Consider the following 57,671-nt stretch of genomic DNA (forward strand, 5'->3'; position numbering starts at 1 on the left):
CGGTGGCACATAAGAAGGGCAGCCCGCTTCATTCGGTGTACGCCGCCACGAAAGCGGCGACCCGTTCGTTTGCCCGAAGCTGGACGACCGATCTCAAGCACCGCAAGATCCGCGTCAACTCGATCAGCCCCGGCCTGGTCGAAACGCCTATTTTCGGTAAGCTTGGCGTTCCAGCCGAGGCCATTGAGCAAGCACTGCCGACGCTACTCGAGGCGATGCCCATGGGCAGGGTAGGGCGGGTGGAAGAGGCCGCAACCGTTGCGTTGTTTCTGGCCAGCGATGACAGCTCTTTCGTGACTGGAATCGATCTACCTGTCGATGGTGGCCTTGGGCAGGTATAAGGCCATGCTGGATAGGGTTCGAAACGGCAGCCGCGAGTAGTCGAGGCTCGTTTCGGCGGGTGCGGTCAACCAACAGGGTGAGTGGCGCTTCGAAGTGGCAACGCCCACAGACTCAGAGACAAGAACCGGATCGATCAGAATGCAGCTCGATATTTTCCAGGTGGATGCGTTTTCTTCCGAGGCGTTCGGTGGCAATCCTGCGGCAGTTTGTCCGCTTCAGGCCTGGCTGCCTGATGAAGCACTGCAACGAATCGCCGCAGAGAACAACCTGTCCGAGACGGCCTACTTCGTTCGTAGCGGTGAGGTGTTCGAGCTACGTTGGTTTACGCCTGCGGTGGAAGTCGACCTGTGTGGCCACGCCACCCTGGCAGCCGCCTGGGTGTTGTTCGAGCAGCTTGGTGAAAGCCGTGATACGGTGCGCTTCTCCACCCGCAGCGGTGAATTACGGGTACGCCGCGACAGCGGGCGCTTGGCGATGGACTTCCCGGCCAAACAGCCCGAAGCCGCAGCTGTTCCGCCCGGCCTTTTGCAAGCGCTGGGGCTGGAGCGAATCGATGCGCTTTATCGCACAGATGATTACCTGGTCGTTGTCGAGAATGAAGCCATCGTTGCCGCTTTGAATCCCGACTTCGTTGCTCTGACCGAATTCGACGTGCGTGGCATCGCGGTCACCGCGCCGAGTCATCGCTTCGATTTTGTCTCTCGCTGGTTCGGGCCGAGGGTGGGCGTGAATGAAGACCCGGTCACGGGCTCCGCTCACACTTCTCTGGCGCCCTATTGGGCCGGGCGCCTGGGCAAACGCCGCCTGAGTGCTGAACAGGGTGGGGCGCGCAAGGGCCGTTTGCACTGTGAGGTTCTGGACAGCGGCAGGGTGATAATCAGTGGGCACGGTGCACTGTACTTGCGCGGCACTATTTTCATCTGAGGTCAGTGCATGCAGAGTCAGTCATACTCTGAGTAGTTAGTCGGCTGCAAAGATAAGAGCTTGAGGCGACCAAGCTCAATGCTTGCAGTGAGGCCTAGTTGCATGATGAGGCAAAATATCCAAGCTCTCTTGTTGATAGAGAGCGGGCAAAAAATAATTCCCGAGAGGTCTTCGAACTCAAGAAGTTTGGCTTTGCCGTATGGTCGGATGTGCAAGCAGGCGCTGCTATAACAGGAGCGATATTTTCGGGGAATTTCGTCGCGCTGGGCTTGGGTTCGCACAGTGAAATTCCAGAAATTATTGATGAAGTTCGTTAACTGGACTACATCAAGGTCTTGGCGCCGAGCTCAATGCCACGGCATTCCAGGTCGACGGTCAAGAGCGCCTGGCGACTTCTGAGCTTGGACAGGTTCTGCCACGGACGTGCAAGGCGATGCGCACGTAACAGGATAAAGTCACATGCTCTAGTTGCGGTCTTTGCTACGAGCCGGCGTCAATCTTTGCTGCGCGGGCAGGCCGTCTTGATAGCCTTGTTTATCGGTAAGCAGCAGCCTGGCTTGTGTGCCCCAGCCGCCAATGAAAATGTCGGTCTTGCCGTCGCCATCGAGGTCGCCAGAACCCATGCTCCAGCTTCGACCAACGGTAATGCCAGGTACCGCCTCAAGCGTGACATCCTTGAAGAAGCCCTTGCCATCATTCTGCCAAGCTCTCAACTGCAGCGGTACGAACCCAGGTACCTGAATCGCGCCGGCGAGAATATCCGGCGCACCGTCGTTGTTGAGGTCGACTATCTTGCCTGCCCAGCTCGAGAAGCGGTGCGCTGGCAGGCGTTCGGCGGTTTCGTCAATGAAGCGGCCTTTGCCGTCGTTGATCAGAAGCCGGGTCTGCGGATCTTTGTCCCAGCCGAAGTTATTGCTCGTAATGTTGAAGAACAGAATGTCATTGAGGCCATCTCCGTTCGCATCGAAAACCTGCACTTCGCGGGTTTCCATCGGCACTTGCAGATCAAGCCGATCAGATGCGTCGGTGAACCGGCCTTGTCCATCGTTGATCAGCAATCGGTTTGGATGGGCCGGGCTCGCGATCACCATGTCCAGATGGCCGTCGCCGGTCATATCGGCAAGTGCAATGCTTTCCGTCTGATCATTGCTATCGGGGAGGTGTGTTTTCGTGGCGTCGATGAAGTGCCCTGGGCGCTTCGGATCGTTGAGGAAGAGCAGGTTGCTAGCCGGAATGATCTGCGCATCTGGCGTGTGCCCCGTTTCGCCTGTACTGCCCACCACGATATCAGGCAATCCGTCGCCGTTTACGTCGCCGACTGCCAATCCATTACCTTGGCTATGTGCCGGGAGACGCTCGCTGGCATCGATAAAACCACCTTTGCCATCACCCAGAAACAGTTGGTGTACCTCATCGGATTCAGCGACGAAAACCACATCCATATTGCCGTCGCCGTCGAAGTCGGCAGCTCTCACATGCTCGTTGTCATGAGGCTCTGTCCCAAAGGCATCGGGCACGTAAGTCAGTCGCCCGGTGCCATCGTTCAAATAAAGCCTGTTAACCCCGTACTCGACGGAAACCACCACGTCCAAATGCCCGTCATTGTCGACGTCGATAAATACCGAGTCGGTAGCGTGAAGACTGGGGGCGATGGGAACATGAGTTGCCGTGGCGTCGACATAAGCGGAGGAGGGGCTCTCGGGAATCAGTATGAACGCGTCGGAAGCGGGGTTTCTTGTTCCGTCCTGAGCTCCCGCAGCTCCCGCCATTACGGTGACTGATGCGAGGAGCGTAATGGGTGATTTTAGAAAGCGTCTCATCATCGTGATCGATCCTCCGCAGGCCATGGCATTGGCACATAGTGAGCAAAGACTCTAACCCGCATGAGCCGCTGTGATTAGCCGCTTGAACACACTTGGACTTATGACGGTAAGTCATAAATTTTTGCTGGGAGCTATCATCCGTTCTTCGGTTCTGGCCGTGGATGACTCGCGGTTTGAGTGGTGGGGTATGACGGGGAGTCATTAATCATGCAGGACGAACTTGGCAGCCTGGCTGCCTTCGTGGCGGTGGCGCAATTGAACAGTTTTACCCGGGCCGCTGGGCGCCTCGGGACGTCTCAGTCCGCGTTGAGTCATAAAATCCGTCGCCTCGAAGGTAGACTCGGCATCCGCCTGCTAAGCCGAACCACTCGCAGTGTTGCACCCACTGAAGCTGGCGCTCGTCTGCTGGAAACGCTTGGTCCGGCGCTGGAGGATATACATCGGCAACTGGGTGCGTTGACGGGGGCTGCTGACCAGCCGGCAGGTACGGTGAGGATCACCTCCGCGGATCATGCTGCAGAGACCATTGTCTGGCCTGCTGTACACACGCTGCTTTCTGATTACCCCGATCTCAACATCGAGCTCGATGTGGACAATGGTTTTGTCGACATAGTCGCGGAGCGCTACGACGCCGGTATTCGCCTTGGCGCCAACCTGGACAAGGACATGGTTGCCGTTCCCATTGGGCCACCGGAGCAGTTGGTGGTGGTGGGTGCGCCTTCTTATTTCTCCACATGCCCCAAGCCCGAAACTCCTTTCGAGCTTTCGTCCCACCGATGCATCAATCGTCGCCTGCCCACCTTGGGCGGCGCATCAATGTGGGAGTTCGCGCGGGACGGTCAGCCGCTGAAGGTCAGAGTATCCGGCCAGCTGTCGTTGAACAGGCCTGAGTTGATAATTCAAGCCGCCATGTCAGGGCTCGGTTTGGCTTGCTTGTTGAGATCGCAAGTTGAGGCGCAGATCAAGGCGGGGAGTCTGCTACCGATTCTGCAGCAGTGGTGCCCATCATTTGCTGGGTATCATCTCTACTACCCAAGCCGGAGGCAGAATACAGCTGCTTTCCAGCTTCTTGTCGCAGCCCTGCGATACCACGAAAATTAGCCGCTGCAGAAGGACATTGGTGCTAACACGAGGCTGTGATTGAGAGGTGATCGTTGCAGCAATATGCAGCGCTTGAGCGATTAATCCGCGAGTCACGGCGCTTGGTGATAACGCAGCGCGTTGATTACCAGAGTGAGTGCCGGCGAGACCTGTCGCCTGCTAGCGTAGTAAATGTGGTAGCCGGGGAACGTGGCGCACCAGTCTTCGAGTAGCGGCTCTAGCTCCCCGGACTTGAAATGCTGCTCCAGGATATCGAATGGCGCATAGACCAGCCCCCGGCCATCAATAGCTGCTTTGATCATGAGAAACGCGTTATTGAAGATGACCTGCCCTTCCACGCGAACACTGAGCTCGTTGCCATCTTTTTCAAACTCCCAGGCATAAAGGCCGCCGTAGGTAGGCAGCCGCAGGTTAATGCAATCGAACTCGGTCAGCTCATGGGGGGAGGCCGGTGGACGTTTCCCCTCCAAGTATTTAGGCGCCGCGCCTATTGCCATCCGCATGTCCGGCGCGATGCGCGTAGCAATCATGTCCTTATCTACGCTGTCGCCAAGCCTGACGCCGGCGTTGAAACGTTGGGCCGCGATATCGGTAAAGCCGTAGTCCGCGCTGAACTCGATCTGGATGTCCGGGTATTCTTCCAGCAACGGCAGCAGCCTGGGCCACAGCACGGTTTGGATTGAATGGTCATTTGCCGTGATGCGCACCATCCCGGCGGGCTTCTCGCGCAAAGCGGTCAGGCTCGCGAGCTCCTCTTCAATCTCACTGATTCTCGGCGCGACAGCACTCAATAAGCGCGCGCCCGCTTCAGTGGTCGAAACGCTGCGCGTGGTGCGTGTCAGCAATTGCATGCCGAGCAGTTCTTCCAGCGCGCGCATTTTGTGGCTCAAGGCGGAGCGCGATATACCCAGCTGCGCCGCTGCCCTTGTGAAGCTCCGCTCCCGCGCCGTAGTCGCGAACGCTAACAAATCATTGAGATTGGGCTTTGCCATTGGTGAGCTCAGCGCACTAGTGCGTTCCGTTTTTACCATCTTATCAGCAAGTGCATTAAGCCCTAGTGTGATTAGGCAGCATTACGCTTGGCGGTAGAGGTTGTATCCAGGGTTCTTTAGGAGTGGTTGCCGCCGCCGCCAGACTGCCATTTGCCGAAGCACCAGAACGCATCACGGTGCCCCATTCCAAGCAGGTTAGGCGATGTTTACAGGAGAGTTGTCATGTCCACCCCCTTAGTAAGATTTGCCTTATGCGCTGCAGCGCTTCATGTCGGCGCGTCGAACGCTGCGGGTGAAGAACCTACAAGCGATTCGAGCCAGCAGATAGTCAGAGCCGGCAGCGAAGCATCGATCGTTGGGCCTGCGGAGTATTTCACCGGCCCGGTTCGTATCGACATGATCTGGCCGGCCGAGGGCGGCATCAATGTGTCGGGAGCGCTGGTGACGTTCGAGCCTGGATCTCGCTCTGCCTGGCATACCCATCCCGTTGGCCAGCGTTTGTCAGTGGTCTCGGGTGTCGGACTCACTCAGGAGTGGGGTAAGCCGATCCAGGAGATTCGCCCGGGTGATGTCGTGTATTGCCCGCCAGGTGTGAAGCACTGGCATGGAGCATCACCGAAAACGGCCATGACGCATTTGGCGGTTACCGGTGTGCAGGCGGATGGAAAAAATGTCGAATGGATGGAGAAAGTCAGCGATGACCAATACCACGCTCACTAAGTGCAGCAGCATCTGCATGCTGGCTGTTGGCGGCTTGTTAAGCCTGTCCACGGCCGTCAGCCAAGCCGCTCCCGCAACAAACTCGGATCGCGCCCGAAGCAGCACGCAATCCACTTCCGAGACACTTTCCGCCCAGCAGCAGGCGATCATTCCCATCGCGGCCTTCGCGGCAGCAGGCAACATCCCTAAGTTGGAAGAAGCGCTAAACCAGGGCCTTGATGATGGGCTCTCGATTAGCGACGTCAAAGAAGTGCTGGTGCAGTCATACGCCTACGCTGGATTTCCCCGCAGTCTGAATGCGTTGGGCAAGCTGATGGAGGTTGTGGAGTCACGCAAAGAGCGTGGCATTAAGGACAACCCGGGGCGTGAGCCAAGTCGCGAGATCCCCACCGGTGACGCGTTGCTGGAAGCCGGTACTGCAAACCAGACCAAGTTGGTAGGCCAGCGGGTAGAAGGGGCATTGTTCGAGTTTGCGCCTGCCGCTGATACCTACCTGAAGACCCACCTGTTTGGTGACATCTTCGAGCGGGACAACCTGGACTGGCAAAGCCGCGAACTGGCAACCGTCAGCTTTTTATCTGCACTTCCTGGCGTGGAGTCCCAGCTTCAATCCCACATCCGCATCAGCCGGAATGTTGGCCTTACCACAGGTCAGCTGAGTCAGGCGGCGCAGGTATTGACCGAGCGCGTAGGCGCCGACAACGGGCAGCGTACTCGCGATGCCATAGCAGCAACGCTAGATAATTCCGCGGGTTGATCCGCGGTTGCTATCTCGCCGCGAATCTTCATTAGAACGAGCGGTTAAGGCCCAACCTTGGTACGAACCACGGTTGGGCCTCTATCAGCTGTGGCGGTGAATCCAGCGCCATCGTACTTGGATCCCGACCTGGCGATACCTTAAATACTCAAGGATTCACATGCATAACCTGATTTCGCGGCGTTGCCTTTTGGCCACCTTCGCGCTTGTCGGAGGGCTTTGCGCCACTCTTCCAAGTCAAGCCGATGAGCGTCTTGCTATCGACTTAACATCTGGCCCCATCATTGGCACAGCAGCCGGGGGCATCGAGTCCTGGCAAGGGATTCCATATGCCGAGCCACCGGTGGCGGATCTGCGCTGGCAGCCGCCGCAGCCTGCCAAACACTGGACGGCTCCCATCAAGGCTAACGCATTGGCAAGCAGCTGCGTGCAGAGTGCGGACTTAGGTGTTTTCGCCAAAGCGGGTGGAAGTGAGGATTGCCTTTATCTCAACGTCTATCGAGATGCGAATGCCAGCAACGGCGGCCAGAAACTGCCTGTTTTCGTTTGGATACATGGAGGTGCTCTTCAAGTCGGCCAAGGCGGCGATTACGACCCGAGCAAACTTGCCAAGCAGGGTAACGCGGTGGTGGTAACGCTCAACTACCGCTTGGGTGTATTCGGCTTCCTCGCACACCCTGCACTCGATAGTGAAGGGCATGACTTCGGCAATTACGGCCTGATGGATCAGCAAGCTGCCCTGCAGTGGGTGCAAAGCAATATTGCAGCCTTTGGCGGAGATCCTTCCAACGTAACGATTGCTGGTGAGTCATCTGGCGGCAATAGCGTAATGGTGCATATGGCCTCCCCGCAGTCGGCCGGGCTGTTTCAACACGCGATTGCGATGAGCGGCGGCGGTGTAATGACCCGGCATCCGGCGTTCGGTGCCCCGCGGCCGTTGGCGGTTGCGCGAGAAGTCGGCGCAGCCTTTGCGAAAGAGGCCGGTTGCGACACCGGTGGAGCCAATTGCCTGCGCGCGTTACCGAGCAAGCGAATCCTCGACATTCAGGCTCCATTCGCGCTCAACGAATTCATCGTTGATGGGAAGTCGCTGCCGATGCATCCATCCGATGCCTACCGTACAGGGAAAATCAACCGTGCCACGTTGGTCAACGGGAGCACCCGCGATGAGGGGCGATTTTTCGTCGCACTGCCAGAGCTGATGACCGGCAAGGTTATGAAGGAGGCGGACTACCCCGTAGAGGTCGAGCGCATGTATGGGAAGGCGCTGGCACCAAAGGTCATGCTCGAGTATCCCTTCGAAAATTATGACAGCCCAAGTGAGGCGTTCGCCGCAGCTGCCACTGACAGCATGTTCGCTTGCACCGGCCTTGAGATGAGTCGAGTTCTGGCAGACAAGATCCCCGTATACGCCTATGAGTTTGGTGATCGAACCGCGCCGTCATATGTCGGGCCTACCTCGTTCCCGATGCTTGCAGCCCATACCTACGAGCTGCCTTACCTATTCCCCGGTTTTCGCGGTGGCGGTGACGTGCAGGTCAAGCTCAATCCCTTGCAGGAGAAGCTCTCCGACCAGATGGTCGCTCACTTCTCAAACGTCGCTGCGCTTGCTGGCAAGCAGAGCGACTGGCCACGCTTCGATCCCAGGCAGGACAACGTCATGACCTTTGCACTGCCTACTGCCAAGGTGGTATCCGGCCGCTTCGCAGACACGCACCACTGTGAGTTCTGGGATCAGACCGGGGTGTACTGATCGCCTGAAGCGACTGTTGTAACTAGTAATAGAGACAGATTATGAAAAAGCGAGCTCTAGGTATCGACAAACTCGACGTCTCGGAAATCGGCTTGGGTTGCATGGGCCTGACCTTTGGATACGGCCCTGCGACCGCGAAGAATGACTCCATCAAGCTCATTCGTTCGGCGCATGATCTTGGCGTCACGTTCTTCGATACTGCAGAAGCCTATGGCGCGGAAAACGAGGAGTGGCTCGGAGAAGCCGTTGCTCCATTTCGTGACAAGGTCGTGTTGGCAACCAAGTTCGGCTGGAAGGATGGCAATGCTGCTACCGGTGAGCTGGACAGCCGCCCTGAACGCATCCGTCTAGTCGCCGAGCAATCGCTGAAGCGTCTTCGGACAGATCGTATTGATCTGTTCTACCAACACAGGGTTGATCCGCAGGTTCCAATCGAAGAGGTGGCTGGCGCAGTCAGAGACCTGATCGAAGAGGGCAAGGTCGGCCATTTCGGGCTATCCGAAGCCGGGAGCGCGACGATCCGCCGTGCGCACGCGGTGCAACCTGTGGCAGCACTCCAAAGCGAGTACTCCATGTTCACCAGAGACCCAGAGGCAGTGATCCTTCCGACGCTAATTGAGCTGGGAATAGGATTCGTACCTTTCAGCCCTTTGGGCAAAGGATTTCTCAGCGCGAAGATCACCGCGGAGACTCAATTTGGAAGTGGCGACATCCGCAATACGCTGCCACGTTTTCAGGGTGATGCACGTCTTGCCAATCAACAGATCGCTGAAGCAATCAGCGTCATTGCGCAGCGAAAGAAGGCAACACCCGCTCAAGTGGCACTGGCATGGCTTCTCGCTCAGCAACCGTCGATTGTGCCCATTCCTGGAACGACCAAACTACATCGTTTGCAGGAGAACGTAGGGGCGACCCAGGTACATCTCAGCGAAGCAGAGATGCTGGAAATCGGCAGCATTCTCGAAAGGCACCCTGTTCAGGGTGAACGCTATACAGAACAAGGTATGCAGCTAGTTGATACTACGTCCGCCTAAACCTCCCTGCTGACGATAGGGCCACTGACATAACCGCCGGTGATGACTGTGATGCCTGTTGGTGAAGGTTTCGGGGCTTTAGCACGATGACCTAGCCGAACCGTACAAACGTATTCGCCGACGGAAGTGGGGCATGGTCCGAATGCCGTGGCGATTACCGTGGATGGGGAGGGGCGTGACATTGCCTCTAAACATGCCCACTGCCTCCCTGCGCCTCGCACAGCGCCTGGCGATAGAGCACCACCATTTCTTCGAGCAGGTCCTTTGCGAATAGCGCTGCGGCGTGCACTAGCAGGCCTTCGGGGTGTTCGCCTTTCTTGCGGATCAGTTCGTCGAATATGTCGGCTAGCAAACTGGCACGCAGTTCGGCGTCACCCTGAGTATCGCGAGGGGGTGGTGGGCAGGTTTTGGGAATGGGGCTTTGCCGTCTGGGAAAACGGATGACCGGGCTGCGTGGTTCAGCCATGGCGCACCTCCTGGCTGGAGGCGAAGGGTGTCAGTGTGCAGGTAGGGCGGTGCCCTGGCGTAAAAGCTGGATGGCGCATTTTCCTTATGCTCCCTGGTTTGCTTAAGGAGCCGCCACCGCCGTTGTCACGCGGTTATGGTGACGGACCGTACAGGGGTGACAAACCGGAAACCAAGGGAACCGGCCAGGCCGAAGCCTGCCCCGTACGGCCCGCCATAGAAATGCAGTAGCACGGTAACGAATACCGACTATGCAAGTGCGACGCGCCGCGTCTTGGTTTTTCAGGTTGTCACACCCGGTCACGGCATTGACCGTGACCGGCGCACTCTAGCTCGCAGGTTTGGCGATGGCAACCTTGCGGCCTCACCAGTGCGCTCGCTTTCCTTTGCACGAGCAGGGCCCTCGAGGGTGTTGATCAGCGCAAGCGTTGATGGCGCAGCGCGAGAGACCAGATACGGTGCTCGCAGCGCGGGCAGGTTGCCTGCTGCTGGTTTTCGATGCGTTGCGCATGGCCGCAGCGGACACAGGCATAGACGTCATCATGCGGCACCTGCTCGTACTCGGGGCGGTGCTCGGGTGGCAGCACCGACAATCCTGGCTTGATGGCCTCGGGTGGGTAGAAATACAGGCTGACATCGCCGTCGGTCTCCAGAATGCCAAGGCGAACCTGGCCGAGGTGCTCGACGCCTTGCTGGCGAAGCTCCATGAAGAACTCTTCGGGGGATATGTTCAGGTGATCCAGGCTGTTGAGCTCGTACAGCCCGCCCTGGATGATCGTTACCGGTTTGCCTTCCATCCAGTCCGAGAACCGCTCGCTATGGCTCATCACCAACACGGTGACGCGGTAGAGCAGCAGCAAGGTGACGAAGACCATCGCCACCGGCAGCAGGGGCACGTCGTCGTAGAACGACACGTCGCCCGCGGCCGAGCCCAGCGTCAGGATCACCACCAGCTCGAACAGCGAAAGCTGCCGAATGCCGCGCCGGCCACTGACCTTCAAGAACAGAAAAACCACCACGAAAGCGAACAGCGCGCGGAAGGCCACTTCCCCCAGAAACAGATAGGGGAAATCACCCAGCAGCATGCGCTGCCAATCGAATGCACTCATCAGCCGCTCCGTGAAGGTTTCTGTATGAGGTTGAGACCTGCAGGATGGGAAATGGGTCGGGTGGCGTTATGCGTTGCGCTGGAGGGCCTGGCCGAGCGGCTCCACTGGTCGCGGGGCCGTGGACAGAGCGAACCAGAGGTTTTTAGCGTGAAAACGTGGCCATTCGACAGGATGCCGACGCCTGGGGCGCAGACCCTGTGAAAGGAATATTAAATGTTATGGTATAACGTTTTTAACTTATGTCATGGCCATACACAATCAGGGAATTCTGCTTCATGTACGCATCTGCGAATCGCAGCAACGTTTGGGTTTTTAGTGGTGCAGCACTGGTCTGCGTGGTGTCGTGCGCATCGGTTGCAGCGGAAGGTGAAGCCGATGGGGTCACCGAGCTAGGTGCAATCGAAGTCGTAGGGGAGGGCGGTAATCTGGATCGTGCCAGACCACTGGCGCGTGGCAGGGTAAGCAACGCATCGCAAAGCCTTCCGGCTGCGGTCACCACGATCACGGATGAGGACATTCGCACGCTCAATGTCGACCGCGATATCTCCAACATCTACCGCCGTGTGCCGGGGGTGGTAGCCAACAACATCGACCAGGGCGACACCGGCAATGGCTTCCGTATGCGCGGCTTCACCACCAACGGTACCCATGGCGCCGACGTGGCGGTGTACGTCGACGGCGTACCGCAGAACATTCCGTCCAGCCAGGGTGGTGCCGGTCACGGCCCGGTTTTCCTCGAATGGCTGACACCTCAGATGATCAAGCGCGTCGATGTTATCAAGGGCCCGGTATCGGCGCTGTATGGCGACCAGAACCGTGCAGGTGCGGTGAATATCGAAACGCTCGATGGGGGGGACGTGGCGTCGAGCATTGGTGTGGACATCGCCAGCTTCGATGGTCGCCGAACCAACCTGGTGCTGGGCGGCGAGCGTGAAGGTTTCCAATCGTTGTTCGTGGCGGATATCTACAAGACCAATGGTTATCGCAAGGCCGCTGAGACCAACCGCGACAACTACTTCTGGAAGCTTTCCAAGGTCTTTGGCGATGCGAAGTATTCGGCGCGCTTCAGCCACTACGAGTCGGATTTCAAGAACGATGGCTACCTCAATTTACCCGCGCTCAAGGCCGGAACGATCAGCCGCCGTGATACCGATAACCTGTATGGGTTCGGCAACGCCAACCGAAACACCTACGTCTTCAATCGCGCACCTGCTGAGGGAGAAGAGGGGCTTTACTACACGGCGTACTTCGAGGATTTCAAGCGTGTGCGCGGCATTTCCAATGGCACCAACACCCACAATTACGGCAAGGATGATCGTGACATCTACGGTGGTCGCCTGGCCTACAACTTCGTCTACGAAGACTCGGCATCGCTGATGGTCGGCGCCGACGTGCGCCGAGACAAGGGTGATGCCTACCGTCAGCAGTACCGCAACTTCGAGCCCACCCCCAATTTCTACTTCGACTTCGATCAGGATCTGATCACTTACGGCGTGTTTGCCCAAGGACAGTACAAGCCGCTCGATTCCCTGAAGGTGTTAGGCGGTATTCGCTATGACCGCTTCGATTACGACATCGAAAACCTCAAGTTCCGCAACGCCGATACCGGTTATCACAGTTCGGTGACCACACCGAAGCTGGGGCTGGTGTGGACGCCGACCGAGCAGTTCGAAGTGTTCACCAATGCTTCGCAGGGCTTCCGCTCGCCAGCTGCGGAGTACATCAGCTCCGGCAGCAGCGGCGCTCTGCCGCCCAGCGACACGGGTGGCCGAATCAATGGCAGCGTGCGACCCAGCAAGGTGACGTCCTATGACATCGGCTTCACCGTGCGTCCGACCGAGCGTTTCTCCAGCACCACCGAGTTCTATTACATTCAGAACGACAGCGAGACCTTGCAAACCTCGCCGGGAGTCTTCGAGCAGGTCAGCGACACCACGCGCAAAGGCGTGGAAACCAGCTTCAACTACCAGGCCACCTCCACAGTCAGCACCTACGCGAGTTATGGCCGGATCATCGATGCGGTGATAGACAACCCACCCAGTGGCACCGGTGACCGGCTCGTGGTGCCTGAACACACCTACAAGGCGGGGGTTCAGTATCGAGATGCTTTCATGGCGGGGCAGTTGACGCTCAATGCCGATGCGTACCACCTCACCGGCATCCCTTACTACGTGGGGAGCGAGAAGAAGGAAATGCCCGTCTATACCCGGTATGACCTGCGCGCGTCCTATGACTACAGCGACTACCAGTTCAGCGTGTACGGGACTTTCCAGCCCCACCGTTACGGCACCGAAGTCGCCTATGGCACCACCAGTGGATTGGTGATCGTCCCGCAGCCTTCTACAACGTTGGGTGCGTCGGTCAGGTACTTCTTCTGACCATCGGCACACTGGTGCACGTCGCGCCATGGCTGCATGTGGGCGCCGGTCCTCGAGCCGGCGCCCACCTCGAGTCGACTCAGTCGATTGCATAGCGCAAGGCTGGCCGCTCCCGGCACATCGCTGCTTGCAGCGGTGGTCCGAGAGGCGATGCCCTGTGATGTCTGGTTTTTGCCGGCCGGCGGTTCGAGCGCGCTGATGGCAGCGAGATCGGCGCAGCGAAGGTGATGGGCATAGTTGAGCTTGCAGGCGATCAGATCATTGCGTGGCGAGATTACTTCGATGTGAACTTCGCTCAGAAGATCTCCGATAGCCAGTAAGTAGGTCGTGCCGCGACCGTGCCTCCCGCGGATTACCGCTTTGCGTCGATCCTCGAAATGCCCTCCAATTCACCTGGTTGGCGATGGCGGGCACTTTCAGGTGTGGTTCCGCTCGCATCTCCTTCGCACGGTGCCCAGCAGATGACAACGCGTCGATTCGCTCGCGATGCCTCTCTGATGAGCGTCTTCGAATGCGTGACGCCAGCAGCTCACCAATAACGCCAATCAGGACGTTACCGGTGCTTGAGCATCGATCAAGCTCTGGCTCTTCAGCTCGTCCCAGAAGGCTGCGGGAATACCGACCTTCATCGCCTGGACATTGGAAACTATCTGCCCCGGCGAGCGTGCACCGGGAATGATCGCGGACACTTGCGGGTGCGCCGCTGCGAACTGTAGGGCGGCGGTATGGATATCAATGCCATGTCGGCTGGCAACCGCCATGATCCGCGCGCGTTTTTCCACCGCCCCGGCAGGCAGATCCTGGCTGAAGTTGTAGCGGCTGCGACCGCCCAGAAACCCATCATTCAGCGGTGTTCCCACCATGACGCTGGTGCCTTTGCTTTGCAATGCCGGAAAGGTGTTTCGCAGTGCATCGCCGTGGTCCAGGAGTGAATACTGGCAGGCAAGCAATACGATGTCCGGTGTCGGGTCATCGCTGGTCATTGCCTGTACCACGGCGTTGGGTGTATTGACGCCGAAGCCCCATGCCTTGATGAGGCCCTCGTCACGCATCTTTTCAAGCTCGACCATCGCGCCCGTGCGGGCGATTCGATACGCCGCTTCCCAGCCGCCCTCCAGCTCGGTGTTATCGGGTGACACGTCATGAATGAAGACGATGTCGATACGGGGCAACCCCAAGCGCTGCAAGCTGTCCTCCACGGAGCGTCGTGTACCTGCTGCGGTGTAGTCGTAGCGGTAGTTGAACGGCGCGGGCGACTTCCAGATGGCATGATCCGCCCGCTGACCACCCGCCGCCGTGAGCACGCGACCGACCTTGGTGGACACCACGTAGTCGTCTGGCGACTTGCCACGCAGAAAGCGGCCCAGGCGGTATTCGCTCAAGCCAAACCCGTAGAAGGGCGAGGTATCGTAGAGCCTGACGCCAGCGCCCCAGGCCGCCTGCAGAACTGCGTCCGCCTGCTCGTCGCTGATCGGCGCGAAGATATTGCCGATCTGCGTCCCGCCCATACCAAAGCGCTGAGACGTCATGTATCTCATCGTGTGCGAAGGCGAATTGACGGGCAGGTCAGCACGCACGAGCTGCCCCTGCGTGCGCATCACGCTTCCGCGCTCGGTCAGGGAGGTGGGCACGGTTGCTGGAACCGCCGAGCTCGCGACGCTCGAGGCCGGCAGCAGAGCAGCCGCAACGGCGCCAGCCGCCGAATAGGTAAGAAAATCTCGTCTGTCCATCCAAATTTCCTTTCGCGACTGAGTGTCCACGGATTTATCGAAGCCGGTATTGGTGCTAGAAATTAGAGCAACGAGGGGTGCTCGGGTGACCCTAATGCGCCTCATCTTTTGCACAATCCTGCCGATATGCTTGTGCTGGCCACGCGCTCTCAGCAGACTCGAACAATCCGTTAACAGGGGCGCATGTGATGACGAGCGGTTCCTTCTCGCAGTTCGGTTTCGGGCACGTGCATTCCCCTACCTCGAGCGATTTCGCTCAGCCCAACGAACGCGTCCAGGCACTGCGGGGGCTTATCGATAAGGTCACCCGGCAGATTGGCTTGAACGAGGTTTGCACGACATCGATTCCAGGCCTGACCTTTTATCGAATGGCCGAACTGGGTACGCCCACTTACTGCATTTACGAGCCCTGCGTGGCCATCATCCTGCAGGGCGCGAAGGAGATCACGTTCGGTGAGGAGGCCTGTGAGTTCAGTCAGGGGGTGTTTTTCGTTACCTCGGTGGACATACCGACGTTGGCTCGGGTAACTGCAGCCAGCGAGCGAACACCTTATCTGTCCGTTGTGTTGAAGCTCGATCTTTCCATGCTCAATGAGGTAATCCAGACCCTGGAGGCACCACGGCAGGAGGCGGCTTCCGAGGCGCGGGGGTTTGCATCGGGCGCAGCGTCGGGTGAGATGCTCGACGCCTTCTCGCGACTCTGCACACTGACCGAGCGGCCGCTCGAGGCCGGCTTGATGTCGGATCTCGTCAAGCGCGAGATCTGCGTTCGGCTGCTGCTCAGTGGCGCGGGGCAGTGGTTGCGCAGCGTCACTCGCGACGGTTATCGAGACAAGGGCATCGTCAGAGCCATTGAATGGCTTAAACATCACTACGACAAACCGCTGCACGTGGCCGATCTCGCCGAGCGATCGGGAATGGCCAGCTCTACGCTGCATCACAACTTTCGCAAGCTGACAGGCACCAGCCCGGTTCAGTATCAAAAATCTCTACGGCTGCAAGCCGCGCGCAGCCTGATGTTGACCGACAGGGTCGATGTGAACACCGCTGCGCTGAGGGTCGGCTACGAAAGCGTCGCGCAATTCAGCCGCGAGTATGCACGGCGTTTCGGGGCGCCACCCTCGAGAGACATCAGGCAGGCACGGGAGCAGGGGGGCAGGCTGGACCAGCCCCATCACGCATGAGGCTCGTGTGCAGGACGACGCTGAAAATCGTCGGTCTACTCGCTCCCTCTCCATGAAGCGCCACGATCCTGAACGGCTGCAGCGCAGCGGCTGTTCCGAGCTGACTTTTCAAAACCGATCCTGCAACTCCGTCGCCCGCAATGCCTGCTCGAAGCGCTCGAGAAAGATCGCTTCGGCGTGGGTGCGTTTCTGGTCGCGGTTCCAGAGCAGGTAGACGTCCACGTCGATCACCCCTTCGGCAGGCGGCAGGCGCCAGACTTCGCCGGCTTGCACGTCCCTGGCGACGATATGTTCCGGCAGGCAGCCGATGCCATAGCCGGCGGCGACCAGGCGGCGTATTTCGTCGAGGCTGGGCGAGGAGGCCACGATGCGGCCGGTGAAGCCCTGCTGGTCCCTGAAGATGGTCAGTGGCGAGAGGTTGCCGCCGATCTGGTCGCTGGTGAAGCTGACGAAGTTCTCGCTTTGCAGGTCGCCGAGTTTCAGGTTCTTGCGCCCGAACAGTGGGTGGCGCTTGCCGCAGAAGAACGCATAGCGCTGCTTGAGCATCACGCGTTGTTCCAGGCGCGGCTGCGGCGTTCGGCACAGGCTCAGGCCGAAGGAGGCGGTTTTCTGCAGCAGCGCGCTCACCACGTCAGAGCTGCGCAGCACGTCGAATTCGAACTCGACCCTGGGGTAGTCGACATGGAAATTGGCCAGGAAGTCGTCGTAGAAGCTCGACTGGATGCGGCTGATCATCAGCATGCGGATCTTGCCGGCAACGGTTTCCTCCGGGGCATCCAGCGCCGGGCCGAGGCGCGAGACGGTGCCGTAGAGTTCGGCGGCGATCTGCATGACTTCTTCGCCGGCCTTGGACAACGCGATGCGTGGGCCGCTGCGAATCACCAGGGCGCTTTCCAACTGCTCTTCGAGGCGTTTGAGGGCCTGGCTGACGGCCGGCTGGCTCAGGTGCAGGCGGGCTGCGGCGCGGCTGATGCTGCCTTCCTGGCCAATCACCAGGAAGGTGCGCAGCAGGTTCCAGTCCAGCCTGTCGTTGAGGAAACGGCGGGCCTCGGGGTTGCGGTGGCCGGGGTTCATGGGTGTTCGATTATCCGCTGTGCTTATACTTGAGTATTGATATTAGAAGCTTTGCTTAGCATAGGGGTGGGGGCATGATCTGGCAATGCACCGCCAGAGTGCGACCGATCCCGTACCCGGGATGTGCTTTTTCTCCTGCCTATAAAAACGAATCCGGGAGCTTGCGATGACTACACCCACCTCCACGCCGCGCCGTGCCGCGGCGGCCGCCTTCATTGGCACCACGATCGAGTTCTACGATTTCTATATCTATGCCTTCGCCGCCGCGCTGGTGCTGGGGCAGCTGTTCTTCCCCAGCGATAACGCGGTGTTGAGCACCATGGCGGCCTTCGCCACCTTCGCTGTCGGTTTCATCGCGCGGCCGTTCGCCGGGGTGGTATTCGGTCATCTCGGGGATCGTCTCGGGCGCAAGAAGATGCTGCTGTTCACCATGGTGCTGATGGGCGTGGCGACCACCTGCATCGGCTTGCTGCCAACCTACGCCCAGGCCGGTATCTGGGGCCCGATCGGTCTGGTCGCGCTGCGCTTCCTGCAGGGTATTTCGGTGGGCGGCGAGTGGGGCGGCGCGGTGCTGATGGCCAGCGAACACGCGCCCAAGGGCCGCAAGGTGTTTTTCGCTTCCTTCGCGCAACTGGGTAGCCCGGCTGGCCTGCTGCTGGCGCTGATCGCCTTTCGCGCGATCAGCGAGATGGATCAGGAGGCGCTGATGAGCTGGGGCTGGCGCGTGCCGTTCCTGCTGAGTGGCGTGCTGATGATGGTGGGTCTGTTCATCCGCTTCGGTGTTCCCGAGTCGCCGGAGTTCGCCAAGGTCAAGGAGCAGAAGCAGACCTCCAAGAGCCCGGTCAAGGATGTCATCCGCCATAGCTGGCGGCAGATTCTGTTCGCCGCCTTGGCGGTGACCATCGGTTCCGGTGGGTTCTTCTTCACCAACACCTTCATGATCACCTACGTGACGCAGTACCAGGGCATATCCAAGTCGACCATTCTCGACTGTCTGTTCCTGGTGACCATCCTGCAGTTTCTCTCTCAGCCGTGCTCGGCGCTGCTCGCCGAGCGCTTCGGTGAAGGGCGCTTCCTCAAGTGGGTGGCGGGGCTGTGCATGCTGGTGCCGTACCCGATGTTCCTGCTGGTGCAGACCGGCAACCTGATCTACATGACGGCAGGCATCGCCCTGGCCGTATTGCTGCTGGCGGCGCTGTATTCGGCGATCGCCGGCTACATGGCCGAGGCCTTTTCAGCGCAGGTGCGCTACTCGGGCATTTCCATCGCCTATCAGCTAGGCAGTGGCCTGACCGGTGGTTTGACGCCGCTGATCGGCACCTACCTGGCCGGCCAGTACGCCGGGCAGTGGTGGCCGCTGGCGCTGTTCTTCAGCGTCCTGGCGCTGATGTCGCTGGTTGGCGTCATCGGCCTGGCCCACCTGCGCGCCAGCGAGCGGCAAACCGTCAGCCTGTCCAACCCTGAGGCCGTTACCCCATGAGCAAACCCGATACCCTCACCGAGGTCGAATGGCAGGCCCGTTGCGACCTGGCCGCGCTGTACCGGCTGGTCGCCTACTACCGCATGACCGACCTGATCGACACGCACATCACCCTGCGCGTGCCAGGCCCCGAGCATCACTTTTTGATCAACCGCTACGGCGTTGCCTTCGAGAAGATGCGCGCCAGCGACCTGGTATTGATCGACCTGCACGGCAATGTCGTGGATCGTCTGGACGGCCAGGGCCGGGTCAACGCGGCCGGCTTCGTCATCCATTCGGCGATCCACGCTGCACGGCCGGACATGCAGTGCATCGTGCACACTCACACCGCCGCCGGAATGGCCGTGGCCGCTCAGCGTGACGGCCTGTTACCGCTCACTCAGCATGCCCTGAAGTTCTACGGCAACCTGGCGTATCACACCTACGAAGGCATCGCGCTATCGCTGGATGAGCGTGCTCGCCTGGTCGCCGACTTGGGCACGCACAACGCGATGATCCTGCGTAACCACGGCTTGCTGGCCGGCGGTCAGAGCGTGGCGCATGCCTTCCACGAGATCTATTTTCTCGAGCGCGCCTGCCAGGCGCAGATTCAGGCGATGGCGGCAGGCGTGGCGCTGAACATCCCCAGCGAGGAGGTCTGTCGGCATACCGCGGCGCAGTTCTCCCGCGATGGCATCGAAGGCATCATCGACCTGGCCTGGCAGGCCGCCCTGAGCCTGATCGATGACCAGCGCAACGATTGGTGCAGCTAGGCTCATGGCGCGCATCGTATTGCTCTGCAGAGAGCCGAAACTGGAAGACTGGCTGGCCGGTCTGTTCACCCGAAATGCCCCGCATCTGCAGGTGTTGCGCCCAGGCGAGGAGGGCGCCGAGCAGGCCGAGGTCGCGGTGTGCTGGTATCCCGCAGCCGGAAGCCTGGGCAGGCTGCCGGCGCTGCGGCTGATCCATTCGATCGGTTCCGGCGTGGATCATCTGGAGCATGACCCTTCGCGGCCACGTTCGATTCCCGTCTGCCGCGTGGTGGATCCGGATCATAGCCAGGGCATGGCCGAGTACGTGCATTGGGGTGTGCTGCATTTTCACCGCGGCTTCGACCAGGTGCTCAATGGTCGCCAGAGCCAGCAGTGGCTGCGGCCGGTGCAACGTACCGCGCGTGACTTCAAGGTTGGCGTCATGGGCCTGGGCTCCATCGGTACGCCGGTGGCCTCGCGGCTGGCGCAGGCTGGCTACACCGTTCGCGGCTGGGCTCGCACCGCGCGCGAGCTCCCAGCTGTCGCCACCTTCGCCGGTGATGCGTCGCTGCCCGAGTTTCTCGACGGCCTCGACCTGCTGGTCAATCTGCTCCCGCTGACCCCCGCGACCCGCGGCCTGCTCAACCACGAGGTGTTCGCGCGCATGGCCGAGGGAGCTGCGCTGGTCAATTGCGGCCGCGGCGAGCACGTCGACGAGAGCCATCTGCTCGAAGCGCTGGCCAGCGGTCAATTGCGTGGCGCGCTGCTCGACGTGTTCGCCGAGGAGCCGCTGCGCAAGGCGTCGCCACTGTGGCACGCGCCCGGTGTGTGGGTGACGCCGCACATGGCCTCGGCCGCCTCCGATGCCTGCATCGCCAGCCAGATCGCCGACAACCTCGAACGCCTGAATGCGGGCCTGCCTTTGAACAATCAGGTCGACGCTGAACTGGGCTACTGAAATGACAGGCGCTGCTGGCCGTCAGCCTCGGCGCTGGCCGCCGGCACCGCGAGACCAACGCTTTTGACGAGAATCGCCATGAAGACCTTCTTCCATCCGCACCAACGTCTGCATCATCCACGCTCCTACCTGTCCCGCGGGCAGATGCGCGAGCCCCAGGAAGTGCCGGCGCGTATCGACCCACTGCTGGCCATGGCGCGCCAGCTGGGCTTCGCGCTGATCGAACCCGAGGATCACGGCCTCGCGCCGCTGAGTGCCGTGCACAGCACCGCTTATCTGGAGTACCTGCGAGACGCCTACACGCAGTGGCACGAAGTGGACGAAGACTGGGGCGACGAGGTGATGTCGAACATCTTCATCCGCGAGAACAATCCGCTGCGCGGCATCCTTGGCAAGACCGCACGCTACCTGGCCGACGGCAGTTGCCCTATCGGTGAGCATACCTGGCAGGCCGCCTACTGGTCGGCGCAGGCGGCAGTCGCTGCCGCTGCGGCGGTGCGCGATGGCGAACCCCAGGCCTACGCCCTGTGCCGGCCGCCGGGCCACCATGCCCGTGCCGAAGGAGCCGGGGGCTTCTGCTTCCTCAACAACGCCGCCATCGCCGCCGAAGTGCTCAGGGCTCGTTTCGACAGGGTGACCATCCTCGATACCGACATGCACCACGGCCAGGGTATCCAGGAGATCTTCTACGAGCGTGACGACGTGCAATACATCTCCATCCACGGCGACCCGACCAACTTCTACCCGGTGGTGGCAGGCTTCGATGACGAAACAGGCAGCGGCCGAGGCGAAGGCTACAACCTCAACCTGCCGATGCCCCATGGCGCGTCCGAGGCGGATTTCTTCGCCTACCTCGGCCAGGCCGAGCGGGCCCTTCGCGACTTCGCCCCGCAGGTGCTGGTGCTGTCGCTTGGCTTCGACATCTACGAGAACGACCCGCAGTCGAAGGTCTCGGTAAGCCATGCCGGCTTCGAGGAACTGGGTCGTCGCATCCGTGCCCTCGGCTTGCCTTGCGTGGTGGTGCAGGAAGGCGGCTACGACATCGCCACCCTCGACGAAAACGCCTCGCGTTTCTTCAAGGGGTTGCTGGGCTGATCATCGTTGTCTGGGCGGCCGGCAGTCGATCTGGAGGTCCCCGATTGCCGATTGTGCGATCTCCCGCTTGCGTGGTGCTGGTGCCGGAGGTGGTGAGGACCTCTGCCCTTACCCTCACGTAACGCGGTGGCTCGAGCAGGTGGAGAGCCTGCATGGGGATTTTTCCAAGCCTCGGGATCTGCACTGGGGTGCCGCTCAGCAGGCCTTTGCCATCCGCTCAGTGAACACTTGTGAACAATTGTCACGACTTCGCTTTCGATCAGGGGGGCGTTGTTACCGTCTCGCGCACTGGGCCATGCGTCTGCCCGAAAAAATGCCGAGGCTGCAATGCAAAACCTGATCACTGTGGTCAACAAGTCGACCCACGAGAAAGTTTCAACGGCCAGTCATGAGGTGGCGCTACAAGCCCCCTCGGTCGTCCAATTGGCGACCAAACGTTCCGACATGCAGAGTATCGAGCGTCAGGGTGGCACGCTGGTCGTCACCCTGACATCGGGCGTCGTGCTCAAGGTGCAGGGTTTCTTCCCTGTGCAGGGAGCCCCGCAGAATGATCTGGTCATCGACGATGGTCAGCAGCTCTGGCACGCCGAGTTCGCGGACGACATGCAGTTGCTCGGGCAATACACGCCTATCGATTCCATAGAGCCACTGCTCGGCAACGAAAGCTTCGACCTCTCGACGGTGGCCTGGGTGCTGGGCGGCGTCGCGCTTGCCGGCATCGCAGTAGCCAACAATCGCGGTGATGGCAGTAGCCGGTCGCAGGCAGAGGAGGCAGACACCACGCCGCCAGCAGCGCCCAGCGTGAATCTGGGCGTCAACGCGGACGGCAGTCTCACCGTGACCGGGCTCGCCGAGGCGGGCAGCACCGTTACCGTGACTTACCCGGATGGCACGTCCAGCCAGGTTCAGGCGGATGCCAACGGCGCTTATACGGTTCAGTCACCGGCTGATCAGCCAACCGGTGATGTGGTTGCGACAGCGACGGATGCTGCTGGCAATGTCAGCTCGGCAACGACCGCGCCCTATGTGGACGTCATCGCTCCGACCACCACGGCCATCATCGTCAATTTCGCCGATGATGTCGGCTCTGTTCAGAATGCTGAGCTGCCTTCAGGCAGCAGTACCGATGACACCACACCGACGCTCAATGGTTCGCTGAGCGCGGAGCTGGTCGCGGGTGAACGCGTCAACGTCTACCGCGACGGTACCCTGGCTGGTCAGGCAACGGTTACCGGAACCACTTGGACGTTCACCGATGCCAGTCTGGCGGATGCGACCTATCTCTACACCGTTCGGGTGGTGGATGCGTCGGGCAATCTGGGCGAGATTTCCAACAGCTTCGAGCTGACGGTGGATACCGTCGGCCCATCGGCCTCGACCACTCAGGTGACCATCGACGCGCTCACCGGTGACGACATCGTCAATGCCGCCGAGTCGGGCGGGGTGGTGACGGTTACCGGCACCATCACGGGTGATTACAGCGTTGGCGATGTAGTCACCTTGATCGCTACGGGTGGTACCTACACCGGATTGGCTGCAGCAGACGGTACCTGGAGCGTCGAGGTACCGGCAGGCGGCCTGGGTGGCAATGGTAACCATGTCGCGCAGGTGAGCATCCTGGCCCACGACAGCGTTGGTAATTCCGGCACCGTGACGGCCAGCCGTGCCTATGCGGTCGACGTCGAGGTTCCTGACAGTAGCTCGACCACCATCAGTTTCGACTCCGTTACCGACGACAATATCGTCAATGCGACCGAGGCCGAGACCACGCTGACGCTGACTGGCAACGTAACCGGTAATTATCAGGTGGGTGACATCATCACCCTGACCATCAACGACGTGCAGTACAGCGGCAGCGTAGCGGCCGGCGGTGTCTGGACGGTGGGCAACGTGGCCGGCAGCGATCTGGCCGCCGATGCCGATCGCGTCATCGACGCTTCCCTGGTGGCTCATGACGATGCTGGCAACGCAGGGATCATCACCGCAGCGCACGGCTACGCCGTACAAACCGAGCAGGTGATCACCGAGCTGTCGATCGATGCCATCGCTGGCGACAACGTCATCAACGATGCTGAAGCCCAGGCGGGTGTCATCTTCAGTGGTGCCGCCAGCGGGACGTTCACCGCGGGTGACGTGGTGACCCTGATCGTCAACGGCACCACCTACACCACGGGTGTCGATGTCAGCGGCACCTGGAGTGTCGAAGTCGCAGGCTCGGCGCTGGGGGCCGACGGCGCCTATACCGCCACAGCTTCCATCGTTTCGAGCGACGGCGCAGGCAATCTGGGCAATGCCCAGGCGCTGCGTGCTTACAGTATCGATACCGCTGCACCGTCGTCCGCCACCACGCAAGTAACCATCGATGCCATCACCGGTGACGACATCGTCAACGCCGTTGAGTCGAGCGGGGCGGTAACGATTACCGGGTCTGTCAGCGGCGATTACAGCGTTGGCGATGTAGTCACCTTGATCGCTACGGGTGGTACCTACACCGGATTGGCTGCAGCAGACGGTACCTGGAGTGTCGAGGTAGCGGCAGGTGCGCTGGGTGGTAATGGCGGTCAGAGCGTGCAAGTGAGTGTTCTGGCCCACGATGCTGCCGGTAACTCGGGCACCGTGACGGCGAGTCGCCCTTATCTGGTCAACCTCAATGCGCCTTCGGGAACCGCTCTGTCGATCGACATCGTGGCGGGTGACGATATCGTCAATGCCAGCGAGGCTTCGGCGAGCAACACGGAAGTCATCAGCGGCACCGTGACGGGGGAGTTCAGCGTCGGCGACGTGGTAACCCTGACCATCGGCAGCTTCATCACCACGACGACAGTGGCCGCGGGTGGCCTGTGGAGTGCGAGCGTTGCCGGCGATGTGCTGGCTGCCGCTTCGAGCATTGACGCCAGCCTGCTGGCCAGCAACGCCGCCGGCAACGAAGTGACCGTCACGGCCACCCGTGGCTATGTGGTCGACACCGAGGTGCCGAGCAATACCTCCACCACCATCAGCTTCGATGCGGTCACCGACGACAATATCGTCAACGCGACCGAGGCCGAGACCACGCTGACGCTGAGTGGCAGCGTGACCGGTGATTATCAGGTGGGTGACGTCATCACCCTGACCATCAACGGCGTTCAATACAGCGGCAGCGTGGGGGCTGGCGGAATCTGGGCAGTCGCCAACGTAGCCGGCAGCGACCTGGCTGCCGATGCCGATCGCGTCATCGATGCTTCCCTGGTCGCTCATGACAACGCCGGTAATCAGGGTACGGTCACCGCGTCGCACCATTACGCCGTACAGACCGATGGTGTGACCACCGCCCTGTCGATCGATGCCATTGCGGGCGACAACATCATCAACAACGCGGAAGCCCTGGCTGGCGTCACCTTCAGTGGCGTGGCCACCGGGACGTTCAGCGCAGGCGACGTGGTGACTCTGACCATCAATGGTACGGCCTACACCACTGGCGTCGATGCGGCTGGTATCTGGAGCGTTCAGGTCCCGGGTTCGGCGTTGGGGACCGACGGTGCCTACACGGCCTCGGCCTCGATCGTGTCGACTGACAGCGCGGGCAACCCCGGCAGTGCCCAGGCGCAGCGTGCCTACAGCATCGACACGGCCGTGCCGGATGCGTCCAGCACCAGCCTGGCGATCAATACCGTCGCGGGAGACGATCAGGTCAACCTGGCGGAAAGCTCCGCTGCCGTGTTGCACGCCATTTCCGGCACGGTCAGCGGCGATTTCACCCTGGGTGACGTGGTCACCGTGACCATTGGCAGCCAGAGTTACACCGCGAGCGTGGTTGCAGGCACCGGTGCGACCGGTGTATGGCAGGTGGATGTCGCGGGCGATGTGTTGGCGTCCGCCAATTCGGTCTATGCGAGCCTGGCCGCGAGCGATGCAGCAGGCAACGTCGGCACCATCCTGGCCCAGCACAACTACGTGGTGAGCATCGAACTTCCCAATGCGCCAACCCTGCAGGTCATCGATGATGTCGGCAGCGTAACCGGCGACGTTGCCGACAACGGCGGGGTGACCGATGACCAGACTCCAACTTATCAGGGCACGGGGGCGGCGGGTGCCACCATCAGCCTGGTGATCAACGGCGCCGCCGCAGTAAGCGTACTGGTCGATAGCGATGGCACCTGGAGCTATACGGCGCCCCTGGCGGTGGCCGACGGCGACTACACGGTGGTCGCCACGCAGACCGATATGGCAGGCAACATCAGCATGCCTGTCAGTACGACCTTCAGCGTGTTCACCGGCAATGTCGAGCTGCCGACCCTGGTGATCTCCGATGACCTGCTGCCCGTGATTGGCGTGGTAGCCGATGGAGCCAGCACCAACGACGCCACCCCGACCTTCAGCGGTACTGGCGTGGCTGGCGCTATCATTCACCTGGTCATCAACGGCGCCACGCCTGTCGATGTGACGGTCGGCGCTTCGGGTGAGTGGAGCTACACGCCGTCCGAGTCGATAGGGACCGATGGCAGCTACACCGTGAGTATCACCCAGACCACGGCAGTGGGTACCAGTGGCGTGGTCTCCAGCCAGTTCATTCTGGATACGCGCATGCCGAGCGCCGAAGACGGCTATGCGGTAGCCATCGACTCCTTCGTCGATGACGTCGACGCTCAGGTCGGCAACTTCCCAAGTGGCAGCAGCACCAATGACACCTCACCCTTGCTGCAGGGCAGCGTGGCGGGGCTGGTTGCGGGCGACTTCGTGGCCATCTACGAAGGCAGTATTCTGCTTGGAGCCGCCGTCGTTACGGGTGATAACTGGATATTCCAGCTGACGGATGTTACCGAAGGGGCCCACGAGTATGTGGCTGTCCTGACCGATGCCGCGGGTAACCTCGGACTGCAATCCGCTACGTTCACCCTGATTGTCGATACCAGGGCGCCTAGCGCCGAAGATGGTTATGCCGTCGCAATCATCGACTATGTCGACGACGTGGAGGAGCAGACCGGCACCTTCGGCAGTGGAACTACCACCAACGACACGTCGCCAGTACTGCAGGGCTCGGTTTTCGGATTGGTCACGGGGGATTTCGTCCGTATTTACGATGCTGGCGTCCTGCTTGGTGTCGCCACCGTATCGGGCAACACCTGGAGCTATGAAGTCGTCGATGCCAGTGAGGGAGGCCACAGCTACACGGCTGTGCTTACCGACGCGGCGGGCAATGAAGGGCTGGTATCGAGTGCCTTCGATCTGACCGTCGATACCAGAGCACCAAGCGCAGACGATGGTTATGCCGTGGCGATCGTTTCCTACACCGATGATGTGGAGGAGCAAACCGGGACTTTCGGCAGCGGCACCAGCACCAACGATCGCTCGCCGGTGCTCAACGGTACCGTGTCGGGGCTGACCAGCGGCGACATGGTTCGTATCTACGAAGGCACTACCCTGCTGGGTACCGCGGCGGTAACCGGGGGCGCCTGGACATTCGAGGTGGTGCAGGCCAGTGAAGGTCCGCATGACTACACGGCGGTCTTGGTGGATGCCGCCGGTAACCAGGGCCTGAGCTCTGAGGTGTTTTCCCTGATCGTCGACACCACAGCGCCAGATGCCGCCAGTGGCTACGCCGTGGCCATCGTTTCCTACACCGACGATGTGGAAGCGCAAACCGGCAACTTCGGCAGTGGCACCAGTACCAACGATCAGTCACCGGTATTGAACGGCACGGTATCGGCCCTGGCCGCAGGCGAAGCGGTGCGTATCTACGAAGGTACCAACCTGTTGGGTACCGCGATTGTCAGTGGTGGTAGCTGGTCGTTCGAATTGGCCACGGTCGCCGAGGGGCTCCACACCTACACCGCGGTGATCGTCGATGCCGCTGGTAATCGGGGCGTGGTGTCGAACCCCTTCGAGCTTACCGTGGATATCACCGCGCCAAGTGCCGAGCAGGGCTACGCGGTGGCGATCACCTCGTATGTGGATGATCAGCAGCCGCAAACGGGCGAGTTCGGCAGCGATACGTTCACCAACGACACCAACCCGCTTTTGCAGGGCACCGTTTCCGCGTTGGGCAGTGGTGAGCAGGTGCGCATCTACCAGGGGAGTACCGTGCTGGGTAATGCCGTGGTGTCGGGCGGCACCTGGAGCTACAGCCTGTCGGACCTGGCGGACGGTACCTACAACTACACCGCCAGGGTAGTGGACGCAGCGGGTAACGAAGGGGCGCTCTCCGATGTCTTCACCCTGACAGTGGATACATCCGCCCCGAGCGAGGACGATGGCTACGCCGTGGCGATCAGCGGTTACAACGACGATGTGGAAGCGCAAACGGGCAGCTTCCCCAGCGGTACCAGCACCAATGACACGTCACCCCAGCTTTTCGGCAGTGTCGTGGGGATGCAGGCCGGTGACAGTGTGCGCATCTATCAGGGCACTGTCCTGTTGGGCAGCGCCACTGTCACGGCTGACACCTGGGTCTATGACCTGTCCGGTCTGCTCGACGGTACTTACAGCTACACCGCTGTCGTCACCAGTGCCGCCGGCCTGGAAGGGCTGACCTCCAACCCCTTCACCCTGAGCGTCGATACCCGAGCGCCAAGCGCCGAGGATGGCTATGCGGTGGCAATCACCACCTTCATCGATGATCAGCAGCCCATGGTCGGTGAGTTCGGCAGCGGTAGCAGCACCAATGACACCTCACCGCTGCTCACCGGCACCGTCGCCGGTCTGGTTGGCGGGGATCAGGTGCGTATCTACGAGGCGGGCATACTGCTCGGCACTGCCACGGTGTCGGCGGGCAACTGGACCTATCAGGTCAGCGATGCCAGCGAAGGCAGCCATACCTATACCGCAGTACTGGTCGACGCGGCGGGAAATGAAGGCGTGACTTCCAGCCCCTTCACCCTGATCGTCGACATCACGGCACCGAGCGCCGAAGACGGCTATGCCGTGGCCATCGACTCCTTTGCCGATGACGTGGAAGCACAGGTCGGCGACTTCCCCAGCGGCAGCAGCACCAACGATACCTCGCCGCAGCTCAAGGGCACCGTGGCCGGGCTGTTGGCGGGTGAGATCGTCCGTTTGTACGAGGGTGCCAACCTGCTGGGCAGCGCCATCGTCACCGATGGCGAATGGGCCTATCAACTGCAGGATGTCCCCGAAGGCACTCACACCTATACGGCCGTGGTGGTCGATGCAGCCGGCAACGAGGGCCTTCGCTCGGATCCGTTCACGCTGACCGTCGATACCCGTGCGCCGAGTCTGGAAGACGGCTATGCCGTGGCCATCATCGATTACGTCGACGACGTGGAGGCACAGACCGGTACCTTCGGCAGTGGCACCAGCACCAACGACACCTCTCCGGTTCTGCAGGGCTCGGTCGCGGGGTTGGCCAGTGGCGATGTGGTACGCATCTACGAGGGCGACACATTGCTGGGCGTTGCCAGCGTAACGGGCAACAACTGGAGCTATGAGCTCGCCTCCGTCAGTGAAGGTTTGCATACCTACACGGCAGTGCTCGCCGATGCAGCGGGTAACGAAGGGCTGGTGTCCAACGCGTTCAGCCTGACCGTCGACACCACGGCACCCAGTGCCGAGGATGGTTACGCGGTAGCGATCGTCTCCTACACCGATGACGTGGAGGCGCAAGTCGGTAGTTTCGGCAGCGGTACCAGCACCAATGACATCTCACCGGTATTGAGCGGCACCGTGACGGGCCTTGCAGAGAGTGACCTGGTTCGTATCTACCAAGGCACGCAACTGCTTGGCGCAGCCACCGTCACCGGTGGTACATGGACGTTCGAGGTGGTGCAGGCGAGCGAAGGCAGCCACACCTACAGAGCGGTGCTGGCCGATGCAGCAGGCAACGAGGGCGTGGTATCCAACGACTTCATGCTGACCGTCGACACCCGGGCGCCGAGCATCGATGACGGCTACGACGTGGTGATAACGGCATTCACCGATGACGTCGAGACGCTGGTGGGTGACTTCCCCAGTGGAACCACCACCAATGACAATTCGCCGTTGCTCAAGGGAACCGTCACCGGCCTGCAGCCTGGGGATTTCATTCGCATCTATCAGGGGGGCACCGTACTCGGCGTGGCGGTGGTCAGCGATGGTCTGTGGACCTTTCAGGTGACCGATGCGAGCGACGGTAGCCAAAGCTATCTGGCGCGGCTGGTCGATGCAGCGGGCAACGAAGGGCTGGCGTCGAACGTCTTCGAGCTGATCATCGATACCGTGGCGCCCACGCAGACGGTGACCATCGACAGCTTTACCGATGACTTCGGCCCCCTCACCGGCGACCTGCCCACCGGCTCGACCACGGACGATGCCACGCCGGTCCTGAACGGCACGCTGTCTGCCACCATCGAGGCCACCGACAGCGTCAATATCTACGAAGGCACCACCTTGCTGGGCACCGCCACGGTAACGGGGAATACCTGGTCGTTCGCGATTCCCGCAGAGAGCATCATCGGCGGTACCGTGCATACCTATACCGCCGTGATTGCCGATATGGCGGGTAACGAGGGTACCCCGTCGGCCGCGTTCAGCCTGACCAGCATCATCGAGGTCAATGCACTCACCACGCTGGATACCACGCCGATCATCACTGGCCGCATTCCCTATACGCTGGTGGACGGCGCTCAGCTGGACGTCACCATCAACGGCAAGACCTACACATCCGTCGATGGCTCGGTGGTGGTCGATAGCCTCAATTCGACCTGGTACGTCCAGGTTCCGGACAGCGATGAGTTGCCGGTCGGCACCCACGCCATCGTCGCTCAGATCGTCAACGGCGACGGCAGCCTTGGCGCCAGCGGGTTGCAGACCAGCGAGTTGATCGTTGCGCCGGTACCCGAGGCGAACTTCGGTGCCGCCGGTGGCGACGGCAACAACAAGGGCACCACGGTCACCATGAGCACCAGCGGTACCTGGGAGTTCTTCAGCAACCAGGTGGTGTACCGCAGCACCGCCACTGACAACGCCACCATCGCCCAGTACAGCGGCACGACCTTGACCAGCAACACCGGTGGGGCCGGTTATGGCAACGACAACATGAACATGGTGCAGAACGCGACCTACATCGATATCAACCGTGATGGTCACATGGACATCATTGGTATCGACAGCCGTTACAGCAATGGTCAGCAGATGTTCATCAACAATGGCGACGGTACCTACACCGCCGTGCAGATGGCGGACACGAACTCATCTGGCGACGGCTTGGCCAACGTCTACAGCTGGTACGGCGGCTTGATTGCCATCGACTTCCGTGGAGACGGTTACGTCGACGTGGTGTTCGGTGATCAGACTCCCAATGATGCAGCCGCGCCCGGCGGCTACAACTCCCAGTTCGTGCAGAACAATGCAGGTGTGTTCATCAAGGACGCCGTCTACACCTACACCCAGGCCAACGGCGGCCTCAATACCGGCAATGGGCAGCCGAATCAGGAAGTGTCCGGTGTCGACCTCGATAACGACGGCACCGTCGACGTGGTATTCCATGGTTCGTTGGGTACCAACAAGATCGGTGCTGCCAATGCCACCGGTGCGGCCACCAGTGGCAATACCGCTCGCCTGGTGGTGGTGAAGAACGACGGTGCTGGCGGGTTCACCACCAGCCAGATCATCAACAACGCCCTGCACTACGCCGCGGCTCCCTACGTGGCCAACGAGCCATCCATGACCTGGGCCGACTACGATGGCGACGGTTACATGGACCTGTTCATGGGCAAGGTGTATGGCGCCAACACCGCTGCTCAGAACAACAGCACCATCTTCTTCAACGACGGAGCGGGCAACCTGGCCTCGACCAACACCTCGGGTGTGGGGACGGCTTCGGGCACCTACACCTTCAACGACACCGTGCCGGGTGGTGCTTCGCTGGCAGTGGACTGGGACGGCGACGGCCGCATGGACATCATCGAGGCACCACAGATCGGCGTGGGCGCAGCCTCCGTCACCGGCACCGTCAACCTCTACGTCAATCAGACGTCGGGCGGTACGGTGAGCTTCGACACCTACTACCTGCAGTCCACTTCGACCTTCGCCAGCGACTCGGCCAGTGCCACCACGTTCAGCGGCGCCATCAGTCAGGCAGGCGTCGTCACGGGCAATCCGGTCACCGGGATGATCAGCGTCGACGTCGATTACGACGGCGCCAAGGACCTGTTGATCTTCACCAGCAACGGCACCACCACTTACGTACGCAACACCAATACGATCGCCGACGGCACCAGCATGCACGTGCGGATCCTCGACCCCCAGGGCATCACGACCTACTTCGGCAATACGGTGAAGCTGGTCAACTCGGCAGGTGAGGTGGTTTCGACGCAGATCATCAATCCGCAATCCGGTAGCCAGACCAACGACAGCACCAGCATCGTCGACTTCTACGGTCTCGATGCCAACGAAACCTACAGCATCATCCTGCTGCGCAACATCGGCGGTACCGCCAGCCATGTGGGCGCCAGCAGCGATGTGGCGGGTTACAGCGTCGACAACGTCAACTCGACATGGGGCGGGCTGAAGGCCGGTGCTGCCGACTCGGCCTACGTCCTGACGGCCCAGGGAGAGGCCCAGGCCTCCGATACCATTGGCGCCGGTGTGGTGGGTACGGGCTACAACGATACCTTCTTCGCCACGTTGGGAACCAAGCGTTACGAGGGTGGCGGCGGTACCAGCAATGAGTCGAACTACAAGTCGTGGAGCAACACGGGCGGTATGGATATCGTCGACTTCAAGCTGGCGGGCAGCACCGCGTTGACCATCGACCTGAGTCAGACCACGGCGCAGAACACCGGTTGGAACACCGTGACCCTGAGTGACATCGAAGGCATCGCCGGGGCAGGGGGCAATGACACCTTCACCGACGACGCAGGCGACAACCTTTTCGAAGGCCGCGGTGGCGACGATACCTTCAACCTGGTGAACGGCGGCCGTGACACCTTGCTCTACCGAGTGCTGGAAGGCTCGATGGCGGATGCCGCAGGCGGCAATGGCTCCGACACGGTCAACGGCTTCACCATCGGTACCTGGCAGGCCACACCGGATGCCGACCGTATCGACCTTGCCGACCTGTTGGTGGGCTACACCGCCGGTGGTGGGGCTCGTTACATCAACGGTGTCGCCACCATCGCCAGCGACGAGACCATCGGCCAGTTCCTGTCGGTGACCTCCAGTGGTGGCAACACCACGGTAAGCATCGACCGCGACGGTGATGGCTCCGCCTATGAGTCGGCGGTACTGTTGACCCTCAATGGGGTCAGCACGGATCTGGCGACCCTGCTGGCCAACCACCAACTGATCGTGGCATGAGTCTGCGGGCCCCCTGACTGACGGACGCGCCGGTAAGGGGCACGCTGTACGTCCCCATCGATCGCCTCATGTCAGTCGAAGGCCCGGATCATCCGGGCCTTCGACTTTCCAGAGGGCTTGCAGCACGCCGTGCTAGACGAACGGCTTGTGCACCGATTTATCCACTTTCACGAACACTGCTGCCAGCAGCAACAGCACCGTGGCCACGGCCAGCACCGCGACGAAGGCGGTATCGAACGCCGAGCGCGCCAGGCTGGTCAGGGCGGCTGCCGCTTCCGGTGGCAGACGCTCGGCGATCAGCAGCGCTTCATCCAGGCTGTCGCGGGCCTGGGCTGGCACGGATAGCTCGGCAGGCACCACCAGCACGATGGTGTAGATCACCGACAGGATGCTGCCCAGCAAGGTAACCCCGATGGCGCCCCCCAGTTCGAACGAGACCTCCTCCAGCGAGGCGGCCATGCCTGCCTGGTCGGCTGGCGCGCTGTGCATGATGGTGCTCGAGGCCGCCGTCATCGCTGCGCCGACTCCGAAACCCAGCACTGCCAGGCTGGCGATCTGTGCGGCGCTTGGTGCGTTGTGCAGCAGCAGATAGGCGAACATGCCCAGTGCCGAAGCCAGCAGTGCCCAGAGCATCACCCGTGGCCCACCAAAGCGCGGCAGGTAGTGCCCGACCAGTGGCCCGGCGAAGAACGAAGCCAGAGGCAGGGGCAAGATGAACAGGGCTGCCTGCAGTGGCGAAAGCCCCAGCACCAGTTGCAGGCGCTGGCTGAACACCAGCTCCATGCCGATCAGTGCAGCGGCCACCGTCAGCGCCGCCACCACTGCGGCGCTGAAGCCCGGATTGCGGAAGATGACGAAGTCGAGCATGGGCTGAGCGATGCGCCGCTGGCGCCAGATGAAGATGGCCATGAACAGTGCGCCGATCAGGAATGCGATCAGTGCTGCCTGCAGGGAGGGTTCACGTTTACCCAGTTCCTTGATCGCGTAGGCGATACCGATCAGGCCAGCCATCACCTGCAGCGAACCGATCAGGTCCCAGCGCCGTTCGGCATTGCCGGGCCGTGAGGGGATCAGAATCACCGCCAGCACCAGCGCCACCAGCACGATGGGCACGTTGATCAGGAACACCGAGCCCCACCAGAAATACTCCAGCAGTATCCCGCCGACCACCGGGCCGAAGGCCGCACCGCCGGAAGCGACGGACGCCCAGATGCCGATGGCCATGGCCCGTTCGCGTTCGTCGGTGAAGGTCAGGCGCACGATGGACAGCGTGGCTGGCATCATCATCGCCGCACCCACCGCCAGCGCCGCCCGGGCGCCGATCAGGAAACCGGCCGAAGGCGAGAAGGCCGCGGCCAGGGAGGCCAGGCCGAACACGCACAGCCCCGCGACGAACAGGCGCTTGTGGCCCAGGCGGTCACCCAGGGTGCCAGCCCCGAGCAACAGCCCGGCCGCCACCAGTGAGTAGGCGTTGATGATCCACAGCTTTTCCGACGCGGTGGCCTGCAGGTCGTGGGTCAGGGTTGGCAGCGCGGTATACAACACCGTCATGTCGATGACGATCAGCAGCAGGGCGCTGGAAATGATCGCCAGAATCAGCCAGCGTTTCGGGGATTGCATGATTCACCTGTGTAAGGGCACGTCCGCCTGGGTCGGAACATTGTCGCCGCGGATAATGAACATTAAAATACGATCGTATTTTAACAGGAGATAACCCGCATGAGCAGGCCAGTGGTGATCGACCGCAACCGCATCCTCGACAGTGCCGAAACGCTGGTGCGCAGTGGTGGTATCGCGCGCCTCACCATCGGTGCAGTGGCCCAGGCGGCGGGCATCTCCAAGGGGGCCGTGCAGGGCGCCTTCGGCACCAAGGCCCAGCTTATCGACGCGATCTACCAGCGTTGGAGCGATGAGTACGACACGCAAGTGATCGAGCTGACCGGTGAGCGACCCACCGCCAGCCAGGCGCTGCGCGCTCATCTCGATCTCACCCGGCGTACCGACGAGGCCGAAGCCGACCGCGCCGCGGGCCTGATGAGCGCCTTGCTCGGCAGCAATCAGCGCCAGGGCAGCGACGCCTGGTACCGCCAGCGCCTCGACCTGATCGACACCTCAACCCCTCAAGGTCGCAGAGCACGTCTGGCCTTCCTGGCGGCCGAAGGCGCCTTCATGCTGCGCTGCTTCGGTTTTTTGCAGATGCCCGATAGCGAGTGGCAAGCCATCTTCGAGGATGTGAGTACGCAGTTGCTGGAGGGCGACGACGAGCAGAAGCGCTGAGCGATCAGACCAATCAGGCCGCGATATCGGCGATCACCGTCAGACCGATCGCCGGCAAGCCGGCTCCTACAATGGCGATCGCCACGCTACGACCCACTCCGTAGGAGCCCGCTTGCGGGCGATATTCATAGGCCCCAGGCTGGGGGGCATTATTGCGAGCGTTCAATGTTCGAGCGCTTGCTGGCCGCCGCTGTACGACCCGTAGGAGCCCGCTTGCGGGCGATTCCTCTCAGGCCACCGCAGCGAACAGGGAGTGTGCCCGATCACCTGGCCGCAGCGGCCGGAATACGCTGCAGCACGTCATCGTAGGGCACCAGATCGAGGAATGCGGTGACTTCTACGGCCTTGCCGTTCTGCATGTGGAAGATCCATGCATAGCTGTTCTCATAGGCCTTGCCGTCGCTGGCAACGCCGGCGCCATCCCAGTTGATGATCACGTGATCGCCATCTGCCCAGACCTGTTTGCTGGTGGGCCTGACTGGCGTGGACAGTCGCGATACGAAGGGGCGAACGGCGCGTTCGACGAAATGCTCGCGCCCCTGGAAGACGCCAGCACTGGGGCCGGAACCCTTGATCGTCCACGTCACGTCGGGCGTCAGTACGTCGCTGAAAAAGGTCGTACCGCCCGCTGCCCAGCGGTCGAACGCCTCGCAGACGATCTGCTTGTTGCGTGTTTCGACGTCGTTTTCCACGCTCGCAGAGACAGCGCTCGAGCATAAAACGAGGCTGATCAGTAGACCGGAGGCCAGCATGGCAGGGCGGATGGGGGGCAGGGTCGTTGAGTGCATGGTGAGAGCTCCTCTGTCTCATCGTCGTCGTTGGGATGAGCCGATTGGTTCCATCCCGGTCGCAACGAGTCTGTCGCCATGACGACGTCTGCCCGTAGCCGCATCGTCCTGCTTCCTTGTACGATCGTCCGAGTTGATAGGGGCTGTTGACGTTTCACGCCGCAACCCGGCTCGTGCTGGAACGTCCACAGCCCCCAGCGTGCGTACACGCGGATTATGCAAGGAGGAGGCATGAGCCCTCTTGAAACGCTGATCGACATCATCAGTCGCCATATGCCGTGCGACGGCATGCAGCGCACGCCGATTCCGGGTGTCAGCCTGGTTCGTTCGGGCACACCGACGGTACCGATGCCCGTGGTCTATGAGCCGACCCTGTGCCTTATCGTGCAGGGGCGCAAACGCGTAATGCTGGGCACCACGGCTTATGTGTACGACGCTGCCAACTACCTGGTCGCGTCCGTGCACCTGCCGGTGTTCGGCGCGGTGATCGAGGCCAGTGAGCAGGTTCCCTATCTGTGTCTGGTGCTCGATCTGGACATGGCCGCCTTGAGCGATCTGGCGCTGCGCTACCCGTCTGCGGACAGCATCGAAGGCGTTCCCGCCGCGGGCATCGCACTCAACGATACCAGCCCCGAACTGCTGGATGCGGCGGCTCGGCTGGCCAGTCTGCTGGATAAACCGGGTGACATAGACGCGCTGACCCCGCTGGTGACGCGCGAGATGCTGTACCGGCTGCTGACCGGTAGTGGCAACGGCGTGATTCGACAAATGGCCCAGGCCGACAGTCGCCTGAACCAGATCGCCAAGGCCATCGTCTGGTTACGCAGCCATTACAGCTAGCCCTGCCGAATCGAAGAAATTGCCGATATCGCTGGCATGAGTCGCTCGACTTTCCATGCCCACTTCAAGGCTGTCACCGCGATGAGCCCGCTGGAGTTCCGTAGCCAGCTGCGGTTGCAGGAGGCACGCCGCTTGATGGTCGCCGAAGCGGTCGACGCGGCTGGCGCCGGATTCCGCGTGGGCTATGAAAGCCCGTCGCAGTTCAGCCGCCATTACGCCCGCATGTTCGGCCTGCCGCCAGCCAAGGATGCTGTTCGCTTGCGCCGGGCGGCGGAACTGCCCGCAGATTGATCGACGGCAGCCAGCCACCTGAGGCGTTCATAGGAGCCCGCTTGCGGGCGATTTTCTCGAACTGCCGATGCGGCGCGTAGCCCGCGGTCGAGCGCAGCAACTGCGAGAAGGCGATCTGGCTATCGGTTCGCGCTACCAAGGCCAGGGTGCTGCCAATCCAGGCACTCATTGGTGGCGGATTCTGCGTTGAATATCGCCACCGATCTTTCAAAATATTTCGGTCGGGAAATGGAGGTGAACTAACTTTCCGGCAGCGCGATCCTTTCCTATGCGCAGTCAGCGCGAGCCTGACGGGCCGGTGCATTCGTACCGAGCCTCGATCCAGTTTCGCTGAACGATAAGGAGCCGCCGTGACCGTTACCACCCACCCCGTCTATCGACGCACGCCAAGCCCGCTACACGCGATACTGCTTGCCGGAGCCGTACCCCTGTTTCTCGGCGCCTTGCTGAGCGACATCGCCTACTACAAGACCTTCCAGATCCAGTGGAGCAACTTCGCCGCCTGGCTTATCGCCGGTGGGTTGTTGTTCTCCGGTTTGGCGTTGCTGTTCGCGCTGGCCAATCTGATCCGCGCCGACCGCAAGGCCGGGCGCCCGGTCATGTACTTCCTGCTGTTGCTGATCACCTGGGTGCTCGGGCTGGTCAATGCCTTCGAGCACGCCAAGGACGCGTGGGCCATCATGCCGGCGAGTCTGGTGCTGTCGGTGATAGTGACCCTGTTGATCAGCATTACGGCGTGGATCGGTCTTAGCGGCCTGCGTTCGGGAGGTGCCGAATGAGAACTGCATGTTCACTGACTGTCCTGAGCATGGCGCTGTTGCTGAGTGCATGCGGCGGCGAAGCCGATAGCGCCATGGATCGTGGCCCGGATCCCAAACTGCCTGAACCACAACGTGGTCTGTTGCCGAGCATGAAGATCGCCGAACCGGCGGAGTGGGGCGATCAGAAACCGACCGTACCCGAGGGCTTCAGCGTCACGGCGATCGCCACCGACCTGCGCATTCCGCGGCAGACTCTGGTCCTGCCCAATGGCGATATCCTCGTCGCCGAAGGCCGCGGCGGCAACGCCGCGAAGCTCAAGCCCAAGGACGTGATCGCCGGTTACATCAAGGCTCAGGGCAACACTAAGGTCAAAGGTGGCAATCGCCTGACCCTGTTGCGTGACGCCGATGGCGACGGCACCTACGAGGTGCAGACGGTATTCGCCGAAAACCTCAATGCGCCTTACGGCCTGGCCTTCTTCGAGGGCAAGTTGTACGTCGCCAATCAGGACGCGCTGGTCAGTTTCGATTATGAAGATGGCCAGACCAAGGCGGGCGGCCCACCGACCAAGGTCACCGACCTGCCATCCGAGATCAATCACCACTGGACCAAGGCACTGACCATCAGCCCGGACGGGCGCTATCTGTACGTGGGCATCGGCTCCAACAGCAATATCGGCGAGCGCGGCATGGAAGTCGAAGCCGACCGCGCGCTGGTCTGGCAGGTCGACGCCGAGACGGGCGCTCACAAGCCTTATGCCACCGGCTTGCGCAACCCCACGGCACTGACCATTCAACCTGAAACCGGCCAGCTCTGGGCGGTGGTCAACGAGCGCGATGAACTGGGCCCCGACCTGGTGCCGGATTACCTGACCTCGGTGCGTGAAGGCGAGTTCTACGGCTGGCCTTATAGCTACTGGGGCCAGAACGCCGACACGCGGGTGAAACCGGACAAGCCGGAGAAAGTCGCCGCGGCGATCAAGCCGGACTACAGCCTGGGTTCCCACGTTGCCGCGCTGGGTGTCGACTTCTCCATTGCGGAGATGGGCGAGCAGTTCGCCAACGGCGTTTTCGTCGGTGAGCACGGCAGCTGGAACCGCGACAACCCGGTGGGCTACAAGGTGATCTTCGTGCCGTTCAATGACGGGCGTCCGGCGGGGGAGCCAATCGACTTCGCCACGGGCTTCCGCACCGACGAGGGCAAGACCCGCGGCCGGCCGGTGGGTGTCACCGTCGACCCGAAAGGCGCACTGATCATCGCCGACGACCTGGCCAATACCATCTGGCGCGTGACGCGTAATCAGTAAGTCGTGAACCCCGGGGCGGGCAAGCCGTCCCGGGGTGTTCCCATGCACGCGGTTCGCGACCCAGACACTTCGTGTTGAACGGTGGATTGCCCGCCGCAGAGCATGCCTTGCTGGGCAAGGCCTGCGTCGAGTCGCTTTCCGCTCTGTCTTCATCCCTCGCGCTGCACTTGCAGACACCCCGAAAAGTGGCCGTCAACGCATGGCTCGTGCGGCTGTCCATTCCTTTCAGAATTGTAATTTCCCCATCACCTTGCCGTTAGCTCCCGGGCGGAAGATAGCGTTTGGCCAACGTTTCACGAACTACAAAAGTGCCACCTATCTATAAGAAAACTGCCTTAACGTCTGGAGCAACCATGAAGAAAAAAGCCGCACTGTCGCTTGCCGTCATGTCAGCGATCGTTGGAAGCAATTGTGCAATTGCGGATGAGCGGAAGGAGGGGTTCATCGAAGGCAGTAGTTTGAGCATCCTCAACCGTAATTTCTATTTCAACCGTGATCACCGCAACGGCGATACCGCGCCGGGTGGTGCCGGTTATTCCGAGGCTTGGGCACACGGCATCATTGGCAAGTTCGAGTCCGGGTTCACCGAGGGCACCGTGGGTTTTGGCGTCGATGCCTTCGCCATGCTCGGCATCAAGCTCGACACCGGCGGCGGCCGCAATGGTGGGCGCAGCTCGTTCGATGTTCTGCCGGTGGATCGTGCAGGAGAGGCCCGCGACGACTACAGCAAGGTCGGTGGCGCACTGAAGGCGCGGGCATTCGACACCACGGTGAACGTCGGCGATGTATTTCCCGCCACACCCGTCGTTCATTACGGTGATTCGCGACTGTTACCCGAGTCTTTCCGCGGCGTCACCTTCGTCAATAACAGCCTGGATGGACTGACCCTGCAGGGTGGTCGTCTGCACTCGATGAGCCAGCCGGTGTCGAGCAACATGCGTGACAACTTCGTGACCTTTTACGCTGGCGGCGTGGATTCGCCGTGGGTCGGCTACTTCGGTGGTGATTACAGCCTCAATGAAAACGTCAGCTTCAGCGCTTACAGCAGTCGGCTCAAAGACGCCTGGGATCAGTACTACGTGGGCACGTCGCTGCGCTATCCGATCAGCGATGACGTGGCACTGATCGGTGGCTTCAATTACTACAAGGCGGTGGACGAAGGCTCCCGGCAACTGGGTCAATTCAACAACAGCATCTGGAGCGGCAAGCTTGGCGTGCAGTTCGGTGCTCACACACTGGCGCTGACGCACCAGCGCAACAACGGTGACGACGACTTCGATTACCTGCGCCAGTCCGACTCCATCTACCTCGACAACTCGATCCAGTACAGCGACTTCAACTCGCCCAAGGAAAAGTCCTGGATGCTCCGTTACGACCTCAGCATGGCGCCCTACGGCGTGCCAGGTCTGTCGTTCATGGCGCGTTACGGCAAGGGTACGGACGCCGACTACACCAATGCCAACAGCGTCTACATGCGCCGGGATGCAGATGGCAATCCGTTGACCGACCAGAAACGATGGGAGAGGGACTTCGAAGCCAAATACATCGTGCAGACCGGATCACTCAAGGATATGAGCGTGCGTATTCGTCAGGCCAATACACGGGCGACCCAGTTCGAGTCGGATCTTGATGAAGTTCGCTTGATCGTCGAATACCCACTTAGCGTTCTCTGACGGCGAACTCTGCAACTAACGGGACATGATGGTTGGTGACAGGATTGTAATGTGCCTACCACGCTCTCGTTATCTTCGGTGGATATAGTCATTGCATGTCTCTTACCGCGTTCGGAACGTTTCGAACGCTTACCCCATTCACCTTTGAAGCATTCGTGCTCCTTTGGAAGAGGTGAATCCTGGCGCCCCTGGTGGGCGCCTTTTTTATGCGTGGTCGGTAACGCTGGAGCGCCACTTTCCTGTTCAGGGCCCAGCGAATCGCAGGCAATAAAAAGCCGCCTGGGGAGGCGGCTTCGCTATGCGGCACGGCTGAGTCATCGCTGGTTGACGCATTGTCCTTGCATCGTATAACGCACGGAATGCAGCGTTCCTTGGGAGTCTTCGTAACTCATGATCTTCTTGAAGTTGCCGCAGGTGCTGATGTCCTTGGTCGTGTGCACCAGCTTGGCCACGTCGATTTTCATGCCATAGGCATAGTCACGAATCAGCGGGGCGGGCTTGCCCGTGCTCGCCGCATATTCCTGCATGGTCACGGTACTTTCGTTCTGGTACTTCTCGTTGAGTTTCTCGACGGACACTTTGGCCTGAGCGAAAGATGCACCGCCCAGTAGTACAAAGGCAACCAGATACTTGCTGACGTTCATAACTGCACTCCTCTTTAAATGTGCAGTCATTATCGGTTGTCGATACTATCGCCAGCGTGGCGTCACCATTACATTGTTGACAGAAATCCTCCCGGTGAAACGTAGGCGATGAACAGGACGTTCTAGTGCGCAAAGGTCAGCCGGAAGAGCGTCGTTCCTCCAACGGTGGAATCCACACTGACACTGCCGTGGTGCAGGCTCATGATCGAGCGCACGATGGACAGCCCCAGCCCGGTACCGCCATCTGCACGGCAGCGGCTGGCATCGACGCGATAGAAACGTTCGAAGATATGCGGCAGGTGCTGCTGCGCGATACCGCTGCCGGGGTTGCGGATGGACAGTATCGTCGAGCCTTCCCGCTCTTCGATGCTCAGGTCGATGCTATTGCCTGTCGGTGTGTGCCTGATCGCGTTGGACAGCAGGTTGGAAATGGCGCGCTGGATCATCAGGCGGTCACCGCGCACCTCGCCGGCGCCTTCGATGGCCAGGGTTATGTGCTTTTCTTCTGCTGCCATCTGGAACAGATCGACAACCCGGCTCACTTCATCGCCCAGGCTGATCGCTTCGAATTTCACCAGCGCAGCCGGGTGGCTGACGTGGGCGATGAACAGCATGTCGGAAACGATGCGAGTGACTCTTTCGAGCTCTTCGATACTGCTTTCGAGAACCGCCTTGTACTCTTCCTGAGTTCGTTGCCTGGACAGCGACACCTGGGCCTTGCCCATCAGGTTCGAGATGGGCGAGCGCAGTTCGTGCGCGAGGTCGTCGGAGAACTGCGAGAGCTGTTGAACGCCACCATCGAGGCGATGAAGCATGAAATTGATGCCTTCGGCCAATTCGCCCAGCTCTTTGGGAAGACGTTCCACCGGTATGCGGTGGGTCAGGTCCTGCGTGGATACCAGTGAGGCTATCTTGCCAAAGCGCTTCAGCGGTTTGAGCCCACGCTGCACCACCCACCACGCACCGGCCCCGATGAACAGAAGCACGAACGGCAGTGCCGCCAGGGTCGACTTGAAGTAGGCGCTGAGCAGGTCTTCGTCGCTGGTTCGGTCCATGGCGAGGCGGACGATGATCTTTTCGCCATCGACAAGGCGCATCGCCGTCGTGGCGATGAGGATGTTGTGGTCGCGGCTATCGGTGCTTTTTTCGTAGCTGATCGTGCCCAGTGCGATGTCACTGGCAGGCGAGGCGGCGGGCAGATCGTTGATGCTGAGCAGCTCGCGTACCTGGGCGCCCGATTCATAGATGGTCAGGCGCAGGTTGTCGTGGCCGAGCACCAGGTCGAGCAGTTCGTGTGGCTGGTCCTTCAGGTCGCGTGTGGTCAGCTTGTCTTCGGCGAGCCTGTGCTCCATCTGGCTGAGCTTGCCGCGCAGGCTCTCGGTCGCCAGTGAAGACAGCTCGTGGGTCAGTGCGAAGTAGGCCAGTATGGTCAGCAGTACCACCAGCGCGGCCCCCATGAACACCACCGAGAGGCCGAGGCGCATGGACAGGCTGGCGGGCTTCAAGGGCGTTCCTCGAGTACGTAGCCAACGCCTCTGAGGGTGTGGATCAGCTTGTGCTCGAACGGGTCGTCGATCTTGGCGCGCAGGCGTCGAATGGAGACTTCGACCACGTTGGTGTCGCAGTCGAAGTTCATGTCCCACACCAGTGAGATGATTTGCGTACGTGAGAGCACTTCACCCGAGCGGCGCATCAGCAGGTGAAGTAATGCGAACTCCTTGGTCGTCAGGTCGATTCGCTGAGCACCACGGAACGCCCGGTGCCGGCCCGGGTCCAGCTCGAGATCGGCCACCTTCAAGACGTCTGGTACCGGCGCGTGCTCCGTGCGCCGCAGCAGTGACCTGACCCTGGCCAGCAGCTCGGGAAACTCGAACGGCTTCACCAGATAGTCGTCCGCGCCAAGGTCCAGCCCTTTGATCTTGTCGGCCAGCCTGCCGCGGGCCGTGAGCATGATGACCCGTGTGCTGGTGCTGCGCCTGATGTTCTCGAGCACTCCCCAGCCGTCCATTTCCGGCAGGTTCACATCGAGTATTACCAGATCATAGATATGTTGTTTGACCAGATGTAATCCATCGATACCTGTTGCAGCTCTATCTACCACATAACCGCTTTCGCTGAGGCCCTGATGGAGATATTCGGCAGTTTTTGGCTCATCCTCGATAATTAGGATTCGCATAGTGAGTTACCTGAAGAGATTGATTCGGTGATTGTTCTGGACGTTATTCTTGGGGGACGAAATCCTGTGACGAATCAAGAAAGTCTAAACCCTGTAGTCACTTCAGGGTAAAGGCTCTTGGCCGCTATTTACGGGGGCTGTGGCAACCTGACGCAGCCCTCTGACGGCACCGACCCGTTCGTGAGTACGTTGGGTTCGCGAGGGACCGAGCGACCTGTGCGCTTGCCGGCAGGATTAGTTGGCGAGGCGATCTTAATGCAAAAGTTTTTGCCGAAAGAGTGGATTACATATTTGTAATGCTGCGGTCACCTTGGCGATAAGTGCGCCTAATTAGATTTAGCCCCAATCACTACTTCGAATAATCATCGGTCGTTTGGCTGCCCGATTGCGGCACCGATACCGTATTGATTGAGGGCTTAACAATTGTTTGCCAATCCAGGTTTGTTTGGATGCCCACGAGGCATGACGCTGGTGCTCGCTGCGACGGCTTTTCTATGGGTGGGGCAGGCCAATGCCCGTGCAGCGGCTCTGACGCTGCCTGAAGCGCTGCGGCTTTCCCAGCAGAACAACCCCACGCTGGCGGCTGCCGGGTGGGAGCTGGATATCAGCGAGGCCGAGCGCAGGCAGGCAGGCTTGCTGCCCAACCCACAGTTGTCGTGGGAGGTTGAAGACACCCGCAGCGATACGCGGACCACCACCGTGCAACTGACTCAGCCCATCGAGCTGGGTGGCAAGCGCGGCGCACGTGTCGAGCTCGCCGAGCGTGGCATGGATGTCGCGGCCCTCACGGTGGAGCAAAGCCGCAATGCACTGAGGGCGGACGTCATCCAGGCTTTTTACGGCGCGCTGCAGGCCGGTATGCGTGTCGAACTGGCCAATGAGTCCCGTGAAGTCGCGCAACGCGCGCTCGGCATTGCGCAGGGCAGGGTCAAGGCTGGCAAGGTTTCACCGATAGAGCTGACGCGCGCCCGGGTGCAACTTGCCGAGCTGCAGTTGGAGTCCAGCCGAGCCACCCGTGATCAGGGCATCGCCAAGGCTCGTCTGCGCCTCGTTCTGGGCGAGGAGCAGGTTGCCGACACGCTTCGGTTGCAAGGTGATGCGACCCGTATCCCGGAGCTGCCACCGGTTGCCCGTTTGCTGTCGGCACTTGCCAGCAGTGCCGAGTTGCGTTCTGCGAAGCTTGCCATCGAACAACAGGAGGCTTCTTTCGCGCTGGAAAGAACGCAGCGCATCCCTGATCTGGATGTCAGCCTTGGCAGCCAGTACAGCGCCGCGGACCGCGAGCGTGTGAACCTGGTTGGGCTGTCCATACCCCTGCCGCTCTTCAATCGCAATCAGGGAAATATCCTGGCGGCGGCGCGTCGTGCGGATCAGAGCCGTGATCAGCGCAATGCCACCGAGCTGCGGCTGCGCAACGAAGTCGCGACTTCAGCTGACCAGTGGCTGATGGCCAAAGAGGAAATCCGTTCCTTCGAATCGATGATTCTGCCCTCGGCCCAGAGCGCCGTCGAAAGCACTGCCCGTGGTTTCGAGATGGGCAAGTTCGGCTTCCTCGATGTGCTCGACGCGCAGCGCACCTTGATCCAGTCCCGTGCGCAATACATCCAGGCGTTGTCTGCGGCCACCGAGTCGTGGGTGCAGCTCGAACGCATCCTTGGTGACGTCACCGCTGTCGAGTGAGCCTCGGCACTCATCACCCAGGTTTCCATTTTCAGAGTCGCCATGGGCCGCCTACCGCTTTGCTAGGTGCCTGGCTTATCCATTCGGGAGTATTCATGAGTAAGAAATTGGCCTTGGCGATCAGCCTCGCCCTCGGGATTGGCGTGGCCGCTGGCGGCGCCTGGTACCTGAATGAACCCGCGGCCGACCACGCGAGCGAGGAGGCCGCCAGTCACGCCGAAGAGGGGCATGCGGACAGCGAGAGCGGGCATGGTGATGAGGCCGTCGGGCCCAACGGTGGTGAAATTCACACCCGGGGTGCCTTCAGCCTGGAGTTGGTGGCTCCCGAGAGCGAGGACGGTTCGAAGCCGATTTCCATTTACCTGTCGAAAGATGGCAAGCCCATTGCGCCGTCAACCGATACCTCCGTCACCCTTGAAGCGAAGCGTGCCTCGGGCGAGCGCGTCACCCTCGTATTCGCGCCGCAGGAGGCAGCGTTCGTCAGCCGCGTCGGCATCGCTGAACCGCATTTCTTCGACGCGCAAATCATCGTGCGAAGTGCGGGGCAATCCCTCGAATTCGCCTCTTCGAAAACCGAGGGGCTGCTCGAGCTGACTGAGCAGCAGATTCGCGTTGCCGGTATCCAGAGCGAGAAATCGCAACCGCGGGTCATCGACTCCACCGCTCGGCTGCCCGGGGAGATTCGCTTCGACGAGGATCGTACCGCCCATGTGGTACCCCGCATTGCCGGCGTGGTTGAAAGCGTACCCGTCAATCTGGGCGACATGGTCCGCAAGGGCCAGACACTGGCGGTAATCGCCAGCCAGCAGATTTCCGATCAGCGCAGCGAGCTCGCCGCAGCACAGCGCCGCAGCGAGTTGGCCAGAACCACCCTCGACCGCGAGAAGCAGCTATGGAAGGACGGCATCTCCGCCGAGCAGGACTATCTGCAGGCACGTCAGCTTTCGCAGGAGGCGGATATCGCGCTCGGCAATGCCAGGCAGAAGATGAACGCGCTGGGTGGGCAGGGAGCGTTATCCCAGGGTAATCGCTACGAGCTGCGTGCACCGTTCGACGGCACCGTCGTGGAGAAGCATTTCGTGCTGGGCGAGGTGGTCGATGCATCGAGCAACGCCTTCACGCTCACCGATCTGAATCATGTGTGGGCCACGTTCAACGTCGCGCCAAAGGACCTGGCGGCCATTCAGGTCGGCAAGCAGGTTCAGGTGCTGTCACCTGAGCTGCAGACCCAAGTTCAGGGCAGTATTTCCTATATCGGCAGCCTGCTGGGCGAGCAGACGCGCACCGCGACCGCCCGTGCGGTTCTGACCAACCCCGATGGCGCCTGGCGGCCTGGCTTGCCCGTCGCCATCGAGGTGGCGACCGCATCCCGTGAGGTTGCCGTCACCATTCCTGCAGCTGCCGTGCAGCGTATCGATGAGCAGCCTCAGGTGTTCGTCAGGGTCGACAACGGATTCGTCGCTCAGCCGGTAAGGCTGGGCGTGGCCAGCGATGGTTTCGTAGAAGTCACGCAGGGTTTGAGTGCCGGCGTCGAGGTTGCCGCGCAAGGCAGCTTCATCCTCAAGTCCGAGCTTGGCAAAGGCTCCGCAGACCACGCCCACTGACGGCTACCAGCGAGAAATCTCATGTTCGAGCGTATCATCCAGTTCGCTATCGAGCAGCGCTTCGTCGTGCTGCTTTTCGTACTCGCAATGGCAGGTATCGGGATCGCCAGCTATCAGAAGCTGCCGATCGATGCCGTCCCCGATATCACCAACGTCCAGGTGCAGATCAACACCGCTGCAGCAGGCTTTTCGCCACAGGAAACCGAACAGCGTGTGACCTTTCCCATCGAAACCGCGATGGCAGGTCTGCCGCAACTGATACAGACACGTTCTCTGTCGCGCTCCGGGTTTTCCCAGGTCACGGTGATTTTCGAAGACGGTACGGATCTGTACTTCGCCAGGCAACTGGTCAACGAACGCCTGCAGATGGCCCGCGCGCAACTTCCCGTCAACGCGGAAACGGCCATGGGGCCGATTTCCACAGGGCTGGGGGAGATCTTTCTGTGGACCGTCGAAGCCCGGCCCGGCGCCACCAAGGAGGACGGTAGCGCCTACACCGCCACCGATCTGCGCGTCATCCAGGACTGGATCATCAAGCCGCAGTTGCGCAACGTGCCCGGCGTTGCGGAGATCAACACCATCGGCGGTTTTGCCAAGGAGTTTCAGGTCGCCCCGGATCCCAGGCGACTGGCTGCCTACCGGCTGACCCTGAGCGACCTGATCACTGCGCTCGAACGCAACAATGCCAACGTGGGCGCGGGTTTCATCGAGCGTAACGGCGAACAGCTGGTGGTTCGCGCACCGGGGCAGGTATCGGACGAGAAAGACATCGCCAACATCATCGTTTCGAACGCCGGTGGCACGCCGATTCGCGTCAGTGATGTGGCGCAGGTGCAGATCGGCCGTGAGCTGCGCACCGGCGCGGCAACCGAGAACGGCCGTGAAGTGGTCCTCGGCACCGTGTTCATGCTGATCGGCGAGAACAGTCGCAGCGTGTCTCAGGCCGTATCGGCCAAGCTGGTGGAGATCAACCGCTCGCTGCCGAAAGGGGTGGTGGCCGTCGCCGTGTATGACCGAACCAACCTGGTCGACAAGGCCATCGCCACCGTCAAGAAGAACCTCATCGAAGGGGCGATTCTGGTCATCGCGGTGCTGTTCCTCTTCCTGGGCAATATCCGTGCGGCGATCATCACCGCGATGGTGATTCCGCTGTCGATGCTGTTCACCTTCACCGGGATGTTCGCCAACAACGTCAGCGCCAACCTCATGAGCCTGGGGGCGCTGGACTTCGGCATCATCGTCGATGGTGCGGTGGTGATCGTGGAAAACTCGATCCGCCGGCTGGCCCATGCCCAGCAGCACCACGGCCGCATGCTGACCCGCGCCGAGCGATTCCGCGAGGTGTTCGCGGCGTCCAGAGAGGCCAGGCGTCCGCTGATCTTCGGTCAGTTGATCATCATGGTCGTTTACCTGCCGATCTTTGCCCTCACCGGGGTCGAGGGCAAGATGTTCCACCCCATGGCGTTCACGGTGGTGATTGCGCTGCTGGGGGCGATGATCCTTTCCGTGACCTTCGTGCCCGCCGCCATTGCCCTGTTCATCACCGGCAAGGTGAAGGAAGAGGAAGGCATGGTCATGCGCTCGGCCCGCCGCGCCTACCAGCCGGTTCTGGCGTGGGTGATGAGCCATCGTACCCCGGTGTTCGCAGCCGCTCTGGTGGTGGTCGCGCTGTCCGCTCTGGTCGCCACGCGCATGGGCAGCGAGTTCGTGCCCAGCCTGAGCGAGGGCGACTTCGCACTGCAGGCGCTGCGGGTACCCGGAACCAGCCTGACGCAATCCGTGGAAATGCAGCGCCGCCTGGAAACCGCGCTGATGGAAAACATGCCGGAGATCGAGCGCGTGTTCGCCCGAACCGGCACCGCGGAAATCGCCGCCGACCCGATGCCGCCGAATATTTCCGACGCTTACGTGATGCTCAAGCCTAAAGAACAGTGGCCGGATCCGGACAAGTCACGCGAAGCCCTCATCGCCGATCTGCAGCGTGTCAGTGCCACGGTGGCCGGGAGCAACTACGAGCTGTCGCAACCGATTCAACTGCGCTTCAACGAGCTCATTTCCGGCGTGAGGAGCGACGTGGCGGTCAAGGTGTTCGGTGACGACATGGACGTGCTCAACAAGACGGCTGGCGAAATCTCCGAGGTGCTGGAATCGATCAGCGGTGCTTCCGAGGTCAAGGTCGAGCAGACGTCCGGCTTGCCGATGCTGACCATCAACGTCGACCGCGAAAAGGTCGCGCGCTACGGCCTGAACATCGGCGACGTGCAGGACACCATCGCCTTCGCGGTAGGTGGGCAGCAGGCCGGTACCGTGTTCGAGGGCGACCGGCGCTTCGCTATCGTGGTGCGTCTTGCGGATCAACTGCGTACCGATGTGGAGGGCCTGTCACGTCTGCCCATCCCCATTGCGCCGCGCCCTGGCAGTGCCGCGGATCAGATCGAGTTCATTACCCTGGCGGATGTCGCCAGCCTCGATCTGGTGCTTGGGCCCAATCAGGTCAGTCGTGAAAACGGCAAGCGCCTGGTCGTGGTCAGTGCCAACGTCCGTGGTCGCGATCTGGGCTCGTTCGTGGAGGAAGCCGGGCAACGTATCGAGCAAGGGGTGCAGATACCCACGGGCTACTGGACGACCTGGGGCGGTCAGTTCGAGCAGCTGCAATCAGCGGCCAAGCGGCTGCAAATCGTGGTGCCGGTGGCGTTGCTACTGGTCTTGACCTTGCTGTTCATGATGTTCAACAACCTCAGGGATGGCCTGGTGGTATTCACCGGCATTCCCTTCGCGCTGACGGGCGGCGTGCTGGCGCTGTGGTTACGGGATATTCCCCTGTCGATCTCTGCCGGCGTGGGGTTCATCGCATTGTCCGGCGTGGCCGTTCTCAACGGCCTGGTGATGATCGCCTTCATCCGTAGCCTGCGCGAAGAGGGGCGGCCGTTATCCGCGGCGATCACCGAGGGTGCCCTGACACGCCTGCGACCCGTGCTGATGACCGCCCTGGTCGCCTCGCTGGGGTTCGTGCCCATGGCATTGGCCACCGGTACGGGGGCTGAAGTTCAACGGCCATTGGCGACCGTGGTGATCGGCGGAATTCTTTCCTCCACCGCACTGACCCTGCTGGTGCTGCCTGCGCTCTACCAGTGGCTGCACCGCCGAGACGAGGACGAGCAGGTCGTAGCGCAGAGCGCCCGGTAACCCCTGCTGGCGGCACAGGGCTGGAGCTGTGGAGAGGGCCCTGAACCGCCCTCGTGGCTTTCCCGCCGGACGCACGCGAAGGGAGACTTACGGCGCACGTCGATTTACTGTGGCGGCGTCAGACAGCGCAGCGGCAGGGGAGTAGAGCCATGGGCACGGATACGAACGGTCGAGACTGGGTGCTGCGCAGCCACGTGCCGGGGCGGGTGGAGCGCATCTAGGCCTATTTCAGCGGCCATGGGTACGACCCGCATCGCCACGACGCCTACGCCATTGGCCGCACGCTGTCTGGCGTGCAGAGTTTTCGTTATCGGCGGGCCATGCGCCATAGCCTTCCTGGCGGCACGTTGGTCTTGCATCCGGACGAGCTGCACGACGGCATGGCGGGCACCGCGGACGGTTTTCGCTACCGCATGCTCTATATCGAGCCGCTGCTGATCCAGCAGGTGCTGGGCGGCAAGCCGCTGCCCTTCATCGCTGGCGGGCTTAGCGATGACCCGCGCCTGCGCCGGGCCACCGAGTCGTTCATGCAGGCGATGGATCATCCTCTCGAATCGCTGGAGGAAGACGATGCCATCCATGACCTCGCTCGCGCACTGGATGCGGTCGCCGGCACGAGTCGAGGGCGGCGCACCGTCGACTATCGCGCTGCGCAGCGGGCGAGGGAGTACATCCATAGCCGTAATGGCGCGAGCATCACCCTGGACGAGCTGGAGCATGTCAGCGGGCGCGAGCGCTGGAGTCTTTCCCGGGATTTTCGCGCGCTGTTCGGCACCAGCCCCTACCGTTACGTGACGATGCGGCGGCTGGATCGTTGCCGTGAGCTGGCATTGGCGGGTATCGGCCTGGCCGACGCGGCGCTGATCGCCGGCTTTTTCGACCAGAGCCACATGACGCGTCATTTCGTCAGAAGCTTTGGCCTGTCCCCGGCTCGCTGGCTGAGCATGGTGAGGTTGCAGGATCGTACAAGATAGCGCTCCGGCGCCTCGCTAGAGTGGTGAAAACCAACCGAGGAGCCGCCCATGTCCAGCCAGAATCCGTCGTCGAAACGCCCCGTCAACCTGGAGCAGAAATTGGCCCTGATCCAGGATCAGTGGTCACCCAGAGTGGTCGCGGAAATGAACGACTACCAGTTCAAGGTCGTGCGCCTGCAGGGCGATTTCATCTGGCATGCCCATGCCGAAACGGACGAAGCCTTTTTCGTCCTCGATGGGCAGTTGCGACTCGATTTCCGTGATGGCCAGGTAACGCTTGGCAGCGGCGAGCTGTACGTGGTGCCCAAGGGTGTGGAGCACAAGCCTTACGCCGAGCATGAGGTGAAGCTGATGCTTATCGAGCCGCGGGGTGTGCTGAATACCGGAGAGCAGGGCGGAGAACGTACGGCGATGAACGATCTGTGGATCTGACGGTTGGGCCGGCGTTCATTGCGAACGCCGGCCTTTGATCACTGCGTCAGGTGCCGCTCTTTACCTTGGTCCAGATTCGCGTGCGGATGCGGTCGATGTTCAGCGGCATGGCTTCCAGGGCGTAGAGCTTTTCCATGACGTCATCGGGCGGGTAGACGGTGCTGTCGGCCTTGAGCGCCGGGTCGACCAGCGCGTCGGCCTTGCTGTTGCCGTTGGCGTAGTGCACGTAGTCACTGATGCCGGCGATCACCTTGGGCTCCAGCAGATAGTTCATGAAGGCGTAGGCGGCCTTTTCGTTGGGCGCGTCCTTGGGGATGGCGACCATGTCGAACCACATCGGCGCACCTTCCTTGGGAATCACGTAGGCGATGTCGACGCCATTGCCGGCCTCCTTGGCGCGGGCGCTGGCCTGCATGATGTCGCCGGAGAAACCCACCGCCATGCAGACGTCGCCATTGGCCAGCTCACCGACGTATTTGGAAGAGTGGAAGTAGGCGACGTTCTCTCGCATTTCCATCAGCAGCGCTTCGGCCTTCTTGTAGTCCTCGGCCTTCTGGCTGTGGTGCGGCAGGCCCAGGTAGTGCAGGGCGATGGGCAGCATTTCCGGGCCGTTGTCGAGAATCGCCACACCGCACTTGCTCAGCTTGGCCATCAGCTCGGGCTTGAAGATCAGGTCCCAGGAATCGAGCGGCACGTCGTCGCCGAGTACGGCCTTGACCTTCTCGACGTTGTAGCCGATGCCGGTGCTGCCCCACAGGTAGGGGAAGCCGTGCTGGTTGCCCGGGTCGTTGCCTTCCAGCGCCTTGAGCAGCGTCGGGTTGAGGTTCTGCCAATTGGGCAACTGTCTCTTGTCCAGCTGCTTGAGCGCGCCGCCCTGAATCTGCCGGGCCATGAAGTGGTTGGAGGGGAAGACCACGTCATAGCCGGAGCGGCCGGCCATCAGCTTGGCGTCGAGGGTTTCGTTGCTGTCGTAGACATCGTAGTGGGGCGTTACGCCACTGGCCTGCTGGAAGTCTTTCAGGGTGTCGGGGGCGATGTAGTCCGTCCAGTTGTAGATGCGTACGTCCTGCGCTGCCTGGCTGACCGAGGCGACGAGCATGAGCGGGATGAGCGATTTCAGCATGGGAGACCTCAACTGTTGTTGTCGATGTTTTGGAGGCAGCAGTCAGGACCTGTTCAAAGTCTGCTGCGCGTCGGCACTGCTGCGTTAAAAACAGGCTCAGAATGCTCATTTACAGCGCGTAAACTGCGCTTCTTCGCCTGTTTTTGCCTTGCATTGCTCTAGCTCGCGAAACTTTGAATAGATCCTCAGAAAATCAGTACATAGGTTTTACGCAGCGTTTCTTGTATGTCCCACACGCCAGTGGTGTTGGCCGGCAACATCAGCGCGTCGCCGGCCTTGATCTCGATGGGCTCGCCCACGTCGGGGATGAAGGTGCAGCGCCCGGCGATGAAGTGGCAGAACTCCTGTTGCTCGATCTGCCGACGCCAGCGGCCGGGCGTGCATTCCCAGATGCCGGTTTCCACGCCGTCGTCGCGCTCCACGCAGGTCACCGAAGTGACGGCGGCGGGCTCGCTGAGTGGTACCGCGACCGGGTTGTGTTGGTCGAGTGCGACGCTGTCGGTATTACGAAAGTGGGTGATGGTCATGGCTTGCAACCTGAGTGGCAGATGAGGGTGTTCACTTCATGAAGCCTTCCATCAGGCTGGCCACGCGCTGCGCCATGTAGCGCTGCCACGGGCGGCTGGATGGGTCGGCCAGCAGTTTGTCCTCGCGCACGAAGCTGCGGATGATGGCGTTGTAGCCGAGCCAGCGGCAGGGCTCCGGCTCCCAGCGCGGCAAGTCCTGCACACGGGTGTCGTGGCGTACCCAGGGCTGACGGGTGAGCAGGCTGTCGTTGCCGAGGATCAGATCGGCCAGGGTGCGCCCGCCGAGGTTGCTGGCGCCTACGCCTTCGCCACCGTAACCGCCGGAAAGGGCGATGCCGTTGCCACGGTCGCAAAGCATGTGCGGATGGAAGCGCCTCGCCATGCCCAGGTTGCCGCCCCAGGCGTGGGTGATGCGTACGTTGCGCAGTTGCGGAAACAGTTCGCTGAACAGGTAGCGGCGCAGGCCACGCTCCTCGTCACTGAGGTTGAAGTCGCTGCGCAAGCGGCTGCCGAAGCGATAGCCGCCGCGCGCGCCGAAGATCAGCCGGTCATCCATGCTGCGTTGGCCATAGGTGACCTGGCGGCTGGTTTCGCAGAAGGCCTGGCCGCGTTCCAGGCCGATCTCCGCCCAGATCGAGGCGGGCAGTGGTTCGCTGGCGACGATCAGGCTCTGTACCGGGATCTGATGGCGGCCGAGCGGCGGCAGGTTGGCGGCGTAGCCTTCCACGGCAGGCACCACCCAGTCTGCGCGCACTTCGCCCGCTGCGCAGCGCACGCTGCCGGCCTGCCAGCTCAGGGCCGGCGTGCCTTCGTAAATGCTCACGCCCAGCGCTTCCACGCAGCGGGCCAGGCCGCGCACCAGCCGGGCCGGCTGAATGGTCGCGCAGTGTGGCGTGTAGAGTGCGCCATAGGCGCCGGGGATGCGCAGTTGCTGAGCGAGTTCTTCAGCGGGCAGCCAGCGGTAGTCGTCGTCGCCCAGGCCTTCTTCGCGATAGCCGCGCAGGTACTCGCGCAGACGCAGTTCCTGCTCCGGGTAACGGGCCGCGCAGTACAGCACGCCGCCCTTGCGGTAATCACAGTCGATGCCTTCGCGCTGCAGCACCTGGCCGACTTCATCGGGAATGCCATGCAGCAGGTCGTAGGATTCACGGCGGGCCTGCGGCGACAGGCCCGACAGCAGGCGATCCTCGCCAAGCAGGTTGCCCATCAGCCAGCCGCCGTTGCGACCGGATGCACCGAAGCCGGCGATCTTCGCCTCGAGGATGACGATGCGCAGCTCGGGAGCCTGGCGCTTGAGGTAGTAGGCCGTCCACAGCCCGGTGTAGCCCGCGCCGATGATGGCGACATCGGCCTGGACATCGCCTTGCAGCGATGGGCGCGGTGTCAGCGGCTCATCCAGTTGATCCATCCACAGGCTGATGTTGCGCCAGTCGTTCATGCACCGCTTCCACGAAGAATGTATGCAGCAAGACTAGAAGCCCGATCAGGCGTTGTCTTGCGCGCGTACCCGCGCGTAGAGGTCTTTCAGGTAGGCCTTGGGTGACAGGCCGGTGTGGCGGCGAAAGGTGCTGTAGAAGGCGGTCAGGGAATTGAAGCCGGCTTCGAAGGCCAGCTCGTCCATACGCCGCAGGTCATTGCCTGCCTGCAGGCGTTGCAGCAGGTGCTGCAGGCGCGCCCGGTTGACGTAGCGGTAGAAGCTCTGGCCGAGCACCTGGTTGAGCAGGTAGGAAATCTGGTTGCGGCTGTAGCCGGTGGCAGTGGCCACCTGTTGCAGGCTCAGGGCCGGGTCGAGAAAGGGTTGGCGGCGCTGGAAGTAGTCCTGCAGGTCCTGCGCCATGAAGCCCAGCTGGCGGGTCGACAGCCCCAGCTTGCTGATCGCCGCGCTGGTCTGGATCGGAGGGCGCGTGTCCTGACCTTCATGCACCAGCGAGGCGTATTCGTTGACCCGCCAGATCAGCCCGTCGCGCACGGTGATCGCTTCAGCGGTTCGAAACGACACCAGGCCCTCGCCGCCATGCAGCGTGGTGCGGTACTGGATGAACGCGGTATGGCCGTCGATGCGGATGCGGTCGGTGTGTTCCAGGGCTTCGTCCGGGTGGCGCGGCATGGTGCTGAGCACGTAGTCGCGCAGCTCGGCCAGGCCCATGCTGCGGTTGAGGAAGAAGTCGTTGTACTCGACCTCCGGGTGATAGAGCGCCATCACCGCATCCAGATCGCGGTACTTCCAGCTGTAGTGGTAGCGCAGCACGGTTTCGCGGGTGCGTTCGGTCTGGGCGGGGTCGTCGGGGATATCTGGCATGCCGGGTTCGTCCAGGTGGCAGAGGGCAGCTTGCCCGAGTCAGGGTGTGTCCTCAAGGGGCGGCCAAGATGAGCCGTACGAGATCAACGTGAGTAAAACTTGTTTTTAAAGTTAATCGATTGAGTTTGTTTCACTCGGTCGCGGCCTCGACAATGCACACCATCATTTATGCATTGGAGATATCGCCATGGCCCTGGCACACAGCCTCGGATTCCCCCGAATCGGACGTGACCGCGAACTGAAGAAAGCTCAAGAGGCCTTCTGGAAAGGCGAGCTGGACGAAGCCGGCCTGCGTGCAGTGGGCCGTGAGTTGCGTGCCCGGCACTGGCAGGTGCAGAAGGAGGCCGGTATCGAGCTGCTGCCGGTCGGCGACTTCGCCTGGTACGACCAGGTGCTGGCCCATTCCCTGACCTTCGGGGTGATCCCCGAGCGTTTCCGCCCTGCCAGCGGCAAGCCGACCCTGGACACCCTGTTCGCCATGGCCCGCGGCGTGAGCGGCGACAACTGCTGCGGCGGCGCCCATGCGCAAGAGATGACCAAGTGGTTCGATACCAACTACCACTACCTGGTGCCCGAGTTCACTGCTGACCAGCAGTTCGCCCTCAGCTGGGAGCAGCTGTTCGAGGAAGTGGATGAGGCCCGTGCCCTGGGCCATGAGGTCAAGCCGGTGGTGATCGGCCCGCTGACCTACCTATGGTTGGGCAAGCTCAAGGGCGAGGCTCAGGGTTTCGACAAGCTGGAGTTGCTCGAGCGCCTGCTGCCGCTCTACGGGCAGATATTCCGGCGCCTGGCCGAGCAGGGCGTGGAATGGGTGCAGATCGACGAGCCGATTCTGGTGCTCGACCTGCCTCAGGACTGGAAGAACGCGTTCGAACGCGCCTACAACATTCTGCAGCGCGAACCGCTGAAGAAGCTGGTCGCCACTTACTTCGGTGGTCTTGAAGAGAACCTCGGCCTGGCGGCCAATCTGCCGGTGGACGGCCTGCACATCGACCTGGTGCGCGCGCCACAGCAGTACCCGACCATCCTCGACCGTCTGCCAGCCTACAAGGTGTTGTCCCTTGGCGTGGTCAACGGCCGCAACGTGTGGCGCTGCGATTTGGAAAACGCTCTGGCGGTGATCGGCCATGCCCACAGCCGGCTCGGCGAACGCCTGTGGATCGCGCCGTCCTGCTCGTTGCTGCACAGTCCGGTTGACCTGCAGCGTGAAGATCAACTGGATGCCGAGCTGAAGGGCTGGCTGGCCTTCGCCACCCAGAAGTGCGCCGAGGTGGCGCTGCTGGCGCGTGCCGTCAATCAGCCGGACGCTCCCGAGGTGCGCACCGCGCTGGCCGAGAGCCGCGCCGTGCAGGCCAGCCGAGCGGCTTCACCACGTATCCACAAGCCTCAGGTGCAAGCGCGCCTGGCTGCCGTGACCACCCGCGATAGCCAGCGCGAGTCGCCGTTCGCCCAGCGTATCGTCAAGCAGCGGGCCGGCCTCGATCTGCCGCCGTTCCCGACCACCACCATCGGCTCGTTCCCGCAGACCTCGGCGATTCGCCTGGCGCGCCAGGCTTTCAAGCAGGGCAAGCTGTCGCTGGGTGATTACACCGACGCCATGCACAGCGAGATTCGCCATGCGGTTGAGATTCAGGAGCGCCTGGAGCTCGACGTGCTGGTGCATGGCGAGGCCGAGCGCAACGACATGGTCGAGTATTTCGCCGAGCAGTTGGACGGCTACCTGTTCACCCGTTTCGGCTGGGTACAGAGCTACGGTTCGCGCTGCGTGAAGCCGGCGGTGATCGTTGGCGACCTGAGCCGACCCCAGGCCATGACCGTGGAGTGGATTCGCTATGCGCAGAGCCTCACCGGCAAGGTGATGAAGGGCATGCTCACCGGTCCGGTGACCATGCTGATGTGGTCGTTCCCCCGTGAAGACGTCAGCCGCGAAGTGCAGGCCCGGCAGCTGGCCCTGGCGATTCGCGACGAAGTCGTCGACCTCGAGCGTGCCGGCATTCGTATCGTGCAGATCGACGAAGCGGCATTCCGCGAGGGGCTGCCGCTGCGCAAGGCCGACTGGCAACACTATCTGGACTGGGCTACCGAGTCCTTCCGGCTGTGCGCCAGTGGCGTACGTGACGAAACGCAGATCCACACCCACATGTGCTACAGCGAATTCAACGACGTGA

At 61.4% G+C, this 57,671-nt stretch carries 41 protein-coding genes and 1 pseudogene (2 of these 42 only partly in view); 27 read left to right on the top strand and 15 right to left on the bottom strand.

Annotated features, from left to right (window positions below; genetic code table 11):
• The 3 genes from ACT9T4_RS01000 to ACT9T4_RS01010 all read left to right on the top strand — a co-directional run.
• Positions 1 to 341 carry the 3' portion of an SDR family oxidoreductase gene (locus ACT9T4_RS01000; protein ID WP_179538852.1) on the top strand. It extends 409 nt beyond the left edge of the window, so 341 of the gene's 750 nt are visible here — the last part of the coding sequence; its start codon lies beyond the left edge, outside the window; the stop codon is at positions 339 to 341.
• A 139-nt stretch (positions 342 to 480) separates the two neighbouring features.
• Positions 481 to 1,266: a PhzF family phenazine biosynthesis protein gene (locus ACT9T4_RS01005; RefSeq protein ID WP_042554568.1), complete on the top strand. Its 786-nt coding sequence runs from the start codon at positions 481 to 483 to the stop codon at positions 1,264 to 1,266.
• A gap of 98 nt (positions 1,267 to 1,364) precedes the next feature.
• Positions 1,365 to 1,583: a hypothetical protein gene (locus ACT9T4_RS01010; RefSeq protein ID WP_179538851.1), complete on the top strand. Its 219-nt coding sequence runs from the start codon at positions 1,365 to 1,367 to the stop codon at positions 1,581 to 1,583.
• 147 nt (positions 1,584 to 1,730) lie between these two features.
• On the opposite strand, the gene ACT9T4_RS01015 is transcribed toward ACT9T4_RS01010, so the two are convergent.
• Entirely contained in the window at positions 1,731 to 3,089 is a 1,359-nt protein-coding gene (locus ACT9T4_RS01015; protein WP_499115053.1) for an FG-GAP repeat domain-containing protein, read from the bottom strand.
• A 204-nt stretch (positions 3,090 to 3,293) separates the two neighbouring features.
• Here ACT9T4_RS01015 and ACT9T4_RS01020 point away from each other — a divergent pair, with 204 nt between their 5' ends.
• Positions 3,294 to 4,190 carry a LysR family transcriptional regulator gene (locus ACT9T4_RS01020; RefSeq protein ID WP_042554574.1) on the top strand — a complete coding sequence of 299 codons (897 nt, stop codon included), beginning with the start codon at positions 3,294 to 3,296 and terminating at the stop codon, positions 4,188 to 4,190.
• A 92-nt stretch (positions 4,191 to 4,282) separates the two neighbouring features.
• Here the strand turns inward: ACT9T4_RS01020 and ACT9T4_RS01025 are convergent, their stop codons facing one another.
• The gene (locus ACT9T4_RS01025; RefSeq protein WP_042554567.1) at positions 4,283 to 5,182 is read right to left on the bottom strand and encodes a LysR family transcriptional regulator; all 900 of its coding nucleotides are present in this window, start codon (positions 5,180 to 5,182) and stop codon (positions 4,283 to 4,285) included.
• 222 nt (positions 5,183 to 5,404) lie between these two features.
• Here ACT9T4_RS01025 and ACT9T4_RS01030 point away from each other — a divergent pair, with 222 nt between their 5' ends.
• The 4 genes from ACT9T4_RS01030 (at position 5,405) to ACT9T4_RS01045 (ending at position 9,446) form a co-directional block, all read left to right on the top strand.
• Positions 5,405 to 5,902, top strand: coding sequence for a (R)-mandelonitrile lyase (locus ACT9T4_RS01030; RefSeq protein WP_499115054.1), 498 nt, complete (start codon positions 5,405 to 5,407; stop codon positions 5,900 to 5,902).
• A complete protein-coding gene (locus tag ACT9T4_RS01035) occupies positions 5,880 to 6,659 on the top strand; it encodes a carboxymuconolactone decarboxylase family protein (protein WP_499115055.1) in 780 nt (259 codons plus the stop codon). The genes ACT9T4_RS01030 and ACT9T4_RS01035 overlap by 23 nt, the downstream gene beginning before the upstream one ends.
• A gap of 160 nt (positions 6,660 to 6,819) precedes the next feature.
• Positions 6,820 to 8,412 carry a carboxylesterase/lipase family protein gene (locus ACT9T4_RS01040; protein ID WP_499115056.1) on the top strand — a complete coding sequence of 531 codons (1,593 nt, stop codon included), beginning with the start codon at positions 6,820 to 6,822 and terminating at the stop codon, positions 8,410 to 8,412.
• Positions 8,413 to 8,453: 41 nt separating this feature from the next.
• Positions 8,454 to 9,446: an aldo/keto reductase gene (locus ACT9T4_RS01045; RefSeq protein ID WP_499115057.1), complete on the top strand. Its 993-nt coding sequence runs from the start codon at positions 8,454 to 8,456 to the stop codon at positions 9,444 to 9,446.
• A 187-nt stretch (positions 9,447 to 9,633) separates the two neighbouring features.
• On the opposite strand, the gene ACT9T4_RS01050 is transcribed toward ACT9T4_RS01045, so the two are convergent.
• Both ACT9T4_RS01050 and ACT9T4_RS01055 read right to left on the bottom strand, forming a co-directional pair.
• Entirely contained in the window at positions 9,634 to 9,912 is a 279-nt protein-coding gene (locus ACT9T4_RS01050) for a hypothetical protein (RefSeq protein WP_499115058.1), read from the bottom strand.
• A 415-nt stretch (positions 9,913 to 10,327) separates the two neighbouring features.
• Complete coding sequence (locus ACT9T4_RS01055) at positions 10,328 to 11,020, bottom strand: YetF domain-containing protein (RefSeq protein WP_499115060.1); 693 nt, start codon at positions 11,018 to 11,020, stop codon at positions 10,328 to 10,330.
• Between the two features lie 275 nt (positions 11,021 to 11,295).
• Here ACT9T4_RS01055 and ACT9T4_RS01060 point away from each other — a divergent pair, with 275 nt between their 5' ends.
• A complete protein-coding gene (locus ACT9T4_RS01060) occupies positions 11,296 to 13,398 on the top strand; it encodes a TonB-dependent receptor (RefSeq protein ID WP_499115061.1) in 2,103 nt (700 codons plus the stop codon).
• Positions 13,399 to 13,943: 545 nt separating this feature from the next.
• Here the strand turns inward: ACT9T4_RS01060 and ACT9T4_RS01065 are convergent.
• Positions 13,944 to 15,128, bottom strand: coding sequence for an aldo/keto reductase (locus ACT9T4_RS01065; protein ID WP_042554561.1), 1,185 nt, complete (start codon positions 15,126 to 15,128; stop codon positions 13,944 to 13,946).
• Positions 15,129 to 15,316: 188 nt separating this feature from the next.
• On the opposite strand from ACT9T4_RS01065, the gene ACT9T4_RS01070 reads away from it, so the two are divergent.
• Positions 15,317 to 16,312, top strand: coding sequence for an AraC family transcriptional regulator (locus ACT9T4_RS01070; RefSeq protein WP_499115062.1), 996 nt, complete (start codon positions 15,317 to 15,319; stop codon positions 16,310 to 16,312).
• Between the two features lie 108 nt (positions 16,313 to 16,420).
• Here the strand turns inward: ACT9T4_RS01070 and ACT9T4_RS01075 are convergent, their stop codons facing one another.
• Complete coding sequence (locus ACT9T4_RS01075; RefSeq protein ID WP_499115063.1) at positions 16,421 to 17,386, bottom strand: LysR family transcriptional regulator; 966 nt, start codon at positions 17,384 to 17,386, stop codon at positions 16,421 to 16,423.
• Positions 17,387 to 17,552: 166 nt separating this feature from the next.
• Between ACT9T4_RS01075 and ACT9T4_RS01080 the strand changes: the two genes are divergently transcribed.
• The 5 genes from ACT9T4_RS01080 to ACT9T4_RS01100 all read left to right on the top strand — a co-directional run bounded on the left by ACT9T4_RS01080 (position 17,553) and on the right by ACT9T4_RS01100 (position 32,921).
• Complete coding sequence (locus ACT9T4_RS01080) at positions 17,553 to 18,866, top strand: MFS transporter (RefSeq protein ID WP_042554558.1); 1,314 nt, start codon at positions 17,553 to 17,555, stop codon at positions 18,864 to 18,866.
• Positions 18,863 to 19,618: a class II aldolase/adducin family protein gene (locus tag ACT9T4_RS01085; protein ID WP_499115064.1), complete on the top strand. Its 756-nt coding sequence runs from the start codon at positions 18,863 to 18,865 to the stop codon at positions 19,616 to 19,618. The genes ACT9T4_RS01080 and ACT9T4_RS01085 overlap by 4 nt, the downstream gene beginning before the upstream one ends.
• 4 nt (positions 19,619 to 19,622) lie before the next feature.
• Positions 19,623 to 20,555 (top strand): 2-hydroxyacid dehydrogenase, encoded by a 933-nt coding sequence (locus ACT9T4_RS01090; protein WP_499115065.1) that lies wholly within the window; start codon positions 19,623 to 19,625, stop codon positions 20,553 to 20,555.
• Positions 20,556 to 20,633: 78 nt separating this feature from the next.
• Complete coding sequence (locus tag ACT9T4_RS01095; protein WP_179538840.1) at positions 20,634 to 21,650, top strand: histone deacetylase family protein; 1,017 nt, start codon at positions 20,634 to 20,636, stop codon at positions 21,648 to 21,650.
• Between the two features lie 327 nt (positions 21,651 to 21,977).
• The gene (locus ACT9T4_RS01100) at positions 21,978 to 32,921 is read left to right on the top strand and encodes an Ig-like domain-containing protein (RefSeq protein ID WP_499115066.1); all 10,944 of its coding nucleotides are present in this window, start codon (positions 21,978 to 21,980) and stop codon (positions 32,919 to 32,921) included.
• A 132-nt stretch (positions 32,922 to 33,053) separates the two neighbouring features.
• Here the strand turns inward: ACT9T4_RS01100 and ACT9T4_RS01105 are convergent, their stop codons facing one another.
• The gene (locus ACT9T4_RS01105) at positions 33,054 to 34,541 is read right to left on the bottom strand and encodes an MFS transporter (protein ID WP_042554553.1); all 1,488 of its coding nucleotides are present in this window, start codon (positions 34,539 to 34,541) and stop codon (positions 33,054 to 33,056) included.
• A 99-nt stretch (positions 34,542 to 34,640) separates the two neighbouring features.
• Here ACT9T4_RS01105 and ACT9T4_RS01110 point away from each other — a divergent pair, with 99 nt between their 5' ends.
• Entirely contained in the window at positions 34,641 to 35,198 is a 558-nt protein-coding gene (locus ACT9T4_RS01110) for a TetR/AcrR family transcriptional regulator (protein WP_042554552.1), read from the top strand.
• A 263-nt stretch (positions 35,199 to 35,461) separates the two neighbouring features.
• Here the strand turns inward: ACT9T4_RS01110 and ACT9T4_RS01115 are convergent, their stop codons facing one another.
• Positions 35,462 to 35,986 (bottom strand): nuclear transport factor 2 family protein, encoded by a 525-nt coding sequence (locus ACT9T4_RS01115; protein ID WP_179538837.1) that lies wholly within the window; start codon positions 35,984 to 35,986, stop codon positions 35,462 to 35,464.
• Positions 35,987 to 36,217: 231 nt separating this feature from the next.
• Here ACT9T4_RS01115 and ACT9T4_RS01120 point away from each other — a divergent pair, with 231 nt between their 5' ends.
• The 5 genes from ACT9T4_RS01120 (at position 36,218) to ACT9T4_RS01140 (ending at position 40,858) form a co-directional block, all read left to right on the top strand.
• Positions 36,218 to 36,826 carry an AraC family transcriptional regulator gene (locus ACT9T4_RS01120; RefSeq protein ID WP_499115068.1) on the top strand — a complete coding sequence of 203 codons (609 nt, stop codon included), beginning with the start codon at positions 36,218 to 36,220 and terminating at the stop codon, positions 36,824 to 36,826.
• Positions 36,827 to 36,835: 9 nt separating this feature from the next.
• Positions 36,836 to 37,117 (top strand): helix-turn-helix domain-containing protein, encoded by a 282-nt coding sequence (locus ACT9T4_RS01125; RefSeq protein ID WP_499115259.1) that lies wholly within the window; start codon positions 36,836 to 36,838, stop codon positions 37,115 to 37,117.
• A 350-nt stretch (positions 37,118 to 37,467) separates the two neighbouring features.
• Positions 37,468 to 37,896: a DUF2231 domain-containing protein gene (locus ACT9T4_RS01130; RefSeq protein WP_179538835.1), complete on the top strand. Its 429-nt coding sequence runs from the start codon at positions 37,468 to 37,470 to the stop codon at positions 37,894 to 37,896.
• A complete protein-coding gene (locus tag ACT9T4_RS01135; RefSeq protein WP_042554548.1) occupies positions 37,893 to 39,185 on the top strand; it encodes a PQQ-dependent sugar dehydrogenase in 1,293 nt (430 codons plus the stop codon). Before ACT9T4_RS01130 ends, ACT9T4_RS01135 begins: the two co-directional genes overlap by 4 nt.
• 386 nt (positions 39,186 to 39,571) lie before the next feature.
• Positions 39,572 to 40,858, top strand: a complete 1,287-nt coding sequence (locus tag ACT9T4_RS01140; RefSeq protein WP_499115261.1) for an OprD family porin — start codon at positions 39,572 to 39,574, stop codon at positions 40,856 to 40,858.
• 314 nt (positions 40,859 to 41,172) lie between these two features.
• Here the strand turns inward: ACT9T4_RS01140 and ACT9T4_RS01145 are convergent, their stop codons facing one another.
• The 3 genes from ACT9T4_RS01145 to ACT9T4_RS01155 all read right to left on the bottom strand — a co-directional run bounded on the left by ACT9T4_RS01145 (position 41,173) and on the right by ACT9T4_RS01155 (position 43,678).
• Positions 41,173 to 41,502, bottom strand: a complete 330-nt coding sequence (locus tag ACT9T4_RS01145; protein ID WP_179538833.1) for a DUF2790 domain-containing protein — start codon at positions 41,500 to 41,502, stop codon at positions 41,173 to 41,175.
• 122 nt (positions 41,503 to 41,624) lie between these two features.
• Positions 41,625 to 43,007: a heavy metal sensor histidine kinase gene (locus tag ACT9T4_RS01150; RefSeq protein ID WP_257026899.1), complete on the bottom strand. Its 1,383-nt coding sequence runs from the start codon at positions 43,005 to 43,007 to the stop codon at positions 41,625 to 41,627.
• A complete protein-coding gene (locus tag ACT9T4_RS01155; protein WP_499115069.1) occupies positions 43,004 to 43,678 on the bottom strand; it encodes a heavy metal response regulator transcription factor in 675 nt (224 codons plus the stop codon). The genes ACT9T4_RS01150 and ACT9T4_RS01155 overlap by 4 nt, the downstream gene beginning before the upstream one ends.
• 462 nt (positions 43,679 to 44,140) lie before the next feature.
• Here ACT9T4_RS01155 and ACT9T4_RS01160 point away from each other — a divergent pair, with 462 nt between their 5' ends.
• The 5 genes and pseudogenes from ACT9T4_RS01160 to ACT9T4_RS01180 all read left to right on the top strand — a co-directional run bounded on the left by ACT9T4_RS01160 (position 44,141) and on the right by ACT9T4_RS01180 (position 51,554).
• Entirely contained in the window at positions 44,141 to 45,358 is a 1,218-nt protein-coding gene (locus tag ACT9T4_RS01160) for a TolC family protein (protein ID WP_499115070.1), read from the top strand.
• Between the two features lie 95 nt (positions 45,359 to 45,453).
• Positions 45,454 to 46,962 carry an efflux RND transporter periplasmic adaptor subunit gene (locus tag ACT9T4_RS01165; RefSeq protein WP_499115071.1) on the top strand — a complete coding sequence of 503 codons (1,509 nt, stop codon included), beginning with the start codon at positions 45,454 to 45,456 and terminating at the stop codon, positions 46,960 to 46,962.
• Positions 46,963 to 46,983: 21 nt separating this feature from the next.
• Positions 46,984 to 50,148, top strand: coding sequence for a CusA/CzcA family heavy metal efflux RND transporter (locus ACT9T4_RS01170; protein ID WP_499115072.1), 3,165 nt, complete (start codon positions 46,984 to 46,986; stop codon positions 50,146 to 50,148).
• Positions 50,149 to 50,297: 149 nt separating this feature from the next.
• Positions 50,298 to 51,122 (top strand): annotated as a pseudogene (locus ACT9T4_RS01175) (AraC family transcriptional regulator).
• A 48-nt stretch (positions 51,123 to 51,170) separates the two neighbouring features.
• Entirely contained in the window at positions 51,171 to 51,554 is a 384-nt protein-coding gene (locus tag ACT9T4_RS01180; protein ID WP_042554532.1) for a cupin domain-containing protein, read from the top strand.
• A 46-nt stretch (positions 51,555 to 51,600) separates the two neighbouring features.
• Here ACT9T4_RS01180 and ACT9T4_RS01185 read toward each other — a convergent pair whose 3' ends face one another.
• The 4 genes from ACT9T4_RS01185 to ACT9T4_RS01200 all read right to left on the bottom strand — a co-directional run bounded on the left by ACT9T4_RS01185 (position 51,601) and on the right by ACT9T4_RS01200 (position 55,503).
• A complete protein-coding gene (locus ACT9T4_RS01185) occupies positions 51,601 to 52,677 on the bottom strand; it encodes a polyamine ABC transporter substrate-binding protein (protein ID WP_499115073.1) in 1,077 nt (358 codons plus the stop codon).
• A gap of 185 nt (positions 52,678 to 52,862) precedes the next feature.
• Complete coding sequence (locus ACT9T4_RS01190; RefSeq protein ID WP_499115074.1) at positions 52,863 to 53,204, bottom strand: cupin domain-containing protein; 342 nt, start codon at positions 53,202 to 53,204, stop codon at positions 52,863 to 52,865.
• A 31-nt stretch (positions 53,205 to 53,235) separates the two neighbouring features.
• The gene (locus ACT9T4_RS01195) at positions 53,236 to 54,642 is read right to left on the bottom strand and encodes an NAD(P)/FAD-dependent oxidoreductase (RefSeq protein WP_179538827.1); all 1,407 of its coding nucleotides are present in this window, start codon (positions 54,640 to 54,642) and stop codon (positions 53,236 to 53,238) included.
• 45 nt (positions 54,643 to 54,687) lie between these two features.
• The gene (locus ACT9T4_RS01200; protein ID WP_499115076.1) at positions 54,688 to 55,503 is read right to left on the bottom strand and encodes an AraC family transcriptional regulator; all 816 of its coding nucleotides are present in this window, start codon (positions 55,501 to 55,503) and stop codon (positions 54,688 to 54,690) included.
• A 187-nt stretch (positions 55,504 to 55,690) separates the two neighbouring features.
• Here ACT9T4_RS01200 and metE point away from each other — a divergent pair, with 187 nt between their 5' ends.
• On the top strand, positions 55,691 to 57,671 hold the 5' portion of the coding sequence (metE, locus tag ACT9T4_RS01205; RefSeq protein WP_499115077.1) for a 5-methyltetrahydropteroyltriglutamate--homocysteine S-methyltransferase. The gene runs 317 nt beyond the window's last position; only the first 1,981 of its 2,298 coding nucleotides appear in the window; the start codon lies at positions 55,691 to 55,693; the stop codon falls past the right edge of the window.

The organism is Pseudomonas sp. SZ40 (assembly GCF_052958135.1).

Excerpts from the sequence above, each read along its gene's own strand:
- ACT9T4_RS01030 (WP_499115054.1), top strand. The coding sequence starts at position 5,405 with ATGTCCACCCCCTTAGTAAGATTTGCCTTATGCGCTGCAGCGCTTCAT.
- ACT9T4_RS01090 (WP_499115065.1), top strand. The coding sequence starts at position 19,623 with ATGGCGCGCATCGTATTGCTCTGCAGAGAGCCGAAACTGGAAGACTGG.
- ACT9T4_RS01200 (WP_499115076.1), bottom strand. The coding sequence starts at position 55,503 with ATGCCAGATATCCCCGACGACCCCGCCCAGACCGAACGCACCCGCGAA.
- ACT9T4_RS01095 (WP_179538840.1), top strand. The coding sequence starts at position 20,634 with ATGAAGACCTTCTTCCATCCGCACCAACGTCTGCATCATCCACGCTCC.
- ACT9T4_RS01085 (WP_499115064.1), top strand. The coding sequence starts at position 18,863 with ATGAGCAAACCCGATACCCTCACCGAGGTCGAATGGCAGGCCCGTTGC.
- ACT9T4_RS01180 (WP_042554532.1), top strand. The coding sequence starts at position 51,171 with ATGTCCAGCCAGAATCCGTCGTCGAAACGCCCCGTCAACCTGGAGCAG.
- ACT9T4_RS01140 (WP_499115261.1), top strand. The coding sequence starts at position 39,572 with ATGTCAGCGATCGTTGGAAGCAATTGTGCAATTGCGGATGAGCGGAAG.
- ACT9T4_RS01185 (WP_499115073.1), bottom strand. The coding sequence starts at position 52,677 with ATGCTGAAATCGCTCATCCCGCTCATGCTCGTCGCCTCGGTCAGCCAG.
- ACT9T4_RS01195 (WP_179538827.1), bottom strand. The coding sequence starts at position 54,642 with ATGAACGACTGGCGCAACATCAGCCTGTGGATGGATCAACTGGATGAG.
- ACT9T4_RS01065 (WP_042554561.1), bottom strand. The coding sequence starts at position 15,128 with ATGGACAGACGAGATTTTCTTACCTATTCGGCGGCTGGCGCCGTTGCG.
- ACT9T4_RS01005 (WP_042554568.1), top strand. The coding sequence starts at position 481 with ATGCAGCTCGATATTTTCCAGGTGGATGCGTTTTCTTCCGAGGCGTTC.
- ACT9T4_RS01135 (WP_042554548.1), top strand. The coding sequence starts at position 37,893 with ATGAGAACTGCATGTTCACTGACTGTCCTGAGCATGGCGCTGTTGCTG.
- ACT9T4_RS01060 (WP_499115061.1), top strand. The coding sequence starts at position 11,296 with ATGTACGCATCTGCGAATCGCAGCAACGTTTGGGTTTTTAGTGGTGCA.
- ACT9T4_RS01115 (WP_179538837.1), bottom strand. The coding sequence starts at position 35,986 with ATGCACTCAACGACCCTGCCCCCCATCCGCCCTGCCATGCTGGCCTCC.
- ACT9T4_RS01015 (WP_499115053.1), bottom strand. The coding sequence starts at position 3,089 with ATGATGAGACGCTTTCTAAAATCACCCATTACGCTCCTCGCATCAGTC.
- ACT9T4_RS01165 (WP_499115071.1), top strand. The coding sequence starts at position 45,454 with ATGAGTAAGAAATTGGCCTTGGCGATCAGCCTCGCCCTCGGGATTGGC.
- ACT9T4_RS01105 (WP_042554553.1), bottom strand. The coding sequence starts at position 34,541 with ATGCAATCCCCGAAACGCTGGCTGATTCTGGCGATCATTTCCAGCGCC.
- ACT9T4_RS01110 (WP_042554552.1), top strand. The coding sequence starts at position 34,641 with ATGAGCAGGCCAGTGGTGATCGACCGCAACCGCATCCTCGACAGTGCC.
- ACT9T4_RS01155 (WP_499115069.1), bottom strand. The coding sequence starts at position 43,678 with ATGCGAATCCTAATTATCGAGGATGAGCCAAAAACTGCCGAATATCTC.
- ACT9T4_RS01080 (WP_042554558.1), top strand. The coding sequence starts at position 17,553 with ATGACTACACCCACCTCCACGCCGCGCCGTGCCGCGGCGGCCGCCTTC.
- ACT9T4_RS01055 (WP_499115060.1), bottom strand. The coding sequence starts at position 11,020 with ATGAGTGCATTCGATTGGCAGCGCATGCTGCTGGGTGATTTCCCCTAT.
- ACT9T4_RS01100 (WP_499115066.1), top strand. The coding sequence starts at position 21,978 with ATGCAAAACCTGATCACTGTGGTCAACAAGTCGACCCACGAGAAAGTT.
- ACT9T4_RS01070 (WP_499115062.1), top strand. The coding sequence starts at position 15,317 with ATGACGAGCGGTTCCTTCTCGCAGTTCGGTTTCGGGCACGTGCATTCC.
- ACT9T4_RS01120 (WP_499115068.1), top strand. The coding sequence starts at position 36,218 with ATGAGCCCTCTTGAAACGCTGATCGACATCATCAGTCGCCATATGCCG.
- ACT9T4_RS01170 (WP_499115072.1), top strand. The coding sequence starts at position 46,984 with ATGTTCGAGCGTATCATCCAGTTCGCTATCGAGCAGCGCTTCGTCGTG.
- ACT9T4_RS01075 (WP_499115063.1), bottom strand. The coding sequence starts at position 17,386 with ATGAACCCCGGCCACCGCAACCCCGAGGCCCGCCGTTTCCTCAACGAC.
- ACT9T4_RS01145 (WP_179538833.1), bottom strand. The coding sequence starts at position 41,502 with ATGAACGTCAGCAAGTATCTGGTTGCCTTTGTACTACTGGGCGGTGCA.
- ACT9T4_RS01160 (WP_499115070.1), top strand. The coding sequence starts at position 44,141 with ATGACGCTGGTGCTCGCTGCGACGGCTTTTCTATGGGTGGGGCAGGCC.
- ACT9T4_RS01190 (WP_499115074.1), bottom strand. The coding sequence starts at position 53,204 with ATGACCATCACCCACTTTCGTAATACCGACAGCGTCGCACTCGACCAA.
- ACT9T4_RS01025 (WP_042554567.1), bottom strand. The coding sequence starts at position 5,182 with ATGGCAAAGCCCAATCTCAATGATTTGTTAGCGTTCGCGACTACGGCG.
- ACT9T4_RS01045 (WP_499115057.1), top strand. The coding sequence starts at position 8,454 with ATGAAAAAGCGAGCTCTAGGTATCGACAAACTCGACGTCTCGGAAATC.
- ACT9T4_RS01035 (WP_499115055.1), top strand. The coding sequence starts at position 5,880 with ATGACCAATACCACGCTCACTAAGTGCAGCAGCATCTGCATGCTGGCT.
- ACT9T4_RS01050 (WP_499115058.1), bottom strand. The coding sequence starts at position 9,912 with ATGGCTGAACCACGCAGCCCGGTCATCCGTTTTCCCAGACGGCAAAGC.
- ACT9T4_RS01040 (WP_499115056.1), top strand. The coding sequence starts at position 6,820 with ATGCATAACCTGATTTCGCGGCGTTGCCTTTTGGCCACCTTCGCGCTT.